This is a genomic window from Clostridium sulfidigenes (assembly GCF_000732635.1).
Lineage (GTDB): Bacteria > Bacillota > Clostridia > Clostridiales > Clostridiaceae > Clostridium_J > Clostridium_J sulfidigenes.
The window spans coordinates 1-57671 of record NZ_JPMD01000035.1 but is presented as its reverse complement, the minus strand read 5'-3'; the positions used below and the strand labels follow the sequence as shown (position 1 = coordinate 57671).

48 protein-coding genes and 1 other annotated feature (1 of these 49 running past the window's edge) are annotated in these 57671 nt (G+C 29.8%); of the genes, 3 read left to right on the top strand and 45 right to left on the bottom strand.

The features are described 5' to 3' along the window. A protein-coding gene (gene hflX, locus IO99_RS13815) for a GTPase HflX (protein WP_035134428.1) crosses the window boundary here: on the bottom strand, window positions 1-303 show its 5' portion. 1485 nt of this gene lie to the left of the window's left edge; only the first 303 of its 1788 coding nucleotides appear in the window; its start codon is at window positions 301-303; its stop codon lies off the left edge, out of view. A 151-nt stretch (window positions 304-454) separates the two neighbouring features. On the opposite strand from hflX, the gene hpt reads away from it, so the two are divergent. Next, on the top strand, window positions 455-982 hold the full coding sequence (gene hpt / locus IO99_RS13810) for a hypoxanthine phosphoribosyltransferase (RefSeq protein ID WP_035134426.1): 528 nt from the start codon (window positions 455-457) through the stop codon (window positions 980-982). A gap of 141 nt (window positions 983-1123) precedes the next feature. Here the strand turns inward: hpt and IO99_RS13805 are convergent, their stop codons facing one another. Beyond that, window positions 1124-1855, bottom strand: coding sequence for a class I SAM-dependent methyltransferase (locus IO99_RS13805; RefSeq protein WP_035134424.1), 732 nt, complete (start codon window positions 1853-1855; stop codon window positions 1124-1126). A 144-nt stretch (window positions 1856-1999) separates the two neighbouring features. Further along, window positions 2000-2632, bottom strand: coding sequence for a sporulation protein YunB (gene yunB / locus IO99_RS13800; RefSeq protein ID WP_035134422.1), 633 nt, complete (start codon window positions 2630-2632; stop codon window positions 2000-2002). Window positions 2633-2816: 184 nt separating this feature from the next. Here yunB and IO99_RS13795 point away from each other — a divergent pair, with 184 nt between their 5' ends. Next, window positions 2817-5396 carry a transglycosylase domain-containing protein gene (locus IO99_RS13795; RefSeq protein WP_084178189.1) on the top strand — a complete coding sequence of 860 codons (2580 nt, stop codon included), beginning with the start codon at window positions 2817-2819 and terminating at the stop codon, window positions 5394-5396. Between the two features lie 62 nt (window positions 5397-5458). Here the strand turns inward: IO99_RS13795 and spoVAE are convergent, their stop codons facing one another. The 25 genes from spoVAE to IO99_RS13675 form a co-directional block, all read right to left on the bottom strand. Continuing rightward, window positions 5459-5818: a stage V sporulation protein AE gene (gene spoVAE / locus IO99_RS13790; protein ID WP_035134420.1), complete on the bottom strand. Its 360-nt coding sequence runs from the start codon at window positions 5816-5818 to the stop codon at window positions 5459-5461. A 2-nt stretch (window positions 5819-5820) separates the two neighbouring features. Then, a complete protein-coding gene (gene spoVAD / locus IO99_RS13785) occupies window positions 5821-6840 on the bottom strand; it encodes a stage V sporulation protein AD (RefSeq protein WP_035134418.1) in 1020 nt (339 codons plus the stop codon). A gap of 4 nt (window positions 6841-6844) precedes the next feature. Then, window positions 6845-7297, bottom strand: a complete 453-nt coding sequence (spoVAC, locus tag IO99_RS13780) for a stage V sporulation protein AC (RefSeq protein ID WP_035134416.1) — start codon at window positions 7295-7297, stop codon at window positions 6845-6847. Window positions 7298-7562: 265 nt separating this feature from the next. Next, window positions 7563-8318, bottom strand: coding sequence for an RNA polymerase sporulation sigma factor SigF (gene sigF, locus IO99_RS13775; protein ID WP_035134413.1), 756 nt, complete (start codon window positions 8316-8318; stop codon window positions 7563-7565). Between the two features lie 9 nt (window positions 8319-8327). Continuing rightward, entirely contained in the window at window positions 8328-8759 is a 432-nt protein-coding gene (gene spoIIAB, locus IO99_RS13770) for an anti-sigma F factor (RefSeq protein WP_035134411.1), read from the bottom strand. A 17-nt stretch (window positions 8760-8776) separates the two neighbouring features. After that, window positions 8777-9112 (bottom strand): anti-sigma F factor antagonist, encoded by a 336-nt coding sequence (gene spoIIAA / locus IO99_RS13765; RefSeq protein WP_035134409.1) that lies wholly within the window; start codon window positions 9110-9112, stop codon window positions 8777-8779. A 410-nt stretch (window positions 9113-9522) separates the two neighbouring features. After that, window positions 9523-10158, bottom strand: coding sequence for a cyclodeaminase/cyclohydrolase family protein (locus IO99_RS13760; RefSeq protein WP_035134407.1), 636 nt, complete (start codon window positions 10156-10158; stop codon window positions 9523-9525). A 26-nt stretch (window positions 10159-10184) separates the two neighbouring features. Next, window positions 10185-11432 carry an imidazolonepropionase gene (gene hutI / locus IO99_RS13755; protein ID WP_198028595.1) on the bottom strand — a complete coding sequence of 416 codons (1248 nt, stop codon included), beginning with the start codon at window positions 11430-11432 and terminating at the stop codon, window positions 10185-10187. Between the two features lie 22 nt (window positions 11433-11454). Next, window positions 11455-12351 (bottom strand): glutamate formimidoyltransferase, encoded by an 897-nt coding sequence (gene ftcD / locus IO99_RS13750; RefSeq protein ID WP_035134405.1) that lies wholly within the window; start codon window positions 12349-12351, stop codon window positions 11455-11457. A gap of 116 nt (window positions 12352-12467) precedes the next feature. Next, window positions 12468-13991 carry a histidine ammonia-lyase gene (gene hutH, locus IO99_RS13745; protein WP_035134404.1) on the bottom strand — a complete coding sequence of 508 codons (1524 nt, stop codon included), beginning with the start codon at window positions 13989-13991 and terminating at the stop codon, window positions 12468-12470. A 284-nt stretch (window positions 13992-14275) separates the two neighbouring features. Further along, window positions 14276-15160, bottom strand: coding sequence for a DMT family transporter (locus IO99_RS13740; RefSeq protein ID WP_035134402.1), 885 nt, complete (start codon window positions 15158-15160; stop codon window positions 14276-14278). Between the two features lie 200 nt (window positions 15161-15360). Continuing rightward, window positions 15361-16014: a sugar transferase gene (locus IO99_RS13735; protein WP_156964378.1), complete on the bottom strand. Its 654-nt coding sequence runs from the start codon at window positions 16012-16014 to the stop codon at window positions 15361-15363. A gap of 231 nt (window positions 16015-16245) precedes the next feature. Continuing rightward, window positions 16246-17415: a DegT/DnrJ/EryC1/StrS family aminotransferase gene (locus IO99_RS13730; protein ID WP_035134397.1), complete on the bottom strand. Its 1170-nt coding sequence runs from the start codon at window positions 17413-17415 to the stop codon at window positions 16246-16248. Window positions 17416-17426: 11 nt separating this feature from the next. Then, window positions 17427-18455 (bottom strand): glycosyltransferase family 2 protein, encoded by a 1029-nt coding sequence (locus IO99_RS13725; RefSeq protein ID WP_035134395.1) that lies wholly within the window; start codon window positions 18453-18455, stop codon window positions 17427-17429. A 157-nt stretch (window positions 18456-18612) separates the two neighbouring features. After that, the gene (locus tag IO99_RS13720) at window positions 18613-19695 is read right to left on the bottom strand and encodes a glycosyltransferase (RefSeq protein WP_035134393.1); all 1083 of its coding nucleotides are present in this window, start codon (window positions 19693-19695) and stop codon (window positions 18613-18615) included. Between the two features lie 16 nt (window positions 19696-19711). Further along, the gene (locus IO99_RS13715; RefSeq protein ID WP_035134391.1) at window positions 19712-20821 is read right to left on the bottom strand and encodes a glycosyltransferase; all 1110 of its coding nucleotides are present in this window, start codon (window positions 20819-20821) and stop codon (window positions 19712-19714) included. A 74-nt stretch (window positions 20822-20895) separates the two neighbouring features. Next, complete coding sequence (locus tag IO99_RS13710; RefSeq protein WP_051824137.1) at window positions 20896-22248, bottom strand: O-antigen polymerase; 1353 nt, start codon at window positions 22246-22248, stop codon at window positions 20896-20898. A gap of 14 nt (window positions 22249-22262) precedes the next feature. Further along, entirely contained in the window at window positions 22263-23360 is a 1098-nt protein-coding gene (locus IO99_RS13705) for a leucine-rich repeat domain-containing protein (RefSeq protein WP_035134388.1), read from the bottom strand. Window positions 23361-23370: 10 nt separating this feature from the next. After that, window positions 23371-24663, bottom strand: a complete 1293-nt coding sequence (locus tag IO99_RS13700; protein ID WP_035134386.1) for an oligosaccharide flippase family protein — start codon at window positions 24661-24663, stop codon at window positions 23371-23373. Window positions 24664-24676: 13 nt separating this feature from the next. Then, the gene (locus tag IO99_RS13695) at window positions 24677-25777 is read right to left on the bottom strand and encodes a Gfo/Idh/MocA family protein (RefSeq protein ID WP_035134384.1); all 1101 of its coding nucleotides are present in this window, start codon (window positions 25775-25777) and stop codon (window positions 24677-24679) included. After that, entirely contained in the window at window positions 25770-26909 is a 1140-nt protein-coding gene (locus IO99_RS13690) for a glycosyltransferase family 4 protein (RefSeq protein WP_035134383.1), read from the bottom strand. Before IO99_RS13690 ends, IO99_RS13695 begins: the two co-directional genes overlap by 8 nt. Before the next feature lie 85 nt (window positions 26910-26994). After that, window positions 26995-27153, bottom strand: coding sequence for a hypothetical protein (locus tag IO99_RS19160; protein ID WP_156964376.1), 159 nt, complete (start codon window positions 27151-27153; stop codon window positions 26995-26997). Between the two features lie 465 nt (window positions 27154-27618). Further along, complete coding sequence (locus tag IO99_RS13685) at window positions 27619-28935, bottom strand: nucleotide sugar dehydrogenase (RefSeq protein WP_035134381.1); 1317 nt, start codon at window positions 28933-28935, stop codon at window positions 27619-27621. 51 nt (window positions 28936-28986) lie between these two features. Then, window positions 28987-30828, bottom strand: a complete 1842-nt coding sequence (locus IO99_RS13680) for a polysaccharide biosynthesis protein (protein ID WP_035134379.1) — start codon at window positions 30826-30828, stop codon at window positions 28987-28989. Between the two features lie 183 nt (window positions 30829-31011). Beyond that, window positions 31012-32073, bottom strand: coding sequence for a tetratricopeptide repeat protein (locus IO99_RS13675; RefSeq protein WP_035134377.1), 1062 nt, complete (start codon window positions 32071-32073; stop codon window positions 31012-31014). Window positions 32074-32455: 382 nt separating this feature from the next. Here IO99_RS13675 and IO99_RS13670 point away from each other — a divergent pair, with 382 nt between their 5' ends. Beyond that, the gene (locus IO99_RS13670) at window positions 32456-33946 is read left to right on the top strand and encodes an aminotransferase class I/II-fold pyridoxal phosphate-dependent enzyme (RefSeq protein ID WP_035134376.1); all 1491 of its coding nucleotides are present in this window, start codon (window positions 32456-32458) and stop codon (window positions 33944-33946) included. Between the two features lie 104 nt (window positions 33947-34050). Here IO99_RS13670 and IO99_RS13665 read toward each other — a convergent pair whose 3' ends face one another. The 17 genes from IO99_RS13665 to IO99_RS13585 all read right to left on the bottom strand — a co-directional run bounded on the left by IO99_RS13665 (window position 34051) and on the right by IO99_RS13585 (window position 57553). Further along, window positions 34051-34812, bottom strand: a complete 762-nt coding sequence (locus tag IO99_RS13665; protein WP_035134375.1) for a hypothetical protein — start codon at window positions 34810-34812, stop codon at window positions 34051-34053. Window positions 34813-35185: 373 nt separating this feature from the next. Then, entirely contained in the window at window positions 35186-35761 is a 576-nt protein-coding gene (locus tag IO99_RS13660) for an indolepyruvate oxidoreductase subunit beta (protein ID WP_035134374.1), read from the bottom strand. A gap of 1 nt (window position 35762) precedes the next feature. Next, the gene (gene iorA, locus IO99_RS13655; protein ID WP_035134373.1) at window positions 35763-37529 is read right to left on the bottom strand and encodes an indolepyruvate ferredoxin oxidoreductase subunit alpha; all 1767 of its coding nucleotides are present in this window, start codon (window positions 37527-37529) and stop codon (window positions 35763-35765) included. 75 nt (window positions 37530-37604) lie between these two features. Next, window positions 37605-38501 (bottom strand): phosphate butyryltransferase, encoded by an 897-nt coding sequence (locus tag IO99_RS13650; protein WP_035134372.1) that lies wholly within the window; start codon window positions 38499-38501, stop codon window positions 37605-37607. A 250-nt stretch (window positions 38502-38751) separates the two neighbouring features. Further along, entirely contained in the window at window positions 38752-39774 is a 1023-nt protein-coding gene (locus tag IO99_RS13645; protein ID WP_035134371.1) for an alpha-hydroxy-acid oxidizing protein, read from the bottom strand. 23 nt (window positions 39775-39797) lie between these two features. After that, on the bottom strand, window positions 39798-40271 hold the full coding sequence (locus IO99_RS13640; RefSeq protein WP_035134370.1) for a 2-thiouracil desulfurase family protein: 474 nt from the start codon (window positions 40269-40271) through the stop codon (window positions 39798-39800). A 24-nt stretch (window positions 40272-40295) separates the two neighbouring features. Further along, entirely contained in the window at window positions 40296-42662 is a 2367-nt protein-coding gene (locus IO99_RS13635) for an endonuclease MutS2 (protein WP_035134369.1), read from the bottom strand. 17 nt (window positions 42663-42679) lie between these two features. After that, window positions 42680-45046 (bottom strand): U32 family peptidase, encoded by a 2367-nt coding sequence (locus IO99_RS13630; RefSeq protein ID WP_035134368.1) that lies wholly within the window; start codon window positions 45044-45046, stop codon window positions 42680-42682. Between the two features lie 176 nt (window positions 45047-45222). After that, on the bottom strand, window positions 45223-46215 hold the full coding sequence (locus tag IO99_RS13625; RefSeq protein ID WP_035134366.1) for a glycosyltransferase family 4 protein: 993 nt from the start codon (window positions 46213-46215) through the stop codon (window positions 45223-45225). 166 nt (window positions 46216-46381) lie between these two features. After that, window positions 46382-46984, bottom strand: coding sequence for a cell division protein ZapA (locus IO99_RS13620; RefSeq protein ID WP_035134363.1), 603 nt, complete (start codon window positions 46982-46984; stop codon window positions 46382-46384). A gap of 306 nt (window positions 46985-47290) precedes the next feature. Beyond that, window positions 47291-47962: an ABC transporter ATP-binding protein gene (locus tag IO99_RS13615; RefSeq protein WP_035134362.1), complete on the bottom strand. Its 672-nt coding sequence runs from the start codon at window positions 47960-47962 to the stop codon at window positions 47291-47293. 21 nt (window positions 47963-47983) lie between these two features. Further along, the gene (locus IO99_RS13610; protein ID WP_035134361.1) at window positions 47984-50515 is read right to left on the bottom strand and encodes an ABC transporter permease; all 2532 of its coding nucleotides are present in this window, start codon (window positions 50513-50515) and stop codon (window positions 47984-47986) included. 287 nt (window positions 50516-50802) lie between these two features. Beyond that, window positions 50803-53181: a phenylalanine--tRNA ligase subunit beta gene (gene pheT / locus IO99_RS13605; RefSeq protein ID WP_035134360.1), complete on the bottom strand. Its 2379-nt coding sequence runs from the start codon at window positions 53179-53181 to the stop codon at window positions 50803-50805. A gap of 18 nt (window positions 53182-53199) precedes the next feature. Further along, complete coding sequence (gene pheS, locus IO99_RS13600; RefSeq protein ID WP_035134359.1) at window positions 53200-54219, bottom strand: phenylalanine--tRNA ligase subunit alpha; 1020 nt, start codon at window positions 54217-54219, stop codon at window positions 53200-53202. Between the two features lie 170 nt (window positions 54220-54389). Further along, window positions 54390-54604: a binding site (T-box leader), on the bottom strand. Window positions 54605-54707: 103 nt separating this feature from the next. Continuing rightward, window positions 54708-55499: a TrmH family RNA methyltransferase gene (locus tag IO99_RS13595; RefSeq protein ID WP_035134358.1), complete on the bottom strand. Its 792-nt coding sequence runs from the start codon at window positions 55497-55499 to the stop codon at window positions 54708-54710. Window positions 55500-55511: 12 nt separating this feature from the next. Further along, complete coding sequence (locus tag IO99_RS13590; protein WP_035134357.1) at window positions 55512-56171, bottom strand: potassium channel family protein; 660 nt, start codon at window positions 56169-56171, stop codon at window positions 55512-55514. Between the two features lie 14 nt (window positions 56172-56185). After that, window positions 56186-57553, bottom strand: coding sequence for a TrkH family potassium uptake protein (locus IO99_RS13585; protein ID WP_035134356.1), 1368 nt, complete (start codon window positions 57551-57553; stop codon window positions 56186-56188). Window positions 57554-57671: the final 118 nt, after the last annotated feature.

Below are 57671 nucleotides of genomic sequence, written 5' to 3'. Positions count from 1 at the left end.
TGCAGATAGTTTAGGATTTCCATTGGGATGGGTATGGATTACTCTCACTTGAGATAATCTCCCCTCTCTAGTGTCAATCATAGGAACTTCAACTGTTGAGCTGTCTCCGATGGCAACACTAACAACACTTCCTTTTCTATCTATAGCAACGCTAACCTCTCTTTCAATTTCAAGGGTAACCTCTCTTAGAAGTTCTGCTAACTCTTCAGTTAATATGTCTGATTTTTGAAATCTCATATCATATATAGTATCTAACTTTTTCAAGATGAAGTTTTTAACTCCATCAGTATTTCCATTTATCATATAATCATCTCCAAATTTTATTTTTTCTTTATTAATAATTTTTCTACATTAAACAAACACTGCATTCTTATACATTTTATACTATTGACAATTTCACCTTAATTTTATACTATGAAAACATTAATGTAAATATAAATTGAGGTGTGATTACATGGAAGATAAACAAAGAAATGTTCTCTTTTCTAGAGAAGAAATCAATGAGGCTGTAGTTAAAATTGGAGCAAAAATTTCTAAAGACTATGAGGGAAAATCTGTTTACGTATTATCTCTACTTAGAGGAAGCTTCATATTTGCTGCTGACTTAGTTAGAGAAATTACTGTACCTACAACTATAGGTTTTATGACTACATCAAGCTATGGTCATGGTGAAGAAACTAGTGGTACTTGTAAAATAGTTCAAGATGTACCTGATAATATTGAAGGTATGGATGTACTTGTAGTAGATGACATTGTAGATAGTGGTATTACTATGAACTTTGTGGTTGAACACGTTAAAAAGTTGGGTGCTAAAAGTGTAAAATGCTGTACTCTTTTAGACAAACCAGAAAGAAGAACTGTAGAAATATCTCCAGACTATTGTTGTTTTGAGATTCCTGATTTATTTGTAGTTGGATATGGCTTAAATTATGGTGACTTATACAGAAATATTCCTTACATATTTAACTGGGAATCTAAATAATAATCTTACAAATGTTTTAAATACTTAATATATATTAATAGAAGAAAAAACATGAAAACATACTAAAAGCTAATATTAACTTATTAACTTCTAGTATGTTTTTTTATTTATTAAATTATATATTTACATTACTATAATTTTCTACTTAATAGCCTCTACTATTAAAGGAAGAGCATTTCCTGTATATGTACTTCTATTAAAATCATCGTAGCTCCAGGATTTTTCAAATCCAATTTCCTTTAACATTTCAAATAATTCTTCATTTTCTAACATAAATAGATCTACTGTATTTTCTAAAATCTCATTATTTTCTTTATCAGTTATTCTTCCCGTAAACTTTACAATATCACTATCTGGTTTAATACTATAAAACCTTTCAAATTTAACTTTAGGACCATCAATAAGAGGCAATTCTTTAATATGCTCTCTCTTCACCTTATCAAAATTAATAGTTTGAATACATAATGGTGAATCCTTTTTTAATACTTCATAGCATCCTTTTAAAAATTCTTTTATTTGACTTTTTCCTCCTAGGTGAGGAAGTACATTCCCTATACATACAATACCATTAAACTCTTCTCCAAAGGACTTAGCTATAGTTTTCATATCCATAACTTCAAACTTCAAAGTATCACTTTCCTTATACCTATCCTTAGCTATTCTTATCATTTCTTGGTCTAAGTCTATGCCTAAAGCCCTATATCCTTGTGAAGAAATATATTCTGTAGTTTCTCCAGTACTACATCCAATATCTAAAACAAATCCACCCTTTTCTATATTCTTTAAAGCAAACTTCTTTTTACCTAATGGTGCTGGAAAAATATCATCATAATATTTAGCTAAGGCATTATAAAATTTTATACATTGATCCATACTACTCATCTCCTGTTCTTTAATTATTTATTCTATAGGAAATTCCTACTATTTAAATTAATTATATATTTTCATATATCTATATTTATTTACATAAATAGTACACTATAAAAAGAATTTATTCAGTGATTAGCATCACACTTTCTAATTACCGTTAAGATCCATTTGTATTGCAGTACTTGGTACCCTTCCAACTATAATGGTTTCAACTATAGGTATTTCATTAACTATTTCTAACTCACTAGAAGATACTGCCATAATCATCTTTACTCTAGTGGTGGTTTCTATATAAATTTTATGCCTAGTTTGATTTATTCCTGCATCTTCAAATTCGGATATATATCTAGTAGTAATATGCCCTATAGGCCTCATTCTTATTTTTACATCTGGACCAAATCTAGCTAAAATATTATTTTTAGTCACATATCCCATGGGTATCTTTATGTCTACTTTAGATCTTTCCTCTAATTCATCTTGTGCTTTTAATACAGTCAATGTGGCAATTTCACTTAGTTTTAAAGTATCTGCTGACATCATTATGATGTTTCCATCATTATCCTTATCAAATTTTATTATATCATTATAATTAAAATTCTTAGAGTATTCCTGGAAAATTGTTTTATTTATTGTATTAGTGACCTCTGCTCTCATCTGTGCATCTGCCACTAATTTAACCGTTGGCATTATAATTTTATCTAAAGTATATATAAAAGTTATTAAAAAGGTCATAATTAAAAAAATTATTATGGTAAATTTTAACTTCAACGATGATTTCATAGTATTACTCCTTTATAAATGTGGTATAATGTTAATATATGTATAATATGTTACATAAAATTATTCTATACATAATATATGTATATGTATAAGAACTTCATTGAAGAATACTATATTGTATTTATACTAGCATATAAGTTATAATATAGTATCGAAGATATGTTCATCATAAAAGGAGGAGAATATGGGAGAAAATAAAAAAATTAAACCTAAGCAAAAAAAGCCCAAGAAGAAAAGTCGTAAAGTCTTTAAAGTAATATATATAGTCTTACTACTTTTAATCATAACTTGTGCAGCTGCTGGTTTTGGTATTATATCTGGCATGATTAAAACAGCTCCAGAGCTTGATCTTGATATATTTTTATCGAATGGAGAAACTACACTTCTATATGACAATAAAGGAAAAGAAATGGATGAGTATAAGACTCCTGAAAAGAGAATATCTGTAGATATATCTACAGTACCTAAATATCTACAGGACGCCTTTGTAAGTATTGAAGATCAACGTTTTTTAGAACATAAAGGTGTTGACATAAGAAGACTTGGAGGAGCTGTAATCCAAGATGCTAAAATAATTCTTGGTTTATCTAATGATGAAATCCAAGGTGCATCAACTATTACTCAACAATTGGTTAAGTATAAGTTTTTCCTTGAAGATTCTATAAATAATAGGGCTAATATAGAAAGAAAAGTTCAAGAGATTTATTTGGCACGTAAGTTAGAAAAGCTTCTATCTAAGGACCAAATTCTTAACGAATACATGAATACTATCTTTTTAGGCGGTAACGCTCACGGAATTGAAGCTGCTTCAACCATGTATTTTGGAAAATCTGTAGCAGATGGTTTAACCCTTAAGCAATGTGCATTTTTAGCAAGTGCTGCTCAGAATCCAACTATATCTTATATGAATGCCTATGAAGCCTTTGAAAAGAAAGAAGCCTTTGACTCACCAAGAACTAAATTAGTTCTTGCTAAAATGCTAGAGCTGGGAAAAATAACTCAAGAGGAATATGATACTGCTTTAGCAGAACCTCTTACGCTAAATTTCTCAACTTTAGAGGGTGACAAAATGGTTTATGAATGGTTTTCAAGACCTGTAATAAAACAAGTGGCAAAGGATTTAATGAAAACCTATGGATATACTGAAGCTGAAGCCTATGAAAAAATCACCTTTGGTGGTTTAAGAATATATACAACCATGGATAGAAAACTTCAGGATTCAGTACAAAAAATTATGAACAATTATCTTAAAGATACTCAAGGCTCTAATGCAGATGGAGTTCAAGCCTCAGCTGTAATAACAGATTATCTTAAGGGTGAAGTTAAAGTTATAATTGGTGGTATTGGTGATCAACCAGCTATGTCTTATAATAGAGCTATCTCTGTTGGAAAGGATGGTCAAACCTTCCTACGTTCACCAGGTTCTAGTATAAAGCCACTTACTGTATATGCTCCAGCTATTGAAGGTAAAACTTTAACTGCAGGGTCAGTGTTTGTAGATGGTCCATTACCAACTTCTATTGGTTCTAAATATCCTGGTGATGATGGTCCATATGTTCCACAAAACTGGAATTACGTATTTGACGGATATATTACTATCCGTGATGCTCTTGCTCTTTCTAAAAATACCGTAGCAGTATCTGTAGTTGATAGAATAGGTCTAAATACCTCTGCATCCTATGGAGAAAAATTTGGATTAAGTATAACTGATAGAGATAGAACTAGTATTTCTGCTTTATCTCTAGGTGAAATAGATGGAACTACACCTTATGAAATGGCTCAAGCCTTTGGTACTTTTGGAAATCAAGGAAATATGACTACTTCAAGAATATATACTAAGGTTACTGATAAGAATGGTAAAGTTCTACTCGAGCCAAAACTTGAATCTAAGCAAGTAATTTCTCCACAAACAGCTTATATTGTTTATGATATGCTTGAAGGTTCTGTGAACAACACAGGTCCACAAGCAAGATTTGGGAATATGGAAGTTAGGGGTAAAACCGGTACCTCTGAATCTACCAAAAACCTTTATTTCAGTGGATTAACGCCTTACTACTCAGGTGCTGTATGGATGGGTTATGATAATAGTAAGGAATTACCTTTTACTAGTAGTAGCGTTCCAGCTGGTCTATGGGGTAAGATTATGGCAGCAGCTCATGAGGGACTTGAATATAAATCTCTTCAGGCTCCTGGTGGATTAACTAGTGCTTATATTTCTAAAGATTCTGGAACCCTTCCAACGGCGCTTACTAAGAGGGATCCTAGGGGAAATAGAATTTACTCTGAAATCTTTATAAGTGGTACTCAACCAACTACTCTGGATAATATCCATGTGGAACTTGACGTTGTAAAGGCTGCTGATGGTAAATACTACTTACCTTCTGATAAAACACCTAAAGATAAAATACAAAAGGTAGTATTTATAACTCGTGATACTAGATTATATTCTGGTAACATGCTTGATAATAAATATCTAGCTCCAGTAGCTAAAGATCCTACAGAATATAAAGATGAAGACAAAGATAAAGACAAGGATAAAGATAAAATACCTAATCCTAATAAACCAGATAAACCAGGTGAAAATACAAATCCTGGTGATACAACTACACCTCCTGTAGAACCATCTGATCCTGGTGATGATACTGGAGATGAGGGTAATGAGGGTAACACTGGAAATAGTGAAATTAAGCCTGAAGCTTTCAATCATCTGTTAAATATCTATACTATGATCCCTAAAATATTTAGTAATAGGATAAGAGGTTAATTATTTTATTGTAAAATCAAAGTCTTCTCAAATTTATTAATTTGAGAAGACTTTTTATTTGTCTACTTAGTTTTAGAGTCAAATAGAACTGACATCATATATCCAAATACTACAGCTGCAGCTATACCTGCAGAAGTAGCACTTACACCTCCTGTGACAATTCCTAATAAACCATTTTTATCAACTTCCTCCATAACACCTTTAGCTAAGGAATATCCAAATCCAGGTAGAGGAATCCTAGCTCCCGATAAACCAAATTCAGCTATCTTTTCATATATGCCAAATCCTTGAAGAACTACCCCTGCTACCACAAAGATAACTAATATTCTAGATGGAGTTAATTTTGTGGTATCCATTAAAACTTGACCTATCACACAAATGATTCCACCAACTACAAAAACCCTTAGAAAATCTCCCAACATATTTATTCACCCCCAAACTCTAGAGCAATGGCATGGGCTATTCCAGGTATAGTTTCACCTTGATAGTTAGATATGGTGCTTAGAAGAGCTCCTGTAGCAATTAGTAACACCTTTTTATACTTTTTCTGTATCATTCCTTTATATATCATACTACTCATAACTGTAGCAGAACATCCTGCTCCACTACCTCCACAGTTGGTACTCTGTGACTTACAATCAAATATTTCATCACCACAATCAATATAATTTGATCCTATATTATAGCCATATTCCTTTAATAACTCAGTAGTTATTTGCTTACCAACAGAACCTAAATCTCCACTGACAATGATGTCGTAATCATTAGGCTTTCTACCTGTGTCTTGAAAATGTTGTTTTATAGTATCAACTGCTGCTGGAGCCATGGCTGCTCCCATTTCATTAGGGTCAGTTATTCCATAATCCTTTACCTTACCAAGGGTAATATGAGTTACACGAGGTACATTATTTCCCTTTTTAGCTAATACCACTGCTGCTGCACCTGTAACCGTCCATTGAGATGATGGAGCTCGTTGACTTCCCATTTCTAGAGGTACTCTAAACTGACGCTCTGATGATGAGAAATGAGATGAAGATACTGCCATCATATGATTACCTATATCTGCTTCTAAACATATTGATGCTAGTGAAAGTGCTTCTATAAATGTAGAACATGCCCCATATAAACCCAAAAACGGAATATCTACTTCCCTTGCCATAAAACAAGATGGCATTAATTGATTTATTAAATCTCCAGCAAAAATATAAGAGATATCTTGTTCTTTAAGGTGTGCTTTTTTAAGTACTTCTTGAACTACATGTAATTGCATTTTACTTTCTGCCGATTCAAAGGTCTTACAACCACATAAATCATCCTCTAGAATCTCATCAAAATTATCCTTTAATGGACCTTCTCCTTCTTTGGGGCCAACAACGGTATATGTAGCTATAAGTCTTGGTTTTGTCAATAATTCTACTGTTTGTAATCCTACTTTTCTTCCCATATTATTACCACCTAAAAATATAATATAATATTCCAAGTATAACAGAGGCACTAATGCTATAAACAAGCACTGGTCCTGCTATAGTAAACATCTTTGATGCAACTCCAAACACATATCCTTCTTTTTTAAATTCTATGGCTGGTGATACAATAGAGTTTGCAAAGCCTGTTATTGGGACTACAGATCCAGCCCCTGCATAATCTCCAATTCTGTCATATATACCTATCCCTGTTAATAGGGCTCCTAGAAATATCATAATAACTGTTTCCCATGCAGTAGCTTGTAATTTATCTTGACCTAAATAAATCAATGTTTTAAATATAATCTCTCCAATTACACATATTAATCCACCAGTCCAAAAGGCTCTGAAAGAATTCTTAAATATAGTTGGTTTAGGTTTGGAACTTTCATATACATTTTGAAACTTAGCTTTTATTTTAGTTTCTTTTACTTTCATTATTATCCTCCTAACATCAAAATTGTAAAAGTATTAATGATAGTATCTGCATTTTACTAAAATTTAAACAAAAAAAGATGCTTACGCATCTTTTTCAAATTTACAAATTAAAAACTTATGATTTTTTTAACTTTCGAAGAAGCTAAGAACTCTGTTTACCCGATGACTATCAGCTCTAATACTCCCACTTCTTCAAAGTGGTAGTAAAGAGCTGCTACGTCCCTGGATAACGATTTCTAACCTTCGAAGAAGCTAAGAACTCTGTTTACCCAGATAGCCTATCTCTCATAATTTTTAGAACCTTTTTTTCAATTCTAGAAACTTGTACTTGACTTATGCCCATCATCTTAGCTACTTGAATTTGAGTTTTATCTTTAAAATATCTAAGTATTATAATTTGCCTTGACTTAACATCCAATTTATTTAAGGCTTCCTTCAATGCTAGCTTATCAATTACCTCATTATCTTCTTCATAATCCTCACTAAGCTTATCTATAAGTAATACTGGAGCTCCATCATCTTGATGAATAGTGTCATATAAGTATTGCATACTACTAGCAGATTCTAGTGCAGTGATTATGTCTTCTTTATCTACCTTTGAATAATCTGATAATTCTTCAATGGTAGGCTCTCTTCCGAGTTCTTTGGTTAATGCATCCTTATCATAATGTAACTTTCTAGCCGTATTTTTAATGCTTCTACTTACCTTTATCATTCCATCATCTCTTAAAAATCTTTTTATTTCTCCTATAATCATTGGAACAGCATATGTAGAAAATTTCACATTAAAGTTCTCGTCAAAGTTATTTATAGCTTTCACTAGGCCTATGCATCCTATTTGAAATATATCATCGTACTCATAGCCTCTATTTAAAAACTTTTTGCTTATAGAAGAAACTAAAGGTAAATTCATTTCTGTTAAATATTCTAAAGCTTCATTATCTCCTTCTTTAGCCCGTTTTATAAGTTCCTTATTATCGTCATAATTATAGTTATTATTTCTATGAATTTTCTCACTCATATTTTTCACCTATCTTACAGTGTTGAAAGCTTTTTTCATTGTTACAGTTGTTCCCTCACCCTTTACAGATTCTACTATTAGGCTATCCATAAAAGTTTCCATAACTGTAAAGCCCATTCCTGATCTCTCTAGGTCAGGTCTAGATGTATATAAAGGTTGCATTGCCATATCTACATTATCTATTCCTGCACCATTATCTATTACTTTTACTGTAAACTCATTTTCAATAATTGTAGCCTCTAATTTTACAAAGTTACCTTCACTTTCATTGCCATAGCCATGAATAATTGCATTAGTAACTGCTTCTGATACTGCAGTTTTTATATCACTAAGCTCGTCTAATGTAGGATCTAACTGCGCAGCAAAAGCTGCTATTACAACTCTTGCAAAGCTTTCATTTTTAGATAAACTACTAAATTCAACTTTGATTTTATTTTCCATATCATTAATTCCTCCCACTAAATGTTCCTTAGTGCTTCTTCAACATTTTCATACATTGAAATTATTTTAAACATACCTGAAAGTTCAAATATTCTCTTAACTGTAGGTGTGACATTTGTTAAGCACACCTTGCCACCCCTTAAGGACATCTTCTTATATCTTCCTATTACTGCTCCAATTCCTGAACTATCCATAAAATTCACACCAGAAAAATTGAAAATTAAAGCCTTATATCCATCTTTATCTAAAATATCATCAATCCTAGTTCTAACTTCTTCTGCACTGTGATGATCGAGTTCTCCTTGAAGTGTAACTACGATTTTGTCATCTAATGGTTCAAACCTAAGTAACATATGCTTCCCTCCAACCTATATTATATTCATAAATTTTTACATTTAGAACATACACTAATTATACACTATATTGTTAATTCGTTACAGTTTTTTCCAAAATTTATTTGAGAAATTTAATACAAAAATATTTACTTGTCAACATATTTTTACATTCATCGCCTTCATTATTTTACATTTAAGCATAATTCTCATATTTGCACAAATATTATTGATTTAAAACTTAGCAACTTAGCGTAATAAAAATTAGAGGTATTGTTTCTCTGCGTCTTATTAATTTAAAAATTATTCAGTGAGTTCTTCATATTTATAACTATATTTATAAAAATAATCTTATTAAAAAAGAGAATGCACTCAATGGATATTCTTCCCTGAGACATTCTCTTTAATATAGTGTTTGTAATTATCTTAAGCTACATATGTTGATTTACAATAGCTAATATCTCTTTTTGCTTTTTCATACCATCTTCACTTAATTTTTTTAATTCGCTTCTAATTTCCTCTGTATAAGCTTCATCCTTTATAGAAGAAAGATTTATTTTTACATTTAAAATTGCTCCTTCTATAGCACTTTGAGCCAATAATGCTGCTACACCACCATCAGAAATAGCATTTTTATTACCATATTTAACGCATACAAGGATTCCTTCATAAATTTCATAGGATCTTCTTGCTACTTTTAATGGTACTTGTGTTGCCGCCTTATACCCTAATTGTATTTTACTACTTCTTGCAGCTTTTTCTTCATCAGTGTCCTTAGGCATTTTAAATGCAGCCATAAGTTCATTGAAAGCTTCTGTATCTTCATTCATAAGGTCTAAGAATTCATCCTTTTCTCTTCCTGATACTTCTAAATATTTATTTACTAATGCTTTCTCTTCCTCATTTAATGCTTCATAAGCTTTTTTGCCTACAGTTAAGTTAAAAACCATCGATGCTAATGCACTAGATAATGATGCACAAAGAGCTGCTACACTTCCACCACCTGGAGCTGGTGAATTTGAACCTAATTCTCCAATAAACTCTCTCACAGTTTTTGTATCTAACATAAATATTCCTCCTATAATTACTTATTTTATTCTCTATCTACAACTATCTTACCATTTTTTATTACCTTGTCTATAGAATTTATTCCAAAGTGATAAACTAGATAATTTAAGTTTTTGCTATTAAATATAGCTATATCGGCCTTTTTACCTTTTTCTATAGAACCTACAGATTTTTCTCTATTAATAGCACAAGCTGCATTTATAGTCATAGCATTGATTATCTCATTAGGAAGCATTCTCATCCCGAAACATGCAAAGGTCATAACATTTTGCATGGATTCAGTAGGAGATGTTCCTGGGTTACAATCTGTAGCAAGAGCAACGGCCACGTTATTATCAATCATATCTCTTGCTCTTGCAAACTTACCAAGCATTAAGTAGAAAGCTGTAGATGGTAGTAATACCGCTACTACATCATTTTCACTTAAAGCCTTTATTCCTTCATCCGAAGCTGCTATTAAATGCTCTGCTGAAATACATTTTAACTCTCCTGCAAGCTCTGCTCCCTTAACAGATTCAACTTCATCACCATGAAGCTTGAGTTTCATTCCATATTCTCTACCCTTTTCAAGGATTTTTCTACATTCCTCAGTAGTGAATACTCCTTCTTCACAGAAGCAATCTATAAATTCTGCTAAACTTTCTTTTGCTATGCCTGGTATCATTTCTTCTATTATAAGTTTTATAAAACCTTCTCTATCACCTTTATATTCCTTAGGAATAGCGTGGGCTCCCATAAAAGTAGATACCACATCTATTGGATGAGTCTTATCTAATCTTTTATTTACTTCTAATATTTTTTTCTCAGTCTCTAAGTCTAAACCATAGCCTGATTTACTCTCTACAGTAGTTGTACCGTGATTTAACATTATATTAAGTCTACTTTTAGCTTCTGCTACTAATTCATCTAGAGATGCTTTCCTAGTGTTTTCTACGGTACTTAATATTCCTCCACCCATATTTAGGATTTCAATATATCCTACCTTATTTAATTTTAGAGGTAATTCATTTTCACGACTTCCGCTATAAACTAAATGAGTATGGGGATCTACAAGTCCCGGTGTAACTGTTTTGCCTTTACCACTAATAATTATGGTATCTTCATCTATATAGGATTTATATTCCTCATCTTTTCCTACAGCAGATATTATATCGTTTTCTATAAATACAAAACCATTTTCTATGATATTGGCATCATTCATTTCCTTGCCTTTTTTTCTATGGCTACCTTCACAGGTAACCAGGCAATCAATATTCTTAATTAATATAGACATGTCTTTCAACTCCTAAGCTATTTTATTCGCTTATTCTTCTTTCTAGTATTTGATCCATTGAGAAATTTTCTATTTGAAGATAGTACTCAGCACTATTGATTAAAGCAGCCATTGGTACAAGTCCTATAACTTCACTACCAACTACTGGTACTCCATAGCGTTTTGCTTCCATCTTAACCATTTCAAAAGCTCTGTATACTGCTGTTTTTTCATAGTTTACTAAGTTCATAGATACTTGTGCTATATTTCTATCTTCAAGCATTACTCCCATAGCCTTTGCAAATCTTAATCCACCACCTAAATGTCTAACTGTCTTAGCAATGGTATCTGCTATTTGTAAATTGTCTGTGCCTAAATTTACATTGAAGGCTACTAAAGGTTGTCTTGCAGCAATAGCAACGCATCCACCCTTAACATTAACTTCTTTTGGACCATAGTCTGGTGCCCATTTATCTTCTTTTATTTTTTCAAAGAAGCCTTCATATTGACCTTTTCTTACCGTTGCTAAATTTTCTCTATGTGAAGCTGTAGCTGCTTTTTCATATAAATATACTGGAATATTAAATCTTTCTGCAATTACTTTACCTACTCTATTAGCTATTTCTACACACTCTTCCATAGTAATTCCATCTATAGGTACAAATGGAACTACATCTAGAGCTCCCATTCTTGGATGAGCTCCTGTATGAGCACTCATATCTATATTCTCATAAACCTTTTCTGCCATATTTATTATGGCTTTCTCTAGAGCTTCTGGTTCCCCTACAACAGTAACAACAGATCTATTATGGTCTGCATCACTAGAATAGTCTAGTAACTTTACTCCCTCTACTCCTCTAAATACATTTACTATAGCTTCAATTTTTTCCTTGTCTCTACCTTCACTAAAGTTAGGTATACATTCTACTATTCTTGCCATAATTAACTCCTCCTATTTATTTGTAGTTGATACCAATACCTGTATTTATAGATATTGGTATCACTTTTTATTTTTAAATTATAATATACTAATTCTTTAAAGTCTCTATGGTTGTATTAATAATTAACCTTAACCACTTCTTCAACTTTATTAGCTAGTTCTCCACTACGAAGAAGATCTGTAACCTTATCTATCTCTTTATACATAACTACATCATTTTCTATAAAGTTAACTACGTCTCTAACTGATTCATAGGCAACCTTAGTTCCTTTACCTAAAGTATAATCCTCTCTAAAATCGATAGCTTGACATGCTGCTAAAATTTCAGTAGCTACTACTCTCTCTGCATTTCTTATTATATCTCTTGCTTTTCTAGCTGCTATTGTACCCATGCTAACATGATCTTCTTGGTTTGCAGAAGAAGGTATTGAATCAACACTAGCAGGATGAGCAAGGATTTTATTTTCAGAAACTAAAGCTGCTGCTGCATATTGAGTTATCATAAATCCAGAATTTAAGCCACCATGTTTAACAAGAAAAGCTGGAAGATCATTTAATTGATAGTTAATTAATCTTTCAAGTCTTCTTTCAGATACATTGGCAATTTCACTCATAGCTATACCTAAGAAGTCAAAAGTTAATGCCATAGGTTGACCATGGAAGTTTCCTCCTGAAATAACGTCTCCTTCCTCTGTTACTATTGGGTTATCCGTTACTGAATTAATCTCTATTTCTACTTTATGTTTTGCATAATTTAATGCATCCTTAGAAGCTCCATGAATTTGTGGTATACATCTTAAGGTATATGCATCCTGTACTCTAATTTCCCCTTGAGATGTCACAAGAGAACTTCCATCTACTAAAGCTAATATGTTCTTTGCTGTTTCAATTTGTCCTTCATGAGGACGTATGTTATGAGTTCTTAAATCAAAAGCATCTCTTATTCCTCTTAGTGCTTCTACTGTTAATGCAGCAGCTATATCGCCACTCTTAATTAAGTTTATTCCATCCCATAAAGCCAAAGCTCCAACAGCAGTCATAACTTGAGTACCGTTAATTAATGCAAGGCCTTCTTTAGCTATTAATTGAACTACTTCTATACCAGCTTTATTCATAGCTTCTCTACCACTTATTATTTTACCCTGATACTCAGCTTCTCCTTCTCCTAACATTGGTAATACCATATGAGATAATGGTGCTAAATCACCAGATGCTCCTAAAGACCCTTTCTCCGGTATTACTGGATGAACTCCCTTATTTAGCATAGCCACCAAGGTTTGTAGTGTTGATAATCTTATTCCTGAGTATCCTTTGGATAAAGCATTAGCTCTAAGCAAAATTATTGTTCTTACTATATCTGTATCAAGGCTGTTGCCAAAGCCACAAGCATGAGATATAATTAAATTTCTTTGAAGAGTTTTACAATCTTCACCTGATATAGATACATCAGAAAATTTTCCAAACCCTGTAGTTATTCCATAGACTACTCTATCTTCTTCAACAATTTTATCTACAATTCCTCTAGATTTTTCTACTCTTTTTATGGCTTCTTCACTAAGCTCAACTTGATAATTATTTCTAGCCACATTTACTATATCTTCAAGTCTTAAGTCATTTCCATTGATTATTACTTTATTCATTAATATCTCCCCTTTACAATATACTTCCCTATATAATTACTATTCTTTATAAAATCAAAATAACCTTTTAATTACCTCGTCGGAATATTATGAATATTTTTAATGTATTATCATTTTAACTTACTAAAGAATTAGTTATTTAGCTAAATAAAGTGTTAAAATAGTATTATTCTTCTATACTGTATAAACAAAAAAATTTATACTATTTCATTTTTTATATATAATTATATAATCTTAAAAGACTGTATCAGAATAGTTTTGCAAATTACACTGATACAGTCTTCTTAATTCCTAATGGTATCCTTAGCCAATTCAATCATGGCTAAGATAATAATAGTACTTCCAATTATTATTTTAAAAGATATGGATTCTCCTAAAATAATAACTCCTAAAACTAAAGATACTATAGGCTCTAAAGCACTAAAAATAGCCGAATTAGTCGGCCCTATTAACTTTACTCCTTTTAGGAATGCCATTAATGCAACAACGGTAGATATAAATGCAATCAACAATATAGATATAATTCCATAAAAATTGATTGGATTATTAAAACTATTAGTAACAATTCCTGTAGTACTTCCAACTATTGCTGAAATAATAGATATGTAGAATGTCATAACATAACTATCTATATTTTTAACTTTATCATTAGAAGCGCCTAGAACGTATATAGCATAACATAATGCAGATAACAATACCAATACTACTCCAATAGTATTAATGCTTCCAACCTTAATATCTAACATTATAAATACACCTATAGTAGTTACCATCAAATATAAGAACTTTTTTAATTTAAATTTTTCTTTGTATATTATTATGGATAAAATCATAACCATTAAAGGATATGTATGTAATATCATTCCTGCTATACCTACATCTATATAATTATAGGCTATGAATAATAGTATAGATGTCATAGAATATCCTATCACTCCCATAAATAATATAAGTTTTATTTGTTCTTTACTTACCCTAAGTGAAAGTTTTTTAGTTTTTATATATATAAACAGTATTATTGATGCAAAAGTAAACCTTAGAGCTAAGGTATTTATTGGATTTGCACCACCTTTATATGCAAGCTTTGCTAAAATGGGCATTATTCCAAAGGCTATAGATGCTATTGCAATATAAAAAATTCCCTTAATTTTATTGCTACTCTTGTCCACGATTCTACCCCTCCCCTACTAAATCAACATGTATATTAAAATTTTAATATATATGAAAGGTACATCACAAATTAATTCTATATTTATTTATATTTATCACTATTATAGCTGTGTTCGCGCTATTGTTCTTTATAACTACATCTGTTTTCTTTTAGTATATAACCTTGTATAAACCTAAAATAATTATTTCTATTCTATCTTTAAAAAGCTCCCTCTCTCTTAAATACTTTAAAAAAAGTAGTAAATAATATTTTTATATCGTACCAAATAGAAAAGTTACATATATAAGTTAAATCATAGTAAATAGTTTTTCCTAATTCTATTTCTCCTCTTCCACTAACCTGTGCAAGTCCTGTTATTCCAGGTAATACTAATAATCTTTGATAATAGTTTTCTGGATAATATTTTACAACTTCAGGTATTTCAGGTCTTGGTCCAACTAAGCTCATATGGCCAAATAAAACATTAAATAGTTGTGGTATTTCATCAAGGCTTGTGTTTCTCAAAAAACTACCTACTTTTGTGATTCTATTATCACTCTTACTCTGAAATACAAAGTTATCCATATTAGTTGGGTCTATTTGTAATTCTCTCTTACTTTCAGCTGATACCACCATAGTTCTGAATTTATATATGGTGAAATTTCTTCTATCTTTTCCTACTCTAATTTGCTTAAATAATACTGGCCCCTTACTATCTAGTTTTATTGCTATAGCAATAACTAAATATATTGGAAGTAATATCACTATACCTATAAAAGATAATATAATATCAAAAATTCTTTTTACTCCAAATTGAATTTTTTTATTCTCTATTTTTTCCTTTATATCTATTACTATATTGTTCTCCAAAATAATTCCTCCTTGTACGAACACAAAATTATTATATCATTTATTTCATAAAAAAAATATTTTTAAATTATTATGAATTTATTATTACATATCTATATTATGTGAATTTGTAATATAAATATATATATTTATGCCTATATTTCATACAAATTTAATTATTTTTCATCTCTTTTGTTAAATTATAAATTAAAAGATCTAATTCCATATGAAAACTAGATCCTTTAACTCTTATATTTATTTATGGTAATTACTTATAATATGTGTAACTGTATTAATTACATCTTGAACATCTTCATCTGTCATCTTTGGATACAATGGTAATGAAAGTATAGTATCAAAGTAACTTTCAGCTACTGGAAAATCGCCTTCCTTATAACCAAAATTCTCTCTATAATAGCTCATTAAATGTACTGGTATAAAATGAACACTGGTACCTATGTTAGCTTCTCCCATAAGTTCTATAAACTTATCTCTATCAATTGTAAGTTTATCGAGCTCTAGTCTTACTACATAAAGATGCCAAGAATGGGTAGTATAATCTGCTTCTGGTGGAAGTTTAATTCCATCAAGCATAGAAAAGCCTTCTTCATATTTTTTTACAATTTCTTTCCTTCTATCTTGCATTGCAGATAATTTATTCATTTGTGTCTTCGCAAGAGCTGCTTGAATGTCGAACATATTATACTTATGACCTGGATATTCTATATCATATCTCCAAGCTCCACCTTTTCCATATCTATTCCATGCTGCTTTGCTCATACCATGAGTTGACATTACTCTTGCTTTTTCAGCTATGTCTTCACTGTTAGTTGTAAGCATTCCACCTTCGCCTGTACATATATTTTTAGTTGCATAGAAACTAAAGGATGCACAATCACCTTTTTTACCTATTAAATCACCCTTATAAAAAGTATCAATTGCATGAGCTGCATCTTCTGATACGAAAAGATCATATTTTTCTGCTATAGCTCTAATTTTATCCATATCACAAGCATGACCTGTATAATGTACTGGAACTATAGCAGTAGTTTTATCTGTTATCTTCTCTTCTATCTTATTTGCATCTATACAAAATGTTTCTGGATCTACATCTACAAATACAGGAGTTGCTCCTACATGAATTATTGTATTAGCTGTAGCTGCAAAAGTAATTGGAGTTGTTATAACTTCATCTCCTGGTTTAACTCCCCCAGCTATCAAAGCAATATGTAATGCAGCTGTAGCAGAATTCATAGCAACAGCATATTTAGCACCTGTATATTCTGCAAATCTCTTTTCAAATTCTATAGTTCTTGGTCCTTTAGCTACCCAGCCTGATTTTAATGTTTCTACAACCTCATTTATATCTTCATCATCAATTAGCGGCACTGCATAAGGTAAAAAAGTTTCTCTTTTTTTATACATATAAATTCTCCTTATCTTGACATTTCTGTATTTTTACTTGTCTTTTTATTTGATTTAAATAAATAAAAATGTATCAGTCCTTCTAAAAATCCAATTCCATAGCTAATATGTAATATAGGAAATATTATGGATATATATTTGAATAATTTTCTTTTTTGTTTTGTAATTTTAAAGGATTCAAATAAATCACTTATTATGTATATTCCTAATACACTCATCCATATATAGAATATTGGCTTAAATAATATACTTAATAAAATTCCTAAAACATTTCCTAATACAAACATCATAGGAATTAAATGTCTTATTGATGCAGTTTTACCATGCTTTTGCATAACTCTAACTTTCCAAAATCCATATTGATAATATTGTTTCCATAATTTTTTTAAAGAGCCTCTGCTATAGTAAACCGATTTAATACAAGGTGATAATAATATTTTATATCCATTTTTTATCACTCTAAAATTTAATTCATCATCTTGATTTCTAACTAATTCCTCATCAAAATATCCTATTTCATTCAATACTTCTTTCCTGTAACCTCCAAAAGCTACAGTATCAACAAATACTTCATGTTGAGCATATCTAAAAAGTGCATTTCCAACTCCAAAAGGCGAACTCATAGCAAGGGATATTGCTTGCCCTACTTGATTCTCACTTATTGTTTCTATTGGACCACCTACACAACCTATTTCCATATCTTTATACAATAACTTTACATTGTTCTCTACAAATTTTTCATCAGCATAAGCATGGGATCCAAAAATTATAATTATATTAGAATTACTGTATTTTATCCCACAATTCATCCCTTTAGGTGCAGTCAATTCTTTATTATCTATTAATTTTACATTTTCATAATTACTTTCATACTTTTTTATTATTTCTCTACTTCCATCTATAGACATACCATCACATATCAATATTTCATATAAATTTTTTGGATAAGTTTGTTTTAAAAATGAATCAATACACTTTCCAATATACTTTTTTTCATTTCTGCAGGGTATTACTATAGAAACTGTTTTAGTAAATTCCATACTTTCACGTCCTAAATAATTAATTTATTATATAATTCTGTTTAATTTTCTCTTTATATCTGATGTTGTAAAATCTTTCTCTTTTTCTATGTAAAATAATATCTCTTTTAATATATTACTATGCTAATCTATACTTCAAATAAAATATTAGTCTATACTATCTAAGTTCTAAAGCACTAGTATATATATTATTTACATTATTAAAATTATCTAATACATTATAATTTTCAATAACAAACTTTCTTCCATACTCTCCCATTTTTCTTCTTAACTCTTTATCTAGTATTAATTTTTCAATAGCATTTTTTAATTGACTCACATTTTTTGTTTCAACAACTATACTACTATTATTAGGACTCGTAGCTTCTGGCAATCCTCCCGTATTAGTTACGATAGTCGGCGTTCCACAAGCTTGAGCTTCTACTGCTGAAACTCCAAAACTTTCAAATAGAGAAGGTATTACTGCGATATCGAATTTATTAAAATTTTCTACAACTTTCTTTTGATCAATATAGCCTAAAAACTTTACTCTATCTTCTATATTTAATTCTTTACACAGTTTTTTCAAGCTTTCTTCTAAGGGTCCTCTTCCAGCCAATTGAAGCTCTATATTATCATAACTATGGCATAATTCACCAAACGCTCTAATCAAATACTCTATACCATATTTAGAATCAAAAGTTTTTATTGCACCTATTATAACTTTTTCTTTCTCTTTGTATCTACTATCAAATGGTTTAAATATATTAATATCAACTCCGAATGGAGTAATTTGTATATCTTTATATGTATATTTCTTAGTCTCCTCTGCCATAGCTTTACTAGTAGACAAAATGATATCTGCCCTTGACAAGTTTTTCTCTAAGAACTTTTGACATATTATATTTTTCTTTGGAAATTCATAAACATCACTTCCCCATACGGATATAATATAGGGGTGAAATCCAGTTAATCCGCCTAGAAAACCATAGCTAGTAGCATAATGAGCATGTAGAATATCTGGTTTAATTTTTTCCACTAATTTTCTAACCTTGGCAATAAACTTAAAATACTCAACTTTATATAATAAACTTTCTTTTTCTACTTTTTCTGAGTCAATATTAAAGCTATGAACTGTTACTCCAGGTATATCTCCATTATTTAAGGATATTACATGAATATCATATCCTAGATCTTTAAAAAAAGAACACCATTTCTTAGTATGTACACTATTTGCATCAGATAAATAACAAATTCTCATATTTACTCCTTCTATCTTAAGTCTGCTTTTGGTATAAACTATTAATAACTGCGCTTGCTCTTGCTTTCCATGTGTTTTTATTGTAAGCAACCTCTAAATTTTTTAACTTACCATTATACTCTATAAGATAATTTTTTTCTAAATAATTTAATATACTTTTTATACTTTCAAAATTATATTCAGTAGTGTATCCTATTCCATTATTAATTATAAACTTTCCACAAGCAGTATTATTAATACCTAATATAGGCTTTCTATAAGATATATATGAAAATAACTTCATTGGCATGGCAAACTCCCAATATGATGTTGGTTCTATCACCAAAGAAAAAATATCCGCATTCAATGCTTTCTTGTCAAGTTCACTTCCACTTTTATGAATTACACGTATTCTATTATTTAAATATTGTTGATAATAATCTTTGTTTGCTTCCCAATCATCAGGTCTACAGCATATATCTAGTTCAAACTTTTCATTCTCATAGATAGCCTTAACTATCATCTCTATGTTGTATAATTCTTTACTTAATCCACCTACATATAGTAATTTTATAGCTGAATCTTTTTTTAGATCTCTATTATCTAATAATTTTTGTTCACACCCTGAAGGTAATGGTATTACAGGTTTCTTTAAATTTAAAGGAATATATTTTTCCATTTCTTCGGATGGCAAATATAACACATCAATAATATTTCTATATTTAATTAAATCATAATAGTAAAATGTATATGCAACCATTTTCTTCATAAATGGAACATTCTTTTTATATTGGTCAAATCTCCAATGTATATCTCTATAGAATACTCCTATTTTTATATTATGCTTCTTGCAAAATTTAAGAAATCCAAAATCTAAAAAGGGATGTGTAGGTAAATGGTGTGACTCTGTAAGTAAAGTAGGTTCTGTAGAACTTTCCATATAAACAAAGTCATATTTTTCACCATTGCTTATTTCTGTCTTTATTTTATTTATTATATTTTTTCTTTCTTTACCATTTCCTTCTATAATGGATACTTCGTAGCCTGCATCTTCAAACCCTTTAATTATATTAACTGGTCTTATATTAGATGCACTTGGATGATCCCTATTAATTTTGAATGGATAGTATATTATACATTTATTCATATATAAATCCTGCTTTCCAAATATATCATAAAATTTCTTTTTAATTATATACCAATAATTACATTTTAATACAACTAATTTAACTTGTTATTATTAATAAATTTATATAAGTATTTACTTGAATAATTGATAAATACAAATAATAATATTATAAGTATTATATTAGAGCTATATACAAAATCAAAGAATCCACCTTGGGTAGCATAAGCTAAATCACTTGTTAATATAGCAAACAATGCTACACTCAAAGCACTTTTTCTTATTTTTTTTGCAAATACATAGTATATTAATCCAAATAAAATTCCCATATAAGCAATACTAGTTAAAACCCCTATAACTCCAAAATTAGCATATGCCTCTCCAATAAAAAATGCATTCATAACTCCTGCAATTCCATCAAATACATTTCTTGAACCATAAAATGCCATAACAATCTTAGCTGACCTAATATGTGGCAGATTTAATCCAAGTAAACTTGTAATTGTTCCACTCATACTTCTTCCCATAAGAAATGGAAAAGAATTAGGAAACAAATCAAAATGATAAATTAATGTCCCTACTTGAGTAAAAATCACTCTACTTATAGGTCCATTATGTATAGATAACGTTAAAACATATCCTGTTACTTTATACATTAATGCAATAATACCCGATAATCCACCTACCACAATATACATATATAATCTTTTTATGCCATTATTAATTAAAATATATAATATAATAAATGTGAATAAATAAAATACTACAGGTGTTTTTGCAAAGTTATATGTCTTTACAATAAGTGATGATCCAAATAAAACAATAAATAATACTATCCATCTTATTTTTTTTGTAGTTATTGCATAAGCAAATGATATATATGATGTAACTGGTATAAATGACAATATGAGTATATTCTTTACATATTGATTGATTATAACTGTATTAGAAATTATAATTCTTTCTGTTTTAAAATTAAACCCAGCTTCTGCATGTAAAAGTTTTATAAGAGGAATATATCCAATTTTAATAAGTAATAATATCATCATTAAAACACATACACTTGCTATTAATAGTACAATATAAAAGATAATTTTTTCATGGTCAACTTGTGTATCTTTTTCTAAATATCCATTATAAACTTCTTCCATATCAACTCTTAGAAATTTATGCGTAGCTATAATCATTAATGGCAATAAAATTGCAGTAAGAAATACAAAGAAAAAAGTAGTACTTATTGTTTTCTCATGTAATATATAGTTCATTGTATAGTGTTTCCTATCACCCAAAAAAACTAAACTAGCACCAATATAAGTTTGTAACACAAATAAATAAAATGTGTATGAAATTATATTAAGTTTTCTTATACTTAAAGTTCCAGCTGCTTTTTTAAATAAGTAGGTACTTAATGTTAGTCCAAATGCAACTAATAATATCTTTAAAATCATATAATTTTCTTCCTTTACTTAGTATCATTATATATGCTATTTACAAAAAACTCTTTTGTTTTAGTATCAGCATTTCTAAACCTTGTCTTCATTTCCATTATTTGCATTCTATCTACTTCATCATCTAAATAAAATTCATTCATACTTTTTAAATCCGCTAACATAGCAACATCTGTAACTTCTGTAAATCTAAGATTAATTTTTTGTAGATTCTCTAAGTTTCTAATTGAATTTAAATTATCAACATCATTATATGAAATATTTAATTCTTGAAGATTATAATTATCTTTAATAAACTCTAAATTTCTAATATTATTGTATGAAAGCTCCAATATATTCAAATCAGTAATGGCTTTTAATGAATTGATATTTTCAATTCCATTTCTATTAGCTTTTAGCTCTATAAGATTTATTAAATTCTCCACTCCTGTAAAATCAACCATGTAATTGTAAGAAACATCTAAATTAATTAAACTAATAATCTTAGTTAATGGTTTTATATCATTAACTCTATTGCTTCCTAAATTCAATATTTTTAAGTTATTTAAACCTACCAATGAATCTGTATTGCTTATATTATTCTTCATTAAATTTAGTGAAACAATTCCATTTAAATCTTCTATTGGTGTAATATTTTTTATATTGTTACCAGCTAAATTTAATTCAACTAGATTTTTTAAAGCACTTAAAGAACTAATATCCTCTATTTTATTATAACTTAAATCTAAGTTTTTTATATAAGATAAGTCTTTTATTTCTTCTATATTACTAATTTCATTTAAACTCAAATCTAGATTTTTAAGGGATGTAAAATTTTCTATTCCCTTAATACTTTTTATTTCTTTATCCTTTAGATTTAATTCTTTAATAGAATTTATATCAACATCATAAATTTCACCTATATATTTTTTAATTTCCTTACGCACAGCCATTTCAAATTTTTTATCTTCTATTTGTATAACTTCAGCATTCCTATACTTTTTTATATTAATTTTACTATTTTTAGCAATATTAAATCCTATACTTGATAATAATATTACAAAAATAACAATAATACTTGACATGTAAATTTGTTTTTTATTATTTTTTATATAATCTAAAACTTTGTACATAAAACCTCCATCATTTTTTAAATATTTTATTTTTCATTTCTTTTATTGAATTAATTTCTTCTTTATTAAATAAGAATAACCCTTCGAATGTAAAATTTTCTTTTTTGATAAATATAATCACATACACTATACCATACACTGCATAAGAAATACTTGAAGCAATGGCAGCACCATTTATTCCTATTACAGGTATTAAACATGCATTAAATACAACATTAACAGCAAAAACTACAAATGTTATATATAAATGGACTTTGGGTTTACCTGAGCTTTGAAAATATGAAGAAGAAACCCTACCTATAGATGCAAATAAAATTCCTATAAATAGTATTATAGTTGGAGCTTTCGCTTCTCTAAATGCTTCTCCATACACAATTGGAATAAGTGTGGTACAAAACATTCCTATTATCATTAATACTAGTGTAATATAAAATGTAACTTTTATAGTATTACTTGTAAGCCTCTTACGTTCATTTTCGTTACTATTACTCATATTATAAAGTCTTCCCAATATGGCACTGGATACACTACTTGGAATCATAAATAACAACTCCGCTAATGATACAGCTGTAGAGTAAATTCCAAGTTGTGATTTTCCAAGCATAAAATCTATAAAAAATTGATCAATTTTATAGTTCATGAATATAAATAGAGTAGCTAAATATATTGTTAGTCCAAATTTTAATTCTTTCTTGATTAATATTTTATTTAAAACAAATTTAAAATTAACTTTCAAATTTTTAATTAAAAATATAGAATTAAATATTACTGGAAATGAAATAATCAATAAATAAGTATATAAATTTAAAGTATTTGTAATCCATAATATAATCATTGCACCTAATTTCAATATATTTGAATTTAAATTGATTTTATTTACTTCGACTATTCTTTCATCTGCAATATAAAAAGTTGATAAAAACTCAGCTATCATTGTAAATGTTAGAATACATACACCTAATATAACCATAAAATAACTATATTGAGTAAATATAAGCCCTAATCCTTTTCCTAATATTATGGTTAGAGACATAATTAAACATATAACTATTGTGTATGTAAAATTACTATTTAGCACCTCTAAACTTGTATATTCAGTTTTCTTACTAAAGTATGGAGTAGCATATGTTATTCCAAAATGTCCATATTGACCTATTGTTTGAAAAAACAATAAAAATGATACAGATATACCTTTTCCTTCTGTTCCCAATACTCTTGAAACTATAATACTAACTAAAAAAGCTAATACCGATATACTAATTTGGGTAAGAAAATTACTCGCTATATTTTTTTTATATCCCACAGTGAACCCTCACTTACTTGTTTTTCATTTCCTTCATATCCATAGTAGAAAAATCTCCTAATGGAAACTTAACAGGCATTCCTGTTGCTGTAGACTTGTAAGCAGCTAATATTATTTCTAGAGGTTTCTTAGCCTCTTCTCCACTTACTAGTGGCTGTCTATCTTCTATGATAGAGTCTACTACATCTTTAAATAATAAAGTATGTCCAAATCCATAAACACTATCTGGATCTGCTTCTTGTGCTGTCAAAACTTCCTCTTCACTTTCCTCTGAACCTTCAATTCTCCAAGTTTCAATTTTATTTACTGCAAGACCACCTATGCAAACAGCTGCCTTTTCCCCAAAAATACTTAATGTTTCCTCTAAATTCGTAGGATATACACAAGCACTTCCTTCTATTATTCCTATAGAACCATTTTTAAATCTTATTAAAATAGCTCCAAAATCTTCAGCATCAATGTCTCTTAAGAAAGTATCACATTGAGCATATACTGTATCAACATCTGAGCACATCATCCATTGTAGTAAATCTATATTATGGATACATTGATTCATTAATGTTCCACCATCAAGTTCATAAGTCCCTCTCCAAGGAGCTTGCTCATAATATCCCATGTTTCTGTTCCAAAGTATTCTTGCTGTACCATTAACCATCTTCCCGAAATTATTTGCTTCCACTTCACTTCTTAGTTTTTGAATAGCAGTATTAAATCTATTTTGATGTGATACACATAATTTAACATTATTTTCTTTAGCACAAGCTATCATTTCATCAGCATCTTTAATTGATAACGCCATTGGTTTTTCAACTATAACATGAATATGTTTTTTCATGCAATTTATAGCAATTTCTGGATGATACCCACTTTCAGTTGCTATATATACTATATCTATATCTTCTTTTTCTAACATTTCTTTATAATCTTTATATGTATTTACTATTGCATCCTTACCTAATTTTTCAATATATTCATTTTTTTTCGCAGTTGCCTTTTCTTCAATAGGGTCGCAAGTTGCTACTAGTTTTAATGTTTCTTTATTATTTACTATTGCCTCTATTCCCTTATAGGATATCCTTCCACATCCAATAACAGCTACATTGAAATTATTCATTACTAATTCCTCCTAAAACTTTATATATACTTATAAGCTTTTCTTCTTCTTGTTTCCAATTAAATTCCTCTGAAATAGCCTTTATCCCGTTATCACCCATACACTTAATTAAATCTTCATCCATGAGTAATTTTGCTATATTTTCAGCGATATCAATCTCATCTAGAGGATTTATTACAATACCTGAATTATATGCTGTTATATATCTCTTTATAGGTGGCATATAACTTCCTATTACAGGAATACCACAACTCATGTATTCAAATTGTTTTGTAGGAATATTTTTAAAATATTTAGGTTCAGGTAATAGTGGAACAAGTCCTATTTTTGATTTATACATATATTCTCTCACTATATCATGATCTACTCTACCAGTAAAAATAATATTACTTTCTAAATCATTTTCACTGATATATTTCATCAATATATCCTTACATTTAGCATACCCAAAAGGTCCTACAAATACCATCTTTATATTTTCATACTTATTATTGCTTTTTAAAATCTTAATTGCCTTTAATATTTGTAGAGCACCCCGCTCTATTGTTATTCCACCTTGATATATAATATCATATTCTTTTTTTATTAAATCATTTTTTATAGCATTAAATTGAGTGTAATTATGTATTACTTCCACATTCTTACTAATACTATTAAACCTATCTTTAACAGCTTCATCAGCTGTAATTATAAAATCAAACTTTTTTGATATAAAAAGTTCACTTTTATCTACCATAAGTGTAGTTAATGCTCGTATAGGTTTTGGTACCTTCTTTGACATCCTAACCATATCTGGATAATGTTCATGAACATCATAAATAATTTTTGAATTTGGTAATTTTCTTTTTATTTTTAATGCTCTATATATAATTTCAAAATCATGAAAATGATATATATCGGCTCTTTCTTCTATGGCCTTTTCAATTATTAAATCTAAAATGAAAAATCTTCCTTTTAAATCTTTCGGTTTAGGTATACCTTTTATTTTTATTCCTGAAACTATCTCAAATTCTTTATCATAAGGACCTATTATAGTAATATCATCACATATCTTTTTAAGAGAATTTGCTTGCTTATAGAATATTCTTGAATCAAAAGGACTATGCCCCGTGGTTAGTATACATATTTTCATGCTATATATTCCACCTCTTCTCTTTTACTTACACGCCTCTAAATATTTTTCTTTTAGACTTATAGCACTTCTCTTCCAAGTAAGTTTAGTCATAACTTTTTTTCTTAGCTAATAATGCCATATGATCTCTTTTATCCTCATTATTTATTATATACTCCATCATTACTACTAAATCTTTTACATCTCTTGGATTCACTAATAATCCATCTAGATTATCTTCAATTAAATCCTCTATTCCTGGCATGCTCTTTTAAATTTTCTATTTCTTGTCCTTGTCCAACAATGACTAAAACTAACTCTTCATATTTTCCATGAATTTTAGCAAAAGCCTATATCTTTTTTATTCCTTTAGAAATTCTATTTCTATCTGATTAAAATCTATATTTCTAGATAAAAGTATAGCTCTTGGATAATATGCTTCTATTTCATCCCATACAGCTTTCTTGGGGATATTAAATATCTCTTATATTTATCTGAAATTAATGATAATAAAATTGGTGTATATGGCACCGGTGATACACCCTTCATATTTATATCCGGAAATTCTTCTAGCATTGCTTCACTTGCCTATGTATAAACATACCATTTTTTCATTAAAACTATTAGGATACGTATGTGATATCATCAATACATCCATAAGTAATTCTCCTCATAATTTTTAGATACAGTACTATTTTTGTACTGTATCTAAATCTAATGCCTAGATATATTAAAGTTTATTTATTTTATCTCTATTTTTTATAACATTCTTTGTCGCATTTCTTGTATCATAAAGGAGCTTAGCCTTTTCAACCATTAATTCATAGTCGTAACAACTGTGATCTGTAGTGATGATTACTATATCAGCATTATCAATTTCCTTTTGCCAATCTATTGATATATATTCAATCCCCTTATGCTTAAAAGATGGAATATATGGATCATTAATCATTATGTCTGCACCATTTTTCTCTAATATCTCAAGGACTTTCAATGTTGGCGATTCTCTCATATCATCTATATCTTTTTTATATGCTGCACCCATAACAAGTACTTTTGCACCATTTAATGCCTTTTTATGTCCGTTTAAAAGCTTCATTACATTCTCAACTACAAATTCTGGCATTGAATCATTAATTATACCTGAAGTCTCTATAAGTTTTGTATGATAATCATACTCTTTAGCCTTCCATTCTAAGTAGAATGGATCTAGTGGTATACAGTGGCCACCAAGACCTGGCCCTGGATAGAATGGCATAAACCCATAAGGCTTAGTTTTTGCAGCTTCAATTACTTCCCAAACATCAATTCCCATTCTCTTACATAATATTGCCATTTCATTAGCTAAGGCTATATTTATATTTCTAAAGGTATTTTCAAGAATTTTTTCCATCTCAGCTACTGCTGGTGAAGATACCTCCATAATTTCTCCATCTAATACACATCTGTATAAAGTTCCTGCAACCTCAGTACAATCTGGTGTACATCCACCTACAACCTTAGGTGTATTTTTAGTGTTATATTCTTTATTACCAGGATCTACTCTTTCTGGTGAAAATGCTAAAAAGAAATCCTCTCCACATTTTAATCCACTTTCTTCAAGAATTGGTTTTATAACTTCATCCGTTGTTCCAGGATAGGTTGTGCTCTCAAGAACTATAAGCATTCCTCGCTTTAAGTATTTTGCTACATCTTTTGTTGAGTTAACTACATAGGATAAGTCCGGCTGTTTATAAAGATCAAGAGGTGTTGGTACAGCTATACATACTGTATCTACTTCTTCTATGAAGCTAAAATTCGTAGTTGCTTTTAGCTTACCTGCTATAACAAGGGCTGATAAGTCATTATCTACTATATCACCTATATAATTTTCTCCATTGTTAACCATATCAACTTTTTTATCTTGAACATCAAATCCTATAACTTCATATCCAGCTTTAGCTTTTTCTACTGCTAGAGGAAGTCCTACATATCCAAGACCAACTACACCTAGTTTAGCTGTTTTATTCTTTAATTTTAATAATAATTCTTCCTTTAATTGACTCATAATCGTTCCTCCCATTAGTAATTTATTACATTACACAATTCGTTACATATCTTAGTCTTTCTTTCTTTTATATGTAGGAACTTTTTCTTCAAGCAATTTTATTATTTCTTCTTTAGTCATATTATCTACATTTCTAAACTGTTTTATAGCTTCTTCAATAAATTCTATAGTAGCATCTTTAGGTTTTTCTACAAAAATTTTATTATGCTCTGTAGATGTGAGTGCTACTTCATCCATTAAAAGCTCTTCATACAACTTTTCTCCTGGTCTTAATCCCACATATTCTATTTTAATATCTACATCCGGCTTATATCCAGATAGCGTTATTAAATCTCTTGCTAAATCAACCATTTTAACCGGTTTACCCATATCTAATACAAATATCTCTCCACCATCTGCAAGACCACCAGCTTGAATAACTAATTGAGCAGCCTCAGGAATAGTCATAAAGAACCTTGTTATTTCTGGATGGGTTACAGTTACTGGTCCACCCTTTTCAATTTGCTTTTTAAATAGTGGTATTACTGAACCATTACTTCCAAGGACATTTCCAAATCTAACTGCTACATAATCGGTTTTACTAACTTCATTAAAAGCTTGAATTATAAGTTCACAAAATCTTTTAGTAGCTCCCATTACATTAGTTGGATTTACTGCCTTATCTGTACTAATTAAAACAAACTTTTTAACATTATATTTATCACAGCATTTAGCTACATTATATGTACCTAAAATATTATTTTTAATAGCATCCCCTGCATTTCCCTCCATTAAAGGTACATGTTTATGGGCTGCTGCATGGAATACCACATCTGGTCTGTGATCGTGAAATATTTGATCTATTCTTATCGTATCTCTTACAGAAGCAATAATTACTTGTTTATTTATTTCTGGATAGTTTCTGTTAAATTCCATTTCTAAATCATAGGCATTATTCTCATATATATCCAGAATTATTATTTTCTTAGGTGAGAATTTTGCTATTTGTCGAATAATTTCAGACCCAATACTCCCACCACCACCAGTAACTAGTATTGTTTTATTTTTTATATATCTATCTATGTGCTCTGATTTTAGTTTAATTGATTCTCTTCCTAATAAATCATCAATGTTCACATCTCTCATATGATTTACATTTATGTTATCATCAATAATTTTATAAATACCTGGCATAGTTTTAATATTTTTTGTTACCTGCTTACATATATCTAAAATTTCTTTCTTAGTATTCTTATCTACTGATGGCATTGCAAGCATTATTTCATCAACTTTGTTTTGCTTGCAAAAAGATATAATTTTATTTCTATCTCCTATAACCTTTACTCCATGAATTCTCTTACCTATCTTATTAACATTGTCATCAATCAAACCTACAATTTTATAGTGCAAGGTACTATTATTTTTTATTTCTTTTATGAGTATAGCTCCAGCATCTCCGGCGCCTATAATTAATAAGTTCTTTATTTTATTAATTTGCCCTTTATCTGTCCCATTATTCTCCATGATTCTATATAAAAATCTAACTCCACCTAAACTTATGACGCTTAATAACCAAAATATAATATGAACTGTAATGGGGAATCTGAAAAATCTACTTTTTAACATGGTATGGCTTATAAAATATCCATATATTATAAATGCTATATTAGAAGCTGTCATAGAATAAACTATAGATAATAACTCCTCAACAGATGCATATTTCCAAATATTACTATACAACTTGAATATAACGTTAAATATAATAGTTAATACTACAACTGGAATTATTGATAGTAAAAAAAACTCTATATAATCAGGTTGAATCCTAAAGTCAAATTTTAGAAGCAAAGCCATATACAAACTTATTACGACAAGAATTACATCTAAAACTATAATTTTATTTTCTTTTTTCATAATTTCACTTCCTAAATCAATTATGGTAATCAAATAGGTCAATGTGTTTTAACAGCAGATTTCAAAAGTTTATCACAGTTATTATACTGTTTTTTACATATAAACACAATTCCATTCAAAGTTATTCATAAAATGTTATTTAATTATTTATATTATTATATTGATACGTTCTTATTCATTTGATTATCCTAATGTCTCTTCAAGCTCCTTTACAATTTCATCCTCTGGATCTAATTTTTTAGCTATATCTAAATGTATTTTTGCTTGATTAAAATCCTTAATATTTATATAACACATTATTAAATTAGTGCATACCTCAATAGATTTGGTAACTTCAAATACTTTCCTTAAATACTTAATTGCAGTTTCAAAATCATTCAAGCAAGCATAGTTTATTCCTAGTTCATTAAACACCTGAACATAGTTACTATCTATAGATAATGCTTCATTTAAATAGTATATAGCTTTTTCATAGTTTTGTAAAATTCTATAAGAAACTGCAATATAATAAAATATCTCAGCACTATCCCCTAATACATCTATTAGTGGTAATAATACTTCTAACGCTTTCTTCGGCTCTTCATATACAAGTTCTTTACCCTTATCAAAAGAATTGATTATATCTAGATTCTCTTTTAATACCTCAACCTCTTCATTGACATTTCCTCCCAATGATATATATTGTTTAATATTAAAATGAGCTTTTTCAAAATCTTTATCTTCATAACTTACTAGGGCTGAATAATAATATGGTTGTGGATAATCCTTAATCTCTTTTCCAAGTTCAATAAGTTTAATAATCTCTTCTTTAAATACAATATTATTTTTTCTCATTCCGTCAATTAAAATAAAAGCTTTATTCAAATTATCTGTTGTAACTTCAACTTCCAATAATCCTTTTAATAATATATACCCATCTTCATACTTTTCATTTTTAATATTCTCAAATATTTTTCCTTTTATATAATTAACGCTATTAGGAATGGATTTTATTATTTCCTTATATACATGATTAAATTTAAAGTTTTTATCTGCTCCTAGTGCATAAAAAATTCCCTCTATAAAAAAATTAACAGGAATATTAGATAAATCATCTCCTTCTTTAGTTTTGGAAACTATTTTATCTGAATTTACTGGTAGATATATATTATCTTTAAATACATATTCATTTATTTTGCTACCTTTTTTTATTTCAAGAAATAGCATTTTCTCAAGTTTTTCTAAAAAATAATTTTCATTACTCATAATGCACCTTCTTACTATTCTATATTTTTTAATTTATTCCACTAAACTATATTACCATTTATTTTATTTTTAATCATCTGTTTTTTGTATAAAGTAATATTTTCGTAATTTTTTCATGTTTTATATAACACAATTTAATAAGTACATAAAATTTACATGCTTTATTATACATTTATAATCTTATAACTCATATAATAAGTAAAACATTATAAATATTTAATTATAAACTAAAATCTTATTGCATTGATACTAATATTATTCTATAATAAATTTGTTTTATAACTTTATAAATATTATATTGGGAGTAAAATTATTATAGGGAGGTCACTAAATTATATTATTGATATCTCTATACTTTATAAATTAGAAAGAGGGTATGGAATTGTATAAGTTAAACCAAAATGAAACCCCATTATTTGATGCCTTAATGGAATATGTGAATAGAGACACTCTTCCATTCCATGTTCCTGGGCATAAAAAAGGCGTTGGAGTAGACATAGATTTTAAAAACTTCATGGGCGAAAATCCATTTAAGATTGACGTTACAGTTTTTAAACTAGTAGATAGTTATCATCATCCAACAGGCCCTATAAAAAAAGCTCAAGAATTAGCTGCTGATGCCTACGGTTCAGATGCATGCTTTTTCTCTGTTCATGGAACATCCGGAGCCATTCAAGCAATGATTCTTTCTGTAGTGGGTGCTGGGGACAAAATAATAATTCCTAGGAATGTTCATAAATCCATTACTGGAGGAATTATCTTAGCTGGTGCTATCCCTGTATATATGCAACCTGAGTTAGATAAAAAGATAGGAATTGCAAATGGAGTTACACCTGAAACAGTAAGAACTACATTGGAAGCTAACAAAGATGCTAAAGCTGTTCTTATAATCAATCCAACCTATTATGGTGTGTCTACAGACATTCAGCAAATTGCTGATATCGTCCACGAATATGATATTCCTTTAATAGTTGATGAGGCTCATGGACCACATTTAAACTTTAATAAAAATTTACCTATGTCTGCCATGGAAGCTGGTGCTGATATTTGTGCTCAAAGTACTCATAAAATTATTGGTGCTTTAACTCAAGGATCTTTACTTCAAGTTAACTCTAAAAGAGTAAGTATCCCAAGAGTAAAACAGGTTTTAAACTTAATGCATACAACTTCGCCTTCTTATATTCTAATGGCTTCATTAGATACTGCTAGAAGACAAATTGCATTAAATGGAGAAGAATTACTAGATAAAACAATAGAACTTTCTAATTATGTTAGAGATGAAGTTAATAAAATTCCTGGTTTCTATTGCTTTGGTGAAGAAATTTTAGGAGTTCCTGGAGCATATGCCTTTGATCCAACTAAAATTACAATAACTTGTAGAGATTTAGGTATAACTGGTTATGATTTAGATATGATTTTGACAAATAAGTATCATATTCAAATGGAACTTTCAGATTTATATAATGTCCTTATTGTAGGTTCCTTTGGTGATACTGAAGAGGGCATGGAAAGACTTTTAAGGGCTTTGAGAGAAATCAGTGATGACTACTATGGCAAGGGTACTGCTAAAGCAGACTTCATAGACATACCTTCCATTCCTGAACAAATACAAATTCCTAACGAAGCCTTTAACAGCGTTAAAACTTCTGTTAGAATTAAAAATAGCGTAGGCATGATTAGTGGTGAATTTCTAATGGCTTATCCACCAGGAATACCTGTACTATGCCCAGGAGAAAAAATTACACAAGAAATTGTAGATTATGTGCAACAACTAAAAGATACTGGTCTTTATGTTCAAGGTACTGAAGATCCTGAAGTTGAGTATATAAATGTAGTTAAAGATGAGGATGCAGTATTTATTAACGTTGAATAATAAATGTGAATTTTATATTATATAAATTATAATAATTAAAGGTATGATATCTCTCAGATACATACCTTTAATTATTTTTATTAATCTTTAATTGTATTGCTCTGTTAATTTTTTTTCTTATTTCTCAACTCTAATAATTTAAATTCAGCATTGGTTTTTCCTGAATTTACTATACTTTTTGCATACTGATTATAAGACATGTTAATAATGCTTTCATAAGCTCTAATTAAACTTTCAAAATAACCCATCATATAGTTTACCTTCATTAATGGCTCTGTATAAGTTACATTAAATCTTATAGTATATTTTTTTCTTACTTTCTCTGCAGCCTTTTTTAAGTAATTATAACTTGAAGCTCCTTTTGCTATAAGTTTTACCTTTTCATAATTACATGTCATCACTTCTTTATATGCTGGCATACATGCTTCAATAATATTTTCATCAAAGTATTTCTGTTTTGATGTTTCTTCCTGTACTACCTTAAGAAAATCTTGTAATTTCAAGTTAGTTTTAGCTCTAAGCTCTATTAGTTTTGATAATATATCTTTAACTTTTACAACTTCGTTATGTTCAATATCATATTTTTTATTCATTTTCTCAATGATTTCAAAGCCTTTCATCATTAATTCCAAATCAGTTTTATTTTTTTCTACTTCTTCTTCATTTTGAAGAGCCTTAATTATACTACCATTATCATCATTTAAGAATGCTTCCATAAAAAAGAATATTCTTCCTAGTCTCATTATTGTTTTCTCATCTTCTACTACTTTATTATTTGCATCAATATATATATATCCCTTTTTCTTACCAATTAAGCTGGCAATACCTTTCTTTTCAAATATTACCTCTTTATATGTATTTCCCAAAAATAGCGCTGGCTCAGATATCTTAATATCTTCAAATAACTTACTATATTTTTTTATAGCTTTTTTTTTCTTCTGAATTTGGTGCTTTGTATATTCCCATTAATTATCCTCCCATAGTAATTTTACTTATATAATTATGAATAGTAACCACTAAACTTAATATATTCTTATTATCATTAGATGTACTTTTCAGACTTTTATTATAATATATTATATCAGAAAATAATGAAAATAATATAAATTTATTGCTTATATAAAAAATATTAGCTTTACCTATATATAATAGAGTAAAGCTAATATTTTATAGAAACTTATTCCAACCCCAATAATAATGAACAAGTTTAACCATGAAATTAACTCTTCAGATTTTCATCTATACTTCCATTCCTGCAACTAAAGCTTTCTTATTTAACTCTACAGCCTTTGCTGGCACTAATGAAGCTACAACCTCTTCCCAATTTACTTCCTTTATATCTAAGGCTTTAAGTAACGCTCCTAGTAATACAACGTTTTGTGCTTTCATATTACCTAGATCTTTTGCAATTTCTGCAGCTTTAATTATAACTGTATTTTCTGCTGTAGATCTTAGTGCCTCATTTACACCCTCTGGATATTTTTCTAGTCCTATTAGTACTGGTACAGGATGAATTTCATAATCATTTACTATTAAATGTCCACCTTCTTTTAAATAAGGTAGTGCTCTTAGTGCTTCACTTTTTTCAAAAGCAACTATGGCATCAGCTTTTCCTTTTTCTATTAAAGGAGAATATACCTTTTCTCCAAATCTAACTTGAGTAGTAACACTTCCTCCTCTTTGAGCCATTCCATGAACCTCAGACATTTTAACATCATAGCAATTTCTTAATAAGCCTTCAGATAATATTTTTGAAGCTAGGATAGTTCCTTGTCCTCCTACACCTATAAATAATATATTTTTTACTTCCTTCATATTATTCACCAACCTTTTCTATAGCATCAAATGGACAAACTTGCTTACATATTTCACAACCATTACACATGCTTTCATCTATTTCCACTACACCATTTTGGAATTTCAATGCTGGACACCCTGTTTTTAAGCACATTTTGCACTTCTTACATTTTTCTGCATCAACTTTACACTTTAAGTTAGCTCTTTTCTTCAATACGTCTTTTATTAAAGCACAAGGTTGTTTTGTAATAATTACAAAAGGTTCTGTGCTATCATGAGCTTCTTTTACAGCCTTTGAAGTTTCTTCTATTTTATATGGATCTACTACCTTTATATTTTCCTTTTTAATACCACATGCAAGGACTAAAGCTTCAATATCTACCATTGGAGCTTCTCTATTTTGAAGGGTTCTACCTGTTCCTGGATTTTCTTGGTGCCCTGTCATTCCTGTGATTCTGTTATCAAGAATTACAGTTACTATCGGTGTATTGTTATAAACACTTTCAATTAATCCAGTTACTCCTGAATGGAAGAACGTTGAATCTCCAATAAATGCAAATACCTTTTTATCTTCTCTATTAGCTACTATACTAGCTCTTTCCATTCCTACACCCGCTGATATAGAAGCACCCATGCAAATTACAGTATCAGTTACACTAAGTGGTGCATTCATACCAAGGGTATAGCATCCAATATCTCCAGAAGCTATTACATCCTTATATTTTGATACTGCATAGAATATTCCTCTGTGAGGACATCCTGGACATAGTACTGGTGGTCTAGAAGGTGGATTAGTATCTGCTGTATAAGTTATTTTATTTTCTTCTCCTAAAATACCTCTTCTAATAATGTCTGGATTTAGTTCTTCACATATAGGAATAACTTCCTTACCTATGCAGCTAATTCCTAAAGCTTTAACTGAATTTTCTAAGTATGGATCATTCTCTTCTACTACATATAATTTTTCTACCTTAGATGCAAACTCTTTAATCATTTCATCTGGTAATGGGTAAGAGAAACCTATCTTTAGGTATGATGCATTATCTCCAAAAACTTCTCTACAATATTCATAAGAAATACCACTAGTAATTATACCTATCTTTGTATTGCCCATTTCCATTCTATTAAGCTTTGTAGTATTAGAATATTGTCTTAGCTTCTCTAATCTCTCTTCTACTTCATAGTGTTTAATTTTTGAATGACCTGGAGTCATTATATATTTTTTAATATTTTTTTCATATGGCTTCACTTCTACAGCTTGTTTATCTCCAACCTCTACTACTGTTTTAGAGTGTGAAATTCTAGTTGTAACTCTAAATAAAACTAATGTATCAAATTTTTCACTTATTTCATATGCTTCCTTCATATAGTCAATGCATTCTTGTGAGTTTGATGGTTCAACCATTGCAACCTTAGCATGAGGAGCATAAAATCTGTTATCTTGCTCATTTTGAGAAGAGTGCATTCCTGGATCATCAGCAGTTACAACTACAAAACCTCCGTTAACTCCTTCATATGCCATAGTAAATAATGGGTCAGCAGCCACATTAAGTCCTACATGCTTCATTGTAGTAAGCACTCTTGCTCCTCCAATAGATGCACCTGACGCTACTTCAAAACCAACCTTTTCATTTGGTGCCCATTCTGCATATACACCTTCATATAATGCAAAGTTCTCTAATATTTCTGTACTAGGTGTTCCTGGATAAGCTGATGCTACATGACATCCAGCTTCATAGGCACCTCTAGCGATGGCTTCATTACCAGTCATTATAACCTTTTTCATATTCTCATTCCCCCATTAAAATTTATCTTTTAATAATTAATAACTACCCTACTTCAATTATTCCTCGATAATTATTTACACTAAAATGCTGCCTAATGCTATTGAATAGAGCTTTGACTTTGCGCTATCTGCTCTAGAAACCAACACTACAGGACATTTTGCACCTACAATTACCCCAGCACTTTCTGCGCCTGCAAAATAAGTCATAGACTTTCCTAAAAAGTTTCCAGCTTCAATGTTAGGTACAAGAAGTATATCTGCTTCTCCGGCTACATCACTTACAATTCCTTTATGGTGAGCAGCTTCCTTAGATATAGCATTATCTAGTCCCAGTGGTCCATCTATTAAACAACCTTTAATTTGTCCTCTCTTATTCATTGCAGAAAGAGCTGCAGCATCTAAAGTTGCCTGCATTGATGGATTAATCACTTCAACAGCACAAATCGGTGCTACCTTTGGCATATCTATTTCTAGTGCTTTTGACACTGTTACTGCATTTTTTATTATTCCTATTTTGTCTTTCAGTTCTGGATATGGCACCATTCCTCCATCTGTAAGAAGTAATAGCTTATCATAAGACTTTACATCATATACCATTACATGAGATAGTAGATTATTTGTTCTTAGATTTGCTTCCTTATTAAGTACAGCTTTTAATAAATCTGAAGTTCCAAGTAATCCCTTCATTACATAGTTAGCTTCACCCTTTGTCACCAATTCCACAGCTTTTGCTGCAGCCTTAATTATGTCACACTCATTAATTATTCTTACTCTAGATAAGTCTACATTAGAATCTTTTGATATAGTTTTAATTTCATCTTCATTTCCAACTAATATGGCATTTATGATACCCATGTCCACTGCTTTTATAACTGCCTCTAGAACAACACTATCTTGTGCTACTGCTACTGCCATAGTTTTCTTTTCTTTTTTCTTTGCTAATTCTAACAATTCTTCTAAACTTTTAACCATATTTTCACTCCTTATGTATAGGTTTACTAAAAAATTGAAATAAGTAGTAGATATCCAACACTTTTTTTTATAATATTTTATATTTTCTTACTTTTAAGTATAATGTGTAATCCTTTCTGAGTCAATTTTAACTGCTAAAGTGTAATAGTGTATTTTTTATTTAAAATTAACAAAAATAGATATCTTAAATTATACAATTTAAGATATCTATTAAAAATTTTTATTACTTTAAAAAACTTTACTTATTCGATTATTTTCTTTGGAATATAATTCTCTTATCTATACTATCTACATCTTTACATCCCGTAAGTACCATAGCAGATTTCAACTCTCCCTTTAATCCATGAACATAAGTTTTTACACCATCTCTTTTACCACCAAAGGATGCAGTTACAAAAGGCCTTCCTATTAATACAGCATCTGCACCAAGGGCTAAGAATTTAAGTACATCTACTCCTGTTCTTACTCCTCCATCAGCTAAAATCTTAACTTTACCTTTTACTGCTTTTGCAATATCTTCAAGAACATCTGCTACACCTGGAGTTTCATCTAAAACTCTACCTCCATGGTTAGAAACTACTATAGCATCTACACCTGCTTCTACTGCAAGTAATGCTTCATCTACTGTCATAATTCCCTTTAGTATAAATGGAAGTTTAGTACTATTAACTAATTCCTTTATCTCCTTTACTCCTTTAGGCATTACTGGCTTCCCATGAAGAGCTAAAGTTATAAGTCCACAGGCATCTATATCCACGCCTACGGCAAATGCTCCTGACTCCTCTGCTAATTTTATCTTTTCAATTATATTTTTATTTTCCCATGGTTTTATAAATACAATACCCTCACCATTAAACTCCTTTAACACTTTTAAATTAGTTGTTAAAAATGTATCTACTGCTGTATCTCCTACCATTGGGTATATACCTGCATCTAAAGTACCTCCAATAACCCAAGAAATATACTCTTCTTCAGAATACTTTCCACCCATGTTAAGAGTAGTTCCTGAAACTGGAGCTGCAAAAACTGGTATATCTAACTTCTTACCAAAAATCTCAATAGCTGTATCTGGATCCTTAGCATCGTGAATTACGCGCATATTAAGCTTATATCTTTCAAGAGCTCTAATGTTTTCTGTAAATGCATTTCCAGTACCTTTTCCACCCATACCTGGGACTTCTCCTGCACAAACAATTCCATTACATACATTACATACTTTACAACTATTATTTAAATTAACTCTAGCTTCTTTTCTAACATCACTATAATTCATAAAATCCCCACCTAACTATAAAATTAAATATTATTTTCCTCAAAGAATTTATCTAATTCATCTTCAGTATAAATCTTTATATTATTTCTAATTAAAAGCTCTGCTGTTACTCCATTACCTGTTTTTTTACCACCTGAAAAAGTACCATCATATATAATTCCTCTGCCACATGATGGACTCCTTGCCTTTAAAATAGCTGTATCAATTTTTAACTCTCTAGCTATATTTAATGTTTCCTCTGCACCTTTAATAAATTCACCAGTTACATCATCACTTACATCTCTTCCTAAAACCCTACATTTTCCATCTAAAACCATAGCACCATCACCATTTACAATCTCATGAGCTTCTCTAGGAGTCGCCTGTCCTCCAAGTTGCTCTGGACATACTGGTATAGCCTTCCCTTGTCTTAAAAGTTCAAGAATTTTTTCATTTAAATTATTGTTACCGTCATATTTGCAGTTAATACCACAAAGACATCCACTTACCAAAATCATTTCGTCAACCCCTATACTCTAGTATTACTTTAACTCAACCACAGTAACTCCTGTTCCACCTTCTCCATAATTACCAAGTCTATAGCTTTTAACATGGGGATGATGTTTTAATAAATCAGTTATAGAACTCTTAAGTACTCCTGTTCCTTTACCATGAATTACTGTAACTTCGCCCAGACCACCAAGATAAGCTTCATCTAAATACTTATCTGTGGTATAAATAGCCTCCTCGGAATCCATACCCCTTAAGTCTACTGAAGATGATACTGCTTTTAGATTAAGCTTAGCTTCTCTTCTTTGAACCTTAGCTTTTTTCTTATTTTCACTAGACACTTTTCCCTTCCTTAAATCCTTAAGCTTTACAGAGATTTTCATTATTCCAGCTTGAACTTGAACTTCTCCCTTATTATCCACCTCGGATACTACTATAACATTCTGATTTAAAGATGGAAGATATACCTCCTGTCCTTGAGTTACAGAGGTTAATCCTTCTCCCTTAGGCTCATCTTTTTTACTTAATTTTTCTTCCATGTTATCAAGAGAATCCTTTATCTTCTTTCTTTCATTCTCTATTTTAGTTCTTGCTTCTGAAGAATAGCCTAACTTTTCAAGTTCTCTTATGTTTTTAACAATGGAATCAGCTTCTTCCTTAGCAGCTTTTATAAGCTCTTTAGCTTCTCGTTGTGCTTCATAGATAGCTTTTTCTCTAACATTTTCGAACTTATATAACTTTTCTTCATATTTATTTTTTAGTTTTTCTGCTTCTGCTTTTAACCCTTCTGCCTTCCTAGCATCATTTTCTGCTTTAATGCTCTTTTGCTGAAGATTTTGTATTAACTCTTCAAACTTTAAGCTCTCAGTGGATATATTTTCTTTAGCACTATTTATAATATACTCTGGAAGACCAAGCCTTCTTGATATTTCAAAGGCATTAGATTTACCTGGCACACCTATAAGCAAATTATAAGTTGGTCTTAAAGTTTCAACATCGAATTCTACAGAGCCATTTTCTACTCCAACAGTTTTTAAAGCATAACCTTTAAGTTCACTATAGTGGGTAGTTGCTACTATTTTTGTATTTCTATCCCTTAAATTATCCAAAATACTCATAGCAAGAGCTGCACCCTCCGTTGGATCTGTTCCTGAACCAAGCTCATCAAAAAGTGCTAAAGTATTTTCATCTGCTTCATTAATAATATTTACTATATTAGTCATATGAGATGAGAAAGTAGATAAACTTTGTTCTATACTTTGTTCATCACCAATATCAGCAAATATATTTGAGAATACACTAACAGCTGAACCTGCTCTTGCAGGAATCATCATTCCACTCATAGCCATAAGCTCTATTAAACCTACAGTTTTAAGTGTTACAGTTTTACCTCCTGTATTAGGACCTGTAATAACTAAAGAAGTAAACTCTCTACCAAGATAAATAGTGCTTGGTACTACTACCTTTTGGTCTATTAAAGGATGCCTAGCCTCTATTAAATCTATAATTCCTTTATCATTTACCTCTGGACATATACAATTTAATTCATTGGCATATTTAGCTTTTGCAAATATAAAATCTAATTCCCATATAATACTTCCATTATTCTCTATAACATCAATGTTGCCTGCAACTTTTAAGGTAAGTTCCTTAAGAATTCTATTTATTTCTGCCTTTTCTTTATTTCTAAGTTCTCTTATTTCATTATTAAGATCTACTAGTCCCATAGGCTCTATAAATAATGTAGCACCTGTACCACTCTGGTCATGGATCAAACCCTTAACCTGTTCTTTGTACTCAGATCTTACAGGAAGTACATATCTATCTCCTCTTACAGTATAAAGACTTTCTTGAAGATATTTAGAGTAGGTTCTAACCATGCTATTAACTCTGTCTTTAATGGAAGAGCTTTTATCTTTTAGTTTCTTTCTAATTATAAATAAAGTTTCACTAGCTCTATCTGCAATTTCATCCTCTCCAATAATAGCTCTAAAGATTTCATCTTCAATATTCTTAAAGGGAACTATACCTGCTATTATATCTTCCAAAACTCTATAAGTTGTTTCCTCGTCCTTACTCTGTACATATTCTTTAAAATTTCTAGAACTTTTAAGCATATTACCAATTCTAAGTAATTCTACTGGCATAAGTGTAGAATTTTTCTTAGCTCTTAAAAGCGCTTCCCTAACATCATATATTCCTTCAAAGGGTGGTGCACTTTTTGTAGTTAATAAAATTAATGCTTCCTTAGTCTCCTCTAAATGCTCTTTGATTTCATAGAGATTGTTATATGGTTTCAGATTATCAATTAAATCTTTCCCCGCTTTTGTAACTGTATACTTTTTTAATATTTCCTTGATTTTATAATACTCAAGTACTTTAAAGGTCTTTTCATTCATTTCTTATCCCCTACTTTCTATTCAATTCCCCTCTTATAATGTCCTTTTGTAGTTTTCCCTAAATCTACATCTTCATCTTTAAATATATATTCCATCACCTTTAAAACCTGATTATAATCTTCATCTATAAAGTCAACTCTATAATTGTTAATATTATTTTTCCTTAATTCCTTAATGAATGGAACTATATTTACAGGTAATGCATTATATATATGGCTTCTACAATATTTATCCGTAGTAACCAGAAACTCTTCATTCATCCTATCTCTTAATACAAATTTATCCTTGTCACATCTGAAATTACAGTTTGAAGTAGAGCTCTTATCACCAAAGGTACTACCAATTACACAGTATTCACTTACCATAAGTTCATACTTACCATAAACTACTACTTGTACTGGAGTTTTAATATTTTTAGCTATAGAAAACATTTCTTTATTGTTAAGTTCTACACTTAAAGCTGATATATCTGTATACCTATTATAAAAATCATAGCTTTCACTATTTAAAATATTTAACTTATAATCTCCAATTATGTTAAGTCTGTTTTTAAACACATTTATTATACCTAAATTAGCTGTAATTAACCCCTTAATTTTAGAAATATTCTTTTCTATAGCTTCAGTAACTAAATTAAATTCACTTTTTATTATATTAGGAACAATCATATATAAATTTTCATAATCTACTTCTTCTAAATTAAAACCTTCACCCTTTTTAAATAAATCTACTCCTATAGCTGGAGCTATATCTGGATTTTCACCTATAAAACTTAATACACTTTTTAATTGTTCTAGAGTTTTAACGCATATTAGATACTCATCATTAAATATATCTTTAGCTTCTTTAGAATTCCTATTAAATTCTTTATAAGCCTTTTCTTCCACATGCCGTTTATCACGAATTTTAATATACTTCATTATATCTTCAATAAGCTCACGTCTTACACTATTTATAGATGATACCCTTAAAAATCCTTCTTCAAAGGTTTCAAATTCAATGTTTTCTAGTTTAAAAGGAGTATCCCCTAACTTATTGAGATTTTTAATTATGGCTTCCTTATCCATAGGCTTATTAGCTGCAACCTCTACATTTTCTCCATAGACTTCAAATTCTTTTTCCTGATAAACCGTAGATAAATAAAATCTTTCTCCTGGAGCAAATCTAACCTTTATAGTTAAGGGTAACTTTACACCATAAATATCTTCATAATTTTTTTGAAGTTTAGTTAAAAGTTCAGTATCTGAAGTTACATATACTTTATCTCCAACCTTATATTTAGTAGGCATAAGCTTCACTTTTTCGCCTTCAAAGGCCTCTTTAACCTTTTCTTTCCCCTTTAAAATATTTGTGATTGTAAATCCACTATTATCAGTTCTAACTCCATCTTGAGCTTTTATATTCTTTTGAAGCTGTATGGTTAAATCTTTTTCAACGGTGCCTAAAAATACTCCTGTATTTTTGGGGCAATTATATGCCATCATGTCTCTTCCAATGTTTCCTCTAAGATATGCCTTGGAAAACCCCTCTCTATTAAATAATTGATTTAGTATGGCCTTTTTAGGTGCTATCTCAAAACTTTTGTTATGATACACACTATCTATAGCTTCTTTATAGGTAGTTACAACACCACTTACATATTCAGGCTTTTTCATTCTACCTTCTATTTTTAATGATGAAGTCCCACTTTCAATTAAACTTTTAATTTCATCTATAGTACAAGTATCCTTTGGACTTAATAGATACCCTTCTCTATTTTCTCCACTAGATTTTTTTATTATAGTATAAGGTAATCTACAGGGCTGCGCACATCTTCCTCTATTTCCGCTTCTTCCTCCTATGATACTACTCATAAGACATTGTCCAGAATAACTTATACATAATGCTCCATGGACAAATATTTCTGTTTCTATATCTAAGTCCTTTGAAATATATCTTATTTCATCTAGACTTAACTCCCTTGATAAAACTATTCTTTGAAAGCCCTCATTCTTTAAAAATATAGCCCCTTCTCCATTATGTATAGTCATTTGTGTGGATGCATGAATTTCAAAATCTGGTATAGCTTCTTTTATAATTTTAAATAATCCCATATCTTGAGTTATAATAGCATCTACACCAATTTCATATAAAAACTTCCCATATTCTAAAGCTTCATCTAACTCGTCTTCTTTTATCACAGTATTAAAGGCTATATATACTTTAACATTATATAAATGACAATAATTCACTACTTCTATTAATTCTTCTTCATTAAAATTATTTGCATAGGCTCTAGCAGAAAACTTACTCCCGCCCATATATATAGCATCTGCACCACCTTGAACAGCAGCATATATGCTTTCTTTACTTCCACCTGGCGCTAATAATTCTATTTTATCCATATGTTCTCAACTCCTATCAATAAGAAATGTCTTTATTCTATATTAAAAAAGTCATACTTATTTTATTAGTACTTATTTTTTACTTCTCATGGATTATTATATCACAATTCTCTTTGTTACAAACTGTAAAAAATAATAGGAGCTAATACCTTTTTATTGGTTAGCCCCTATACATCTTAATTCATCAATTTTAAATATCCCTCATATATGCCTTCTAACATATTATTCAAGTTGTAATTATATCTTATATATTCTTTTAGTTTATTATTTTTTCTTTTTACCCTACTTTTCTCTACTGCTAATTTTATACTATTATGATTATAAGGATCACAATATATTGCCATATCCTTAAAATATTCCTTTGAAGCCCCTTCCTCCGTAACCACTATGTTACATCCATAAGCTGCTGCCTTAAGGGATGATAAACTTGTAACTTCTGAAAAACTAGCTAATACGTGAGCATTAGAAAAGGTGTATGCATTATACAAATCATAGTCATTCATAAATCCTAAGTAATGGGTAGTAGGATAAGCTAAACATTCTTTTAAGTAACGCTCCTCTGATGCTGTCCCAATTAGAACTAAATCTACTCCTATTTCATTACATATCTTGCTCAATTCTAATTGGTTTTTCACTTCACAAATTCTCCCTACGCACAATATATAATTATCTAAATTATATCTCTCCTTAAAATTATATAAAGGAACCTCATCATAATTTATATCTACTCCATTATAAACAACTTTAATATCTCCCTTTGTAGTGAAATCCCTGATTATTAAAGACTTTTCGTATATACTATTGCAAAATATGATTTTACTCTTCTTCAAAATTAATTCCTTATAAGCTTTGCAATTATTCCATAGATTTTTTCGTTCCATATTATCACTATATTCGAAAAACTTCTCCATATTAAAATACATCGGTGATACTACTATACTACATTTACTATTACTAGCTAATTTAAAATGTTTATAAGCATCAAATATATTTTTAATATCAAATAGATGTACTATATCATAATCATCATAATTAGCCTCCTCATTGGCTCCACATATATCTACATTAACCCCTTTCTCTTTTAAAAAAGTGTATATTTTAAATATTATAGTAGTATCTCCTGAACTTAAATTTATATAATTACTTCTAGCACATAGCAAAACTTTCATGTATAATCCCCCTAAGAATTATGGTTTTACCTAATACCTATGCCCATAAAATTTTAATTATCACAATATTAAAGAATAAAATTATATTTAATTCATAAATATAGCTAATTATCCTAAAATAAAAAATAGGCGATAATATATAAATATAATATTATCACCTAAACTTTTACTTTTTTCTTACATTAACTTGTCCATTTTTCATAAGCTGAAGGTTTTTATCCTCAATCTCATGACTAAGTTGCTCTAGCTGTCTTACTCTAGCTATTTGGTCATATCTTAAATTATTATTTTCAGATAGAAGCTTTTTGTTAAAGGTCATTTGTTTTTTATTATCCTTTTTTAACTCTTGAACAACCTGGTCCATAAGTTCTAATTGCTCTTTAAGATATGTAACCTCATCCTTTAGCTTTCCTATCTCCTCATCCTTATCCGTAGTGCTAATTTTTCTTAAGTCTTCATTTTCTTTTTTTGCAGCCTGTAAATCTCTTTTTAATCCTTCTACCTCGGAAATAAGATTTTTTTGTTCCTTTGCAATCATTTTATAATTTTCATTTGCCCTTTCATAGGCCTCTTTATTTTTAAAAACCTCATCTCCTAAATTAATTGCTGCAAGAATAGTAGCATCAGGACGACTTATTTTAGAATTCTTAAACATTAGACTATTTATTTTATTATCTACATATTGAGCAACCATTTGTAGATATTCATCATTTTCTTCTCCTCTAAGGTTATATTCCATTCCATTTATCTTAACTGTTATAATGCTCACATAAACACCCTCTTAATTATAAATTTACATCTGCATAAACTTATAATCATTTTAACATATATTAGCTATTTATTAAATAAGGTATTTAATAAATATTCCAAATACTTGTCAACAATATGTTTCATAAAACTTAATTAAATATAAATATGCTATGTTATCATACATATTTCATATTTATATTGTAATATTTTACCATATAACCAAACCACAGTTTATTATAAAGATTATTCTTTTCTAACTACCAAATCATTGCAATTAAAAAATGTTACACAACTATCTTTTTAAATTAGTTATGTAACATTCTTCTTATTTACCCTCTACAATCATTCCATCGGAAATAGTAATAATTCTATCTGCCATTTGTGCTATACTACCATCGTGAGTAATCATGATTAGTGTTTGGTTATACTTTTCTATGGTTGATTTTAGTAGTTGCAATACTTCTTTACTATTTTTACTGTCTAAATTTCCTGTAGGTTCATCTGCAAATATTATGGACGGTTTATTAGCTAGTGCTCTAGCAATGGATACCCTTTGCTGCTGTCCTCCAGATAGTTCACCTGGAAGATGTTTTCTTCTTTCTTTTATATCAAGAACATCCATAAGCTCCTTAATATATCCTTCATCTACCTTTTTACCATCCATTAACACTGGAAGTTTTATATTTTCCTCTGCTGAAAGTATAGGAATTAAATTAAAGGCTTGAAATATAAATCCTATGTTCTGTCTTCTATATCTAGATAACTCATTTTCACTTAACTCATAAATATCTTGTTCATTAATAAATACATTTCCTGCTGAAGGCTTATCTAGTCCTGCAAGGAGGTGAAGCAACGTACTTTTTCCAGAACCACTAGGACCTACTATAGCTACAAATTCTCCTTCTTTAATCTCTAAATCCGTAGGTTTTAATGCCTTTACTGCTGTTTCATTCATTCCATAGGTTTTAGCTAGACCACTGGTTTTTACCATACTCATATTAATTCCTCCATTACTCTTCTACTCTACATCCCTAATACTCTCAACAATACTTGATTTAAACAATATTCTTGATGGTAATATGGATGATAGTAGTGTAATTATAATTGTAACTATTATAATTATAGTCATTTGGCCTATTGGTATATGCCAGCTTATAATCTGACCTAGCCAAAGCTCTGAATTCTTAGTTATAATTGCTGAAATTCCTAAAGTTAATAGTACCGAAATTACAGAAGAGACTATTCCATAAATGGCACCTTCCCACATTATGATTTTCTTCACCTGCTTTCCACTAAGGCCCATAGCTCTTAGGAATCCAAACTCTTTTTTCCTAATGTTGGCACTCATATTCATGATATTTATAAGGTTTATTACACTTACTATAGCTACCACAATAACTATGCTATACATGGCAAATATTATTTGAGCGTTATTTATCTTTATTTTTTCTAATTCTTCTCTATAGGATAATAATGTAGCTCCCTTATCACTATTTACAGCTGCTCTTAACTCTTCTTCAACTTCTTCATAGTCATATCCATCCTTAACATTCCCTTCCCAATATTGATATTTAGTCATTTCCATATGTTTCTCCATGGCAGAGTCAGGTAGAATTATTGCTGATGAGTGTACTGTTGTACTTGGAGTACCTAAGGGTAATCCTTTTATTGCATCTTCACTAACTATAGCTCCAACTTTAAACTCTGGATAAGTTCCACCTAAAAATTCTCCATTATCATTTAACTTAGTAAATGAAGGTTGTACCACATCTCCCACAGATAAATTAGTGTAGTTCAATCCATCTATATTTTGTACAAGAATTAATATATCTTCATTTTTCATCTTGTTTATATCTATCTCACCAGCAATGACATTTTTCTTTAAATCTTCTAACTCCTCATCACTACGTCCTAAAATTGTAACTTCTATTAAATATCTATCATTAAATATACACTGTGATATATACTGTGTAGACTTTCCTAATTCTTCATAGATTCTTAATCCTTCTTCTGTATAATTTTCTTTTTCAATATCCATAGTTGTGCCTCTTCTCTTAAGCTTTAAAGTTACATCCAATCCTTCCACAGAAGAAACCTTTTCTACGGATAATCCACTTTTAGAATCAACTTTAAAATCTACCTTGAAGCTATCTTTAAAGATTGCCACAGGATTTGTAGAACCTACTACATAATTTACTGTCATAAACATGGTTATAGTTATAATTAAAGATAAACATGTAGATAAAAATCTTTTTTTATTTCTAATTATATTTATAAATGCCAAATTGATTTCAAAAGATAACTTTTTTAAAATAGATTTATCTAAACTTCCTCTCATACTACTACTCTGTAAACTAGTATTGGCTCCTCCATTTATAGCCTCTGTAGGTGAGATAATTGAGGCTTTTCTTGCTGGAAAATAAGTTCCTATAAATGCAGTTAAAAGCCCTACTACAATTGCTACTAAGATAATTTTAGTATCCAGTGTCCTCACTGTACCTAAATTCTCTATTCCAGTGACCATTTTTATAATATACCTAGTTATCCAGTTTCCTAATAAAATTCCTATAGGAATAAATACAATGGTTATAAGCATTCCTTCAATTAAAATCATGGCCTTTATTTTCCATGGAGGACATCCCATTGCCCTAAGCATACCAAATTCTTTAGTTCTCTCTGATACACTAACATTAAATATGTTATAAATTATTACACTAGAAATTACTATTAATATTAATGAAACAAAAAACATTATAGTATCATATTTTTCATATTCACTTTTTAATTCTAACTTTTGTTCATTAGCAAAAAATCCGCCTGTAGGATATCCTGATTCCATTAACTTCTTCACAGCATCCTCAGCAGAATAAGATGGTTTTATCATTATATATCCGTCAGCTTCCACACTTTGCATAGTAAGCTTTTTTTCCTTTAATATCTTTGCTCCAAATTCAGGTGTAATATATGCATTTCCTTCCTTTGGATAGAACCAGTTTCTATAGGTAAAATCATAAGTCCCTGTAAGCATAAACTCGGTTTCACCATTTTCATAATAAAACTCTGTCCCTCTGCCTCTATGAACTATGGTATAAGGAATAGTTATCTTATCTCCTATTTCATACCTTTTAGGAAATAAATCTAAAATCCACTTTTCTATAGCTATTTCATTATCTTTTTCTGGATATCTACCTTCTAGCAATTCTAAATTTAATATATCTTTAGCATTTCCTTTAAAGGCTGAAATTTGAAGACTATTATCTGTATTCGGCACATCATATCTGCCAATTGGCCAAACCGTAGTAACTTCTTTTACAACCTCTTCTTTTGCAACTCTATCAAAATCAACATAACCTAAAGTTCCTAAATATATATCATGTATTCCTCCTGAATCATCCTTCATCTTCTGATATAGCGATTCCTTTAAAGCTTCTGATATGGTGCCTAAGGATACTATTAGTGCCATAGATACTATAATACCTAAAGCTACAAAGGTAATTCTTTTTTTCCCCTTTTTAATATAACGTGGAATAATACCCCAAAAACTTTTCATCTTTTCCCCTCCTTAACTTTCCCCCTATTAGCTGATATAACTATATTTTTACATGTAAAATATTATAACTTTAATATATATATATCCATAATTGTACATTAATGAGTATGCACATTCAATGTTATCAGTACTTTTTTGTAAAATCGTAAATTATTTTTATAATCCTTGTCATACTCCTTTATAAGTCTTACAAAACCCTTTACTTTAATCAACTAGGGGAGCCTTATATAAAACTTACCATAAAAATAAGTAGGTGTAAATTTACACCTACTTACTATAATTAATAATTATCTTAATTCTGCACCTAACTTATGCTCTAAGCTTCTTAAAATCTTATCATGAACCTTATTTACTTCAGTATCAGTTAAAGTTTTATCTGCATGTCTATAGGTTATAGCATAAGCTATACTTTTCTTACCGTCTGGAATTTGACTTCCTTTATAAACATCAAATAGTTTAGCACTTTCTAAGATGCCGCCACCTTGCTTTTTAATAGTGTCTTCTATCTCTTGTACTAGAACTCTATCATCTACTAAAACTGCAATATCTCTTGTTACTGCTGGGAATTTAGGAAGTGCTTTATGTTTTTTGTCTATCTTAGCACATTCCATTAACATATCTAAATTTAATTCAGCAACAAAACATCTTGTATCTATACCATAATTTTCACTTACATCTGGATGAATTTCACCTAAAACTCCAGAAATTTTATTTCTAAGTTTTAATGCAGCAGTTTTTCCTGGGTGGAAGCTAGGGTTCTCACTTTCTCTAATAAAAATTCCCTTATCTATTCCTAAAGCATCTAGTACATTTTCTACTACACCTTTAAGTTCTAAATAATCTCCCGCTCCATACATTCCTAAGGTTAAAATATTTCTTTCTTCTGGCAACTTCTCTTCATCAGTATTTTTTATATATACTTTACCTATTTCAAAAAGCATTGCACTTTCATTACTCTTTACATAGTTTCTAGTTAAAGATTCCATCATTGATGCAAGAGTAGTAGTTCTCATAACCTTGAAATCTTCTCCTAGAGGATTTCTAATTTCAACTACATTTCTAAGTTCACTATCTTGTGGAATTAAAAGTTTATCAAAAATTTTATTGCTTACAAAGGAATAACTTATAGATTGATTTATCCCACTAGCTACTAAAGCTTCTATTATTTTATCTTCTAGCTTATGCTTATCTGATTTTCCAGACTTTATAGCCTCACAATGAGGAAGGGTAGATTCAAAATTATTATATCCATGAATTCTAGCAATTTCCTCTGCTATATCCTCTTTTATATTTAGATCACTTCTAAATGTTGGACAATTAACAACTAAAACATCACCTTTAATTTCTGTAGTCAAATCTAATCCATCTAAATATCTTTTCATATCTTCTTTTGATATATTGCTACCTAAAAATCTATTAACCCAGTTACTATCTACTTCTAAGGTATGAGTTTCTTTAACTTCATTATATATATCTATAACCCCAGTCATAATCTTACCTGCACCTAATTCTTCCACTAGGGCACATACTCTATCTATAGCTAACTTACATAGGTTTGGATCTAAATCCTTCTCAAATTTAGTTGAAGCTTCTGTTCTAAGTCCTAACTTTTTAGATGTATTTCTTATATTAAGACCATTAAAATTTGCACTTTCTAGAACTATCATAGAAGTATCTTCTTTAACCTCTGAGTTTAATCCTCCCATAACTCCTGCAAGTCCTATAGTTTTATCCCCATCCTTTATACAAAGCATAGTACTATCTATAGTTCTTTCCTCTTCGTCTAAAGTAACAAATTTTTCTCCATCTTTTCCAGTATCAACTACTATAGTATTAGATACTATATCTCTAGCATCAAAGGCATGTAATGGTTGACCTAACTCTAACATAACAAAGTTTGTTATATCTACAATATTATTAATAGGTCTTACATCAGCTTCTAATAATCTCTCTTGCATCCACTGTGGTGATGGTTCTATCTTTATATTGCTAATTCCTTTAGCCATATATCTTCTACATAGTGGACTCTTAATTTCTACTTTATAACTATCAGTTATATTAGTTTTATCTTCTTGACTATATTTAAGATTTGGCATTTTATAAGTTAACCCTAAGGTAGCTGCTGTTTCTCTTGCCATTCCAATTATACTAAAGCAATCTGCTCTATTAGAAGTTATTTCAAAGTCAATAATAGCACTTTCAAGAGGTATTACAGACTTGATATCTACTCCAATAGATGTATCTTTAGGTAATATCATAAGTCCATGTACTGGCTCATCTCCAGCAATTCCAAGCTCTTCTTCTGAGCAGAACATACCGTTTGATACTACTCCTCTTAATTTACCTTTTTTTATTTTAAGTCCGCCATGCAGCGTTGCTCCGTGTAGTGCTACTGGAATAATATCCTGCTCCTTCATATTTGTAGCAGCAGTTACTATTTGTATTTCTTCCTCTTTGTTAATATCCACTGCACATACAACTAGTTTTTCTGCATCTGGATGTCTTTCTATCTTTGTTATCTTTCCTGTAACTACATTAGAAATTTCATCTCCTGTAAGTATAACCTCTTCAACATGAGACCCTGAAAGATTTAATGCATCTGCAAGTTCTACAGGGGAAACATTTATATCAACATAGTCTTTTAACCATTTAACTGGATACTTCATAATCTTCCTCCTTATATATTAAAACTGATTTAAAAATCTCATATCACTTTCATATAATAATCTAATATCTTCAATTCCGTATTTTAACATTACAATTCTGTCTAGTCCAAATCCGAAAGCAAAACCGCTATATTTTTCTGGATCAATTCCGCAATTTCTAAGTACTTGTGGATGCACCATACCACAGCCTACAATTTCTATCCATCCACTACCTTTACAAACTTTACATCCCTTACCTCCACATACAAAGCAAGTTGCATCCATCTCTGCTGATGGTTCTGTAAATGGGAAGTGGTGTGGTCTAAATTTAACCTTCATGTCATCTCCAAACATCTTTTGGATAAACATTTCTAGTGTTCCCTTTAAGTCTCCAAAGGTAATATTTTCTGCCACTACTAATCCCTCAATTTGATAGAATATTGGTGAATGAGTTGCATCTACAGCATCTGAACGATATACCTTTCCTGGTGCAATCATCTTTATTGGTGGCTTTTGATTTTCCATAGTTCTTATCTGGATTGGAGATGTCTGAGTTCTTAATACTATATTATCATTTATGTAGAAAGTATCTTGTTCTCCTCTCGCTGGATGATCCTTGGGTATATTTAAAGCTTCAAAATTGTAATGATCAAACTCTACTTCTGGTCCTTCTTCTATAGAAAAACCCATAGATAAAAATATATCATTTACTTGATCAAGAGTTAAACTTAATGGATGTTTTTTCCCCATAGTTTGTTTCTTTCCTGGCATAGAAATGTCTATTACTTCACTATTTAATTTTTCAGTCTTTTCTGCACTTCTAATAGCTACTACCTTTGTATCAATGGCACTTTCTATTTCTTCTCTTACTTCATTAGCAATTTTACCTACCACCGGTCTTTCTTCTGCTGATAGTTTTCCCATACCTCTTAAGATTGCAGTAAGCTCTCCTTTTTTCCCTAGATACTTTACTCTAATATTTTCAAGTTCAGCTTTATCTGTTACTTGACTTAGTTGTTCTAGGGCAATTTTTTTAATTTGTTCTAATTGTTCTTTCATATTCTAAGCTCCTTTCTAAAATTCATGAGTTCATTTAAAATTATGGATTAAAACTTTCTTTGGAAAAAAATTTTAACTTCATAATTAATGAAATTTTTACTTAATTCAAGTATATATAATAGTTTCTGAAATTAAGTTTTTGCTTTATAGACATAAAAAAACCGTCCCTAAAAAGGGACGGAAAATCCGCGGTACCACCCTAATTGAGTTTTATTAAAACTCCTCTTAGTAAATCTATCGACCATAGCCGCTAATTACTACTATTACTTCATAATTAGTACTCAGAAGTGAACTTCGATATAATCCTATAAGAACAGCTTTCAGTCTTTGGCTCTTCATCCCTTATATAAAAATATATATCTACTCTCTTCGTCATTGTATAAATATTTTATTTTACTAAACCAGTTTGGATACTATTTTACTTAAATAACATTTAAATCCTAACTTGATAGAAACATTATACATATAATATATAAAAATTTCAAGTATTAATACTTTTTATTTAACTTTTGTCTTACACCTTCATATATCATAATAGATGCAGCTATAGCAACATTTAAGGATTCTGTATTTCCTAGCATAGGAATTTTAACCTTAAAGGTAGCTAAATTCATAACTTCATCACTAATGCCATTACCTTCATTACCTACAGCTATTATTGCATTATCTACTAGATTAACTTCATAAAAGTTTTTTTCTGTGTCAAGGGAACTGCATACTAAATTATACCCTTCACTAATTAATCTTTTTGTGAAAACTAAATTTTCATCATGGATTATAGGAATATTAAATATGGAACCCATAGTAGCTCTTAAGGTTTTTTCATTGTATAAGTCTACTGTATCTTTACTTAAAATAACTCCCCTACAACCAGCACTATGAGCTGTTCTTATTATAGTTCCTAAATTGCCTGGATCTTGTATCTTGTCAGCTAAAATATACAGTCCATCTTCTTTATTGAAATTTTCCTCTTTCATTTGAAGTACAGCTAAAACTCCTTGAGAATTTTCTGTACCTGAAATATTTTTAAATAGACTGTCATTTATAATAAATAATTTTTCTTCATATTTATTAATATAAAAAGAAAATTTTTCTTTAAATTTATCAACTGAGCTTTCCTTTATAAAAAGTTTATCTATAATAAAATCTGATTTAAAACCTTCTTCTAGAAATCTAAATCCTTCTACAATAAACTTCTTATTTTCAACTCTATACTTTTTTTCTTTTAATTTTTTAATTTCTTTTAATGTATTATTATCCTTACTTTTTATAACCTGCACTTATAAATCTCCTTATCTAACTAAACTTTCAATTCCGTTTAGCTCAGCAGTTCCTCCTATGGCTACTATTATATCGCCTTCCTGTATAACCTCATCTGCAGCTGGAGATACCTCTATGTTATCATCCCTTTTAATAGCTACCACATTTACACTGTATCTCACTCTTAAATCTAACTCTTTTAGAGAGTGACCTTCCCATTCCTTTGGGGTAACAATTTCTGCAATGCTAAAGTCTGGTGATAACTCTATATAATCAAGTATGTTAGAAGAACAAAGGTTATGAGCAACTCTAATTCCCATATCTCTCTCTGGGAATATAACTCTATTGGCACCTATTTTATATAAAACTTTTGCATGCAATGCATTATTAGCCTTAGTTATAATATGCTTAACATTCATTTCTTTAACTAAAAGAGTAGATAGAATATTAGCTTGAATATCAGAACCAATACTAATTATAGCTACATCAAAATTACCAATTCCAAGGGCTCTTAGGCTAACCTCATCATTTGCATCTACTTGAACAGCATGAGTAACTCTTTCTGCAATGTTTTGAACAGCTTCTTCATCTATATCTACAGCTAATACATCATTACCAAGTGCATATAAAGTCTCTGCTACTGAAGTTCCAAATCTACCTAAACCAATAACTATAAATTGTTTTTTACTCATTAATATATCCCCCTTTATCCAACTAAGATTTTATCTTCTGGATACTTAATAGAATTTCCTCTTTTACTTTTTCTTATAGAAATTGCTACAACTAATGTAAGTGGCCCAACTCTACCTGCATACATAGTTAGAGCTACTATACCCTTGCCTATAGCCGTAAGCTCTTGAGTTAATCCTAATGTTAACCCAACAGTTCCAAAGGCTGAAGTAGCTTCATATAAATAATGTTCAAAAGGAGCACCCGATGCTCTTTCTGTAATAGATAATAATATGGTTGTAGTGAACACTAACGCCAATGCTATTACCACTACTGCTAAAGCCTTATATACAGTTTCTTTATTTATTTTTCTTTTAAATAACTCTGTATCTTCTCTTCCATTTATAACTGATAGTATTGTCATAAAAAGTACACCAGCTGTAGAAGTTTTTATTCCCCCAGCCGTTGATCCTGGTGAACCACCAATAAACATCAACATTATGGTTAAAAATGTAGATGCCATAGTCATCTTTGTCAAATCTATAGAATTAAATCCTGCTGTTCTTGGTGAAACCGATGCAAAAAATGCTGACAGCACTTTTTCTTTAATCCCCATAGGCTTTAAAGTATCTGGATTAGAAAGTTCAAATACAAGAAACATTATAAATCCAAATAAAATTAATCCTGCACTCACGGCTATTACCAGTTTAGTCTGTAGTGTTAATCTTTTTGTACGTTTATAATTAAATATATCATTCCATGCATAGAAACCTAGCCCACCAATTACTATTAAAGAAGATATAGTAAGTATTATCAAAGCATTATCACTATATGAAGTTAAACTACTATAATTCCCCATGAGATCAAATCCAGCATTACAAAATGCAGAAACTGCATGAAATATACTATAATATATACCTTTAATAATTCCAAACTCAGGTATAAATTCAAAGGAAAGCAGTAAAGCTCCTATAAATTCTATTGAAAAAGTAAATACTAATATATATCTAGCTAATTTTACTATTCCCTGAAGAGATGTTGAATTTAATGATTCCCTTATAATTAATCTTTCTTTAAGAGTTATTTTTTTACCAATAATTAATGATAAAAGTGTAGCAAAAGACATAAATCCAAGACCACCAATTTGTATCAAAATAAGTATTACTGTTTTTCCAAAATAGCTCCAATAAGTACCAGTATCTACAGTAACTAATCCTGTAACACAAACTGCAGAAGTTGATGTAAAAATACAATCAATAAATGGAGTTCCTACACCTTTTATAGTAGCAATAGGTAAGCTTAATAATAGGGCACCTGTAAATATTATAGTTGCAAATCCCATAGCTATTATTTGAACGGGAGTAAAGTTTTTACGCCTTAGAATATCCCTTAATCTTAACTGCATAGATAACACCTCAAACTTTTAAAAAAATTTATCACGATTATATATTTATATATAGTTTCCCCATTTCCTTATTAAAATATATATAGTATAAAAATGTAGCCATGGCTACATTTTWATA

What these genes read in the sequence shown, in the direction of transcription:
- spoVAD (WP_035134418.1), bottom strand. Translation starts at nt 6,840, where the DNA reads ATGGGAAGAAAAGTAGGATTACAAACAGTAGAATTATTGACAAAACCA.
- yunB (WP_035134422.1), bottom strand. Translation starts at nt 2,632, where the DNA reads ATGAAATCATCGTTGAAGTTAAAATTTACCATAATAATTTTTTTAATT.
- IO99_RS13720 (WP_035134393.1), bottom strand. Translation starts at nt 19,695, where the DNA reads ATGAGAATTTGTTATTTATCTGATGCAAATAGTGTACATACTAAGAAA.
- IO99_RS13705 (WP_035134388.1), bottom strand. Translation starts at nt 23,360, where the DNA reads ATGTACAAAGTTTTAGATTATATAAAAAATAATAAAAAACAAATTTAC.
- IO99_RS13585 (WP_035134356.1), bottom strand. Translation starts at nt 57,553, where the DNA reads ATGCAGTTAAGATTAAGGGATATTCTAAGGCGTAAAAACTTTACTCCC.
- IO99_RS13685 (WP_035134381.1), bottom strand. Translation starts at nt 28,935, where the DNA reads ATGAGTCAATTAAAGGAAGAATTATTATTAAAATTAAAGAATAAAACA.
- pheS (WP_035134359.1), bottom strand. Translation starts at nt 54,219, where the DNA reads ATGAAAGAACAATTAGAACAAATTAAAAAAATTGCCCTAGAACAACTA.
- IO99_RS13615 (WP_035134362.1), bottom strand. Translation starts at nt 47,962, where the DNA reads ATGAGTATGGTAAAAACCAGTGGTCTAGCTAAAACCTATGGAATGAAT.
- IO99_RS13645 (WP_035134371.1), bottom strand. Translation starts at nt 39,774, where the DNA reads ATGAATTATAGTGATGTTAGAAAAGAAGCTAGAGTTAATTTAAATAAT.
- IO99_RS13760 (WP_035134407.1), bottom strand. Translation starts at nt 10,158, where the DNA reads ATGTTAGATACAAAAACTGTGAGAGAGTTTATTGGAGAATTAGGTTCA.
- hpt (WP_035134426.1), top strand. Translation starts at nt 455, where the DNA reads ATGGAAGATAAACAAAGAAATGTTCTCTTTTCTAGAGAAGAAATCAAT.
- IO99_RS13635 (WP_035134369.1), bottom strand. Translation starts at nt 42,662, where the DNA reads ATGAATGAAAAGACCTTTAAAGTACTTGAGTATTATAAAATCAAGGAA.
- IO99_RS19160 (WP_156964376.1), bottom strand. Translation starts at nt 27,153, where the DNA reads ATGCCAGGAATAGAGGATTTAATTGAAGATAATCTAGATGGATTATTA.
- IO99_RS13795 (WP_084178189.1), top strand. Translation starts at nt 2,817, where the DNA reads ATGGGAGAAAATAAAAAAATTAAACCTAAGCAAAAAAAGCCCAAGAAG.
- pheT (WP_035134360.1), bottom strand. Translation starts at nt 53,181, where the DNA reads ATGAAGTATCCAGTTAAATGGTTAAAAGACTATGTTGATATAAATGTT.
- sigF (WP_035134413.1), bottom strand. Translation starts at nt 8,318, where the DNA reads ATGAGTGAGAAAATTCATAGAAATAATAACTATAATTATGACGATAAT.
- spoVAE (WP_035134420.1), bottom strand. Translation starts at nt 5,818, where the DNA reads ATGTTGGGAGATTTTCTAAGGGTTTTTGTAGTTGGTGGAATCATTTGT.
- IO99_RS13630 (WP_035134368.1), bottom strand. Translation starts at nt 45,046, where the DNA reads ATGGATAAAATAGAATTATTAGCGCCAGGTGGAAGTAAAGAAAGCATA.
- IO99_RS13625 (WP_035134366.1), bottom strand. Translation starts at nt 46,215, where the DNA reads ATGAAAGTTTTGCTATGTGCTAGAAGTAATTATATAAATTTAAGTTCA.
- IO99_RS13610 (WP_035134361.1), bottom strand. Translation starts at nt 50,515, where the DNA reads ATGAAAAGTTTTTGGGGTATTATTCCACGTTATATTAAAAAGGGGAAA.
- hutI (WP_198028595.1), bottom strand. Translation starts at nt 11,432, where the DNA reads ATGTCTATATTAATTAAGAATATTGATTGCCTGGTTACCTGTGAAGGT.
- IO99_RS13640 (WP_035134370.1), bottom strand. Translation starts at nt 40,271, where the DNA reads ATGATTTTGGTAAGTGGATGTCTTTGTGGTATTAACTGCAAATATGAC.
- IO99_RS13730 (WP_035134397.1), bottom strand. Translation starts at nt 17,415, where the DNA reads ATGTATAAAAAAAGAGAAACTTTTTTACCTTATGCAGTGCCGCTAATT.
- iorA (WP_035134373.1), bottom strand. Translation starts at nt 37,529, where the DNA reads ATGAAAAAGGTTATAATGACTGGTAATGAAGCCATCGCTAGAGGTGCC.
- spoIIAB (WP_035134411.1), bottom strand. Translation starts at nt 8,759, where the DNA reads ATGGAAAATAAAATCAAAGTTGAATTTAGTAGTTTATCTAAAAATGAA.
- IO99_RS13680 (WP_035134379.1), bottom strand. Translation starts at nt 30,828, where the DNA reads ATGAAAAAAGAAAATAAAATTATAGTTTTAGATGTAATTCTTGTCGTA.
- hutH (WP_035134404.1), bottom strand. Translation starts at nt 13,991, where the DNA reads ATGAATAAAGTAATAATCAATGGAAATGACTTAAGACTTGAAGATATA.
- spoIIAA (WP_035134409.1), bottom strand. Translation starts at nt 9,112, where the DNA reads ATGTTACTTAGGTTTGAACCATTAGATGACAAAATCGTAGTTACACTT.
- IO99_RS13695 (WP_035134384.1), bottom strand. Translation starts at nt 25,777, where the DNA reads ATGAATAATTTCAATGTAGCTGTTATTGGATGTGGAAGGATATCCTAT.
- ftcD (WP_035134405.1), bottom strand. Translation starts at nt 12,351, where the DNA reads ATGGCAAGAATAGTAGAATGTATACCTAACTTTAGTGAAGGTAGAGAC.
- IO99_RS13675 (WP_035134377.1), bottom strand. Translation starts at nt 32,073, where the DNA reads ATGAGTAATGAAAATTATTTTTTAGAAAAACTTGAGAAAATGCTATTT.
- IO99_RS13660 (WP_035134374.1), bottom strand. Translation starts at nt 35,761, where the DNA reads ATGAAGGAAGTAAAAAATATATTATTTATAGGTGTAGGAGGACAAGGA.
- IO99_RS13710 (WP_051824137.1), bottom strand. Translation starts at nt 22,248, where the DNA reads ATGATTTTAAAGATATTATTAGTTGCATTTGGACTAACATTAAGTACC.
- IO99_RS13650 (WP_035134372.1), bottom strand. Translation starts at nt 38,501, where the DNA reads ATGGTTAAAAGTTTAGAAGAATTGTTAGAATTAGCAAAGAAAAAAGAA.
- IO99_RS13590 (WP_035134357.1), bottom strand. Translation starts at nt 56,171, where the DNA reads ATGAGTAAAAAACAATTTATAGTTATTGGTTTAGGTAGATTTGGAACT.
- IO99_RS13690 (WP_035134383.1), bottom strand. Translation starts at nt 26,909, where the DNA reads ATGAAAATATGTATACTAACCACGGGGCATAGTCCTTTTGATTCAAGA.
- IO99_RS13725 (WP_035134395.1), bottom strand. Translation starts at nt 18,455, where the DNA reads ATGGAATTTACTAAAACAGTTTCTATAGTAATACCCTGCAGAAATGAA.
- IO99_RS13715 (WP_035134391.1), bottom strand. Translation starts at nt 20,821, where the DNA reads ATGAATAAATGTATAATATACTATCCATTCAAAATTAATAGGGATCAT.
- spoVAC (WP_035134416.1), bottom strand. Translation starts at nt 7,297, where the DNA reads ATGAAAGTAAAAGAAACTAAAATAAAAGCTAAGTTTCAAAATGTATAT.
- IO99_RS13805 (WP_035134424.1), bottom strand. Translation starts at nt 1,855, where the DNA reads ATGGATCAATGTATAAAATTTTATAATGCCTTAGCTAAATATTATGAT.